Source organism: Bulleidia sp. zg-1006 (assembly GCF_016812035.1).
GTDB lineage: Bacteria > Bacillota_I > Bacilli_A > Erysipelotrichales > Erysipelotrichaceae > Bulleidia.
This window is the reverse complement of the sequence record NZ_CP069178.1, coordinates 403,700-460,606: the sequence shown is the minus strand read 5'-3', so window position 1 is coordinate 460,606 and position 56,907 is coordinate 403,700. Positions and strand designations below refer to the sequence as shown.

General features: G+C 35.5%; 63 protein-coding genes and 1 tRNA gene (1 of these 64 running past the window's edge). 9 read left to right on the top strand and 55 right to left on the bottom strand.

Annotated elements, in window-relative coordinates:
- Positions 1-90: 90 nt before the first annotated feature.
- On the bottom strand, positions 91-744 hold the full coding sequence (locus JOS54_RS02410) for a VOC family protein (RefSeq protein WP_203245482.1): 654 nt from the start codon (positions 742-744) through the stop codon (positions 91-93).
- Between the two features lie 67 nt (positions 745-811).
- Positions 812-961 (bottom strand): hypothetical protein, encoded by a 150-nt coding sequence (locus JOS54_RS02405; protein WP_203245481.1) that lies wholly within the window; start codon positions 959-961, stop codon positions 812-814.
- A gap of 206 nt (positions 962-1,167) precedes the next feature.
- Here JOS54_RS02405 and JOS54_RS02400 point away from each other — a divergent pair, with 206 nt between their 5' ends.
- The gene (locus JOS54_RS02400) at positions 1,168-1,329 is read left to right on the top strand and encodes a hypothetical protein (RefSeq protein ID WP_203244948.1); all 162 of its coding nucleotides are present in this window, start codon (positions 1,168-1,170) and stop codon (positions 1,327-1,329) included.
- A 173-nt stretch (positions 1,330-1,502) separates the two neighbouring features.
- Here JOS54_RS02400 and JOS54_RS02395 read toward each other — a convergent pair whose 3' ends face one another.
- From JOS54_RS02395 to JOS54_RS02370, 6 genes are all read right to left on the bottom strand, one after another.
- Positions 1,503-5,201: a family 20 glycosylhydrolase gene (locus JOS54_RS02395; protein ID WP_203245480.1), complete on the bottom strand. Its 3,699-nt coding sequence runs from the start codon at positions 5,199-5,201 to the stop codon at positions 1,503-1,505.
- 279 nt (positions 5,202-5,480) lie between these two features.
- Entirely contained in the window at positions 5,481-6,266 is a 786-nt protein-coding gene (locus tag JOS54_RS02390) for a dimethylarginine dimethylaminohydrolase family protein (protein WP_203245479.1), read from the bottom strand.
- Positions 6,260-7,354, bottom strand: a complete 1,095-nt coding sequence (locus JOS54_RS02385; protein WP_203245478.1) for an alanine racemase — start codon at positions 7,352-7,354, stop codon at positions 6,260-6,262. Before JOS54_RS02385 ends, JOS54_RS02390 begins: the two co-directional genes overlap by 7 nt.
- Positions 7,355-7,371: 17 nt before the next feature.
- On the bottom strand, positions 7,372-8,811 hold the full coding sequence (locus JOS54_RS02380) for an amino acid permease (RefSeq protein WP_203245477.1): 1,440 nt from the start codon (positions 8,809-8,811) through the stop codon (positions 7,372-7,374).
- Between the two features lie 75 nt (positions 8,812-8,886).
- Positions 8,887-9,669, bottom strand: a complete 783-nt coding sequence (locus JOS54_RS02375) for a dimethylarginine dimethylaminohydrolase family protein (protein ID WP_203245476.1) — start codon at positions 9,667-9,669, stop codon at positions 8,887-8,889.
- 156 nt (positions 9,670-9,825) lie between these two features.
- Positions 9,826-10,140: a hypothetical protein gene (locus JOS54_RS02370; protein ID WP_203245475.1), complete on the bottom strand. Its 315-nt coding sequence runs from the start codon at positions 10,138-10,140 to the stop codon at positions 9,826-9,828.
- Between the two features lie 77 nt (positions 10,141-10,217).
- On the opposite strand from JOS54_RS02370, the gene JOS54_RS02365 reads away from it, so the two are divergent.
- Positions 10,218-10,991 carry a putative RNA methyltransferase gene (locus JOS54_RS02365; RefSeq protein WP_203245474.1) on the top strand — a complete coding sequence of 258 codons (774 nt, stop codon included), beginning with the start codon at positions 10,218-10,220 and terminating at the stop codon, positions 10,989-10,991.
- Here the strand turns inward: JOS54_RS02365 and JOS54_RS02360 are convergent.
- Positions 10,988-11,422: a helix-turn-helix domain-containing protein gene (locus tag JOS54_RS02360; protein ID WP_203245473.1), complete on the bottom strand. Its 435-nt coding sequence runs from the start codon at positions 11,420-11,422 to the stop codon at positions 10,988-10,990. The two genes, JOS54_RS02365 and JOS54_RS02360, sit on opposite strands and share 4 nt — an antisense overlap.
- A gap of 144 nt (positions 11,423-11,566) precedes the next feature.
- Here JOS54_RS02360 and htpG point away from each other — a divergent pair, with 144 nt between their 5' ends.
- A complete protein-coding gene (gene htpG, locus JOS54_RS02355) occupies positions 11,567-13,444 on the top strand; it encodes a molecular chaperone HtpG (protein ID WP_203245472.1) in 1,878 nt (625 codons plus the stop codon).
- 109 nt (positions 13,445-13,553) lie between these two features.
- On the opposite strand, the gene JOS54_RS02350 is transcribed toward htpG, so the two are convergent.
- Positions 13,554-14,021: a hypothetical protein gene (locus JOS54_RS02350; RefSeq protein ID WP_203245471.1), complete on the bottom strand. Its 468-nt coding sequence runs from the start codon at positions 14,019-14,021 to the stop codon at positions 13,554-13,556.
- Positions 14,022-14,106: 85 nt separating this feature from the next.
- Between JOS54_RS02350 and JOS54_RS02345 the strand changes: the two genes are divergently transcribed.
- Positions 14,107-15,084 (top strand): YafY family protein, encoded by a 978-nt coding sequence (locus JOS54_RS02345; RefSeq protein WP_203245470.1) that lies wholly within the window; start codon positions 14,107-14,109, stop codon positions 15,082-15,084.
- Positions 15,085-15,089: 5 nt separating this feature from the next.
- On the opposite strand, the gene JOS54_RS02340 is transcribed toward JOS54_RS02345, so the two are convergent.
- Complete coding sequence (locus JOS54_RS02340; protein ID WP_203245469.1) at positions 15,090-15,707, bottom strand: YitT family protein; 618 nt, start codon at positions 15,705-15,707, stop codon at positions 15,090-15,092.
- Between the two features lie 135 nt (positions 15,708-15,842).
- Between JOS54_RS02340 and JOS54_RS02335 the strand changes: the two genes are divergently transcribed.
- A tRNA-Ser gene (locus JOS54_RS02335) sits at positions 15,843-15,930 on the top strand.
- A gap of 176 nt (positions 15,931-16,106) precedes the next feature.
- Here the strand turns inward: JOS54_RS02335 and pyk are convergent.
- From pyk to pepI, 11 genes are read right to left on the bottom strand one after another with little or no spacing between them, the layout of a single operon-like run.
- Positions 16,107-17,543, bottom strand: a complete 1,437-nt coding sequence (pyk, locus tag JOS54_RS02330) for a pyruvate kinase (RefSeq protein WP_203245468.1) — start codon at positions 17,541-17,543, stop codon at positions 16,107-16,109.
- Between the two features lie 11 nt (positions 17,544-17,554).
- On the bottom strand, positions 17,555-18,517 hold the full coding sequence (pfkA, locus tag JOS54_RS02325) for a 6-phosphofructokinase (protein WP_203245467.1): 963 nt from the start codon (positions 18,515-18,517) through the stop codon (positions 17,555-17,557).
- Between the two features lie 38 nt (positions 18,518-18,555).
- Entirely contained in the window at positions 18,556-19,473 is a 918-nt protein-coding gene (locus JOS54_RS02320) for an ATP-binding protein (RefSeq protein ID WP_203245466.1), read from the bottom strand.
- Entirely contained in the window at positions 19,473-20,600 is a 1,128-nt protein-coding gene (locus JOS54_RS02315) for a hypothetical protein (protein WP_203245465.1), read from the bottom strand. Before JOS54_RS02315 ends, JOS54_RS02320 begins: the two co-directional genes overlap by 1 nt.
- Positions 20,572-21,189 carry a dephospho-CoA kinase gene (coaE, locus tag JOS54_RS02310; protein WP_203245464.1) on the bottom strand — a complete coding sequence of 206 codons (618 nt, stop codon included), beginning with the start codon at positions 21,187-21,189 and terminating at the stop codon, positions 20,572-20,574. The genes JOS54_RS02315 and coaE overlap by 29 nt, the downstream gene beginning before the upstream one ends.
- A complete protein-coding gene (gene mutM, locus JOS54_RS02305) occupies positions 21,186-21,992 on the bottom strand; it encodes a bifunctional DNA-formamidopyrimidine glycosylase/DNA-(apurinic or apyrimidinic site) lyase (RefSeq protein ID WP_203245463.1) in 807 nt (268 codons plus the stop codon). Before mutM ends, coaE begins: the two co-directional genes overlap by 4 nt.
- Complete coding sequence (gene polA, locus JOS54_RS02300; RefSeq protein ID WP_203245462.1) at positions 21,992-24,580, bottom strand: DNA polymerase I; 2,589 nt, start codon at positions 24,578-24,580, stop codon at positions 21,992-21,994. Before polA ends, mutM begins: the two co-directional genes overlap by 1 nt.
- 7 nt (positions 24,581-24,587) lie before the next feature.
- Positions 24,588-25,583: a metal ABC transporter solute-binding protein, Zn/Mn family gene (locus JOS54_RS02295; protein ID WP_203245461.1), complete on the bottom strand. Its 996-nt coding sequence runs from the start codon at positions 25,581-25,583 to the stop codon at positions 24,588-24,590.
- A gap of 1 nt (position 25,584) precedes the next feature.
- Positions 25,585-26,664 (bottom strand): AI-2E family transporter, encoded by a 1,080-nt coding sequence (locus JOS54_RS02290; RefSeq protein WP_203245460.1) that lies wholly within the window; start codon positions 26,662-26,664, stop codon positions 25,585-25,587.
- 21 nt (positions 26,665-26,685) lie between these two features.
- Positions 26,686-27,357, bottom strand: a complete 672-nt coding sequence (gene radC / locus JOS54_RS02285; RefSeq protein ID WP_203245459.1) for a DNA repair protein RadC — start codon at positions 27,355-27,357, stop codon at positions 26,686-26,688.
- Positions 27,358-27,396: 39 nt separating this feature from the next.
- Complete coding sequence (pepI, locus tag JOS54_RS02280) at positions 27,397-28,266, bottom strand: proline iminopeptidase (RefSeq protein ID WP_203245458.1); 870 nt, start codon at positions 28,264-28,266, stop codon at positions 27,397-27,399.
- 326 nt (positions 28,267-28,592) lie between these two features.
- On the opposite strand from pepI, the gene JOS54_RS02275 reads away from it, so the two are divergent.
- Positions 28,593-28,901, top strand: coding sequence for a hypothetical protein (locus JOS54_RS02275; protein ID WP_203245457.1), 309 nt, complete (start codon positions 28,593-28,595; stop codon positions 28,899-28,901).
- Between the two features lie 366 nt (positions 28,902-29,267).
- Here JOS54_RS02275 and JOS54_RS02270 read toward each other — a convergent pair whose 3' ends face one another.
- The 7 genes from JOS54_RS02270 to pyrH all read right to left on the bottom strand — a co-directional run bounded on the left by JOS54_RS02270 (position 29,268) and on the right by pyrH (position 34,758).
- A complete protein-coding gene (locus JOS54_RS02270) occupies positions 29,268-29,678 on the bottom strand; it encodes a PTS sugar transporter subunit IIA (RefSeq protein WP_203245456.1) in 411 nt (136 codons plus the stop codon).
- Between the two features lie 12 nt (positions 29,679-29,690).
- On the bottom strand, positions 29,691-30,746 hold the full coding sequence (rseP, locus tag JOS54_RS02265; protein WP_203245455.1) for an RIP metalloprotease RseP: 1,056 nt from the start codon (positions 30,744-30,746) through the stop codon (positions 29,691-29,693).
- The gene (dxr, locus tag JOS54_RS02260) at positions 30,746-31,894 is read right to left on the bottom strand and encodes a 1-deoxy-D-xylulose-5-phosphate reductoisomerase (RefSeq protein WP_203245454.1); all 1,149 of its coding nucleotides are present in this window, start codon (positions 31,892-31,894) and stop codon (positions 30,746-30,748) included. The genes rseP and dxr overlap by 1 nt, the downstream gene beginning before the upstream one ends.
- Positions 31,894-32,685 (bottom strand): phosphatidate cytidylyltransferase, encoded by a 792-nt coding sequence (locus JOS54_RS02255; protein WP_203245453.1) that lies wholly within the window; start codon positions 32,683-32,685, stop codon positions 31,894-31,896. Before JOS54_RS02255 ends, dxr begins: the two co-directional genes overlap by 1 nt.
- Entirely contained in the window at positions 32,682-33,380 is a 699-nt protein-coding gene (gene uppS, locus JOS54_RS02250) for a polyprenyl diphosphate synthase (protein ID WP_203245452.1), read from the bottom strand. The genes JOS54_RS02255 and uppS overlap by 4 nt, the downstream gene beginning before the upstream one ends.
- A gap of 116 nt (positions 33,381-33,496) precedes the next feature.
- A complete protein-coding gene (frr, locus tag JOS54_RS02245) occupies positions 33,497-34,045 on the bottom strand; it encodes a ribosome recycling factor (protein WP_203245451.1) in 549 nt (182 codons plus the stop codon).
- Positions 34,045-34,758 (bottom strand): UMP kinase, encoded by a 714-nt coding sequence (gene pyrH, locus JOS54_RS02240; RefSeq protein WP_203245765.1) that lies wholly within the window; start codon positions 34,756-34,758, stop codon positions 34,045-34,047. Before pyrH ends, frr begins: the two co-directional genes overlap by 1 nt.
- Before the next feature lie 83 nt (positions 34,759-34,841).
- Between pyrH and JOS54_RS02235 the strand changes: the two genes are divergently transcribed.
- On the top strand, positions 34,842-35,693 hold the full coding sequence (locus JOS54_RS02235) for a hypothetical protein (RefSeq protein ID WP_203245450.1): 852 nt from the start codon (positions 34,842-34,844) through the stop codon (positions 35,691-35,693).
- A gap of 65 nt (positions 35,694-35,758) precedes the next feature.
- On the opposite strand, the gene tsf is transcribed toward JOS54_RS02235, so the two are convergent.
- From tsf to JOS54_RS02155, 16 genes are all read right to left on the bottom strand, one after another.
- Complete coding sequence (gene tsf, locus JOS54_RS02230; protein WP_203245449.1) at positions 35,759-36,649, bottom strand: translation elongation factor Ts; 891 nt, start codon at positions 36,647-36,649, stop codon at positions 35,759-35,761.
- 2 nt (positions 36,650-36,651) lie between these two features.
- The gene (gene rpsB, locus JOS54_RS02225) at positions 36,652-37,578 is read right to left on the bottom strand and encodes a 30S ribosomal protein S2 (protein WP_203245448.1); all 927 of its coding nucleotides are present in this window, start codon (positions 37,576-37,578) and stop codon (positions 36,652-36,654) included.
- A 192-nt stretch (positions 37,579-37,770) separates the two neighbouring features.
- Entirely contained in the window at positions 37,771-38,274 is a 504-nt protein-coding gene (locus JOS54_RS02220; RefSeq protein ID WP_203245447.1) for a TetR/AcrR family transcriptional regulator, read from the bottom strand.
- A gap of 106 nt (positions 38,275-38,380) precedes the next feature.
- Positions 38,381-39,139, bottom strand: a complete 759-nt coding sequence (locus tag JOS54_RS02215; RefSeq protein WP_203245446.1) for a nucleoside phosphorylase — start codon at positions 39,137-39,139, stop codon at positions 38,381-38,383.
- Positions 39,136-39,345 (bottom strand): hypothetical protein, encoded by a 210-nt coding sequence (locus tag JOS54_RS02210; RefSeq protein ID WP_203245445.1) that lies wholly within the window; start codon positions 39,343-39,345, stop codon positions 39,136-39,138. The genes JOS54_RS02215 and JOS54_RS02210 overlap by 4 nt, the downstream gene beginning before the upstream one ends.
- A complete protein-coding gene (locus tag JOS54_RS02205; RefSeq protein ID WP_203245444.1) occupies positions 39,342-39,791 on the bottom strand; it encodes a hypothetical protein in 450 nt (149 codons plus the stop codon). Before JOS54_RS02205 ends, JOS54_RS02210 begins: the two co-directional genes overlap by 4 nt.
- A 12-nt stretch (positions 39,792-39,803) precedes the next feature.
- Complete coding sequence (gene xerA / locus JOS54_RS02200) at positions 39,804-40,697, bottom strand: site-specific tyrosine recombinase/integron integrase (protein WP_203245443.1); 894 nt, start codon at positions 40,695-40,697, stop codon at positions 39,804-39,806.
- Positions 40,687-41,985, bottom strand: coding sequence for a methylenetetrahydrofolate--tRNA-(uracil(54)-C(5))-methyltransferase (FADH(2)-oxidizing) TrmFO (trmFO, locus tag JOS54_RS02195; RefSeq protein ID WP_203245442.1), 1,299 nt, complete (start codon positions 41,983-41,985; stop codon positions 40,687-40,689). The genes xerA and trmFO overlap by 11 nt, the downstream gene beginning before the upstream one ends.
- Positions 41,982-44,012: a type I DNA topoisomerase gene (topA, locus tag JOS54_RS02190; protein ID WP_203245441.1), complete on the bottom strand. Its 2,031-nt coding sequence runs from the start codon at positions 44,010-44,012 to the stop codon at positions 41,982-41,984. The genes trmFO and topA overlap by 4 nt, the downstream gene beginning before the upstream one ends.
- 11 nt (positions 44,013-44,023) lie before the next feature.
- Complete coding sequence (gene dprA, locus JOS54_RS02185; protein WP_203245440.1) at positions 44,024-44,749, bottom strand: DNA-processing protein DprA; 726 nt, start codon at positions 44,747-44,749, stop codon at positions 44,024-44,026.
- A gap of 35 nt (positions 44,750-44,784) precedes the next feature.
- Entirely contained in the window at positions 44,785-45,387 is a 603-nt protein-coding gene (locus JOS54_RS02180) for a ribonuclease HII (RefSeq protein WP_203245439.1), read from the bottom strand.
- Positions 45,374-46,231 (bottom strand): ribosome biogenesis GTPase YlqF, encoded by an 858-nt coding sequence (gene ylqF, locus JOS54_RS02175; RefSeq protein WP_203245438.1) that lies wholly within the window; start codon positions 46,229-46,231, stop codon positions 45,374-45,376. The genes JOS54_RS02180 and ylqF overlap by 14 nt, the downstream gene beginning before the upstream one ends.
- A complete protein-coding gene (gene lepB, locus JOS54_RS02170; protein ID WP_203245437.1) occupies positions 46,225-46,782 on the bottom strand; it encodes a signal peptidase I in 558 nt (185 codons plus the stop codon). Before lepB ends, ylqF begins: the two co-directional genes overlap by 7 nt.
- Positions 46,783-46,849: 67 nt before the next feature.
- Entirely contained in the window at positions 46,850-47,200 is a 351-nt protein-coding gene (gene rplS / locus JOS54_RS02165) for a 50S ribosomal protein L19 (protein ID WP_203245436.1), read from the bottom strand.
- A gap of 114 nt (positions 47,201-47,314) precedes the next feature.
- The gene (locus tag JOS54_RS02160; protein WP_203245435.1) at positions 47,315-48,094 is read right to left on the bottom strand and encodes an HAD-IIB family hydrolase; all 780 of its coding nucleotides are present in this window, start codon (positions 48,092-48,094) and stop codon (positions 47,315-47,317) included.
- Complete coding sequence (locus JOS54_RS02155) at positions 48,091-48,789, bottom strand: 2-phosphosulfolactate phosphatase (protein ID WP_238928365.1); 699 nt, start codon at positions 48,787-48,789, stop codon at positions 48,091-48,093. Before JOS54_RS02155 ends, JOS54_RS02160 begins: the two co-directional genes overlap by 4 nt.
- A 74-nt stretch (positions 48,790-48,863) precedes the next feature.
- Here JOS54_RS02155 and JOS54_RS02150 point away from each other — a divergent pair, with 74 nt between their 5' ends.
- Positions 48,864-49,331: a hypothetical protein gene (locus JOS54_RS02150; RefSeq protein ID WP_203245434.1), complete on the top strand. Its 468-nt coding sequence runs from the start codon at positions 48,864-48,866 to the stop codon at positions 49,329-49,331.
- 5 nt (positions 49,332-49,336) lie between these two features.
- Here JOS54_RS02150 and JOS54_RS02145 read toward each other — a convergent pair whose 3' ends face one another.
- Complete coding sequence (locus JOS54_RS02145; protein ID WP_203245433.1) at positions 49,337-49,552, bottom strand: GNAT family N-acetyltransferase; 216 nt, start codon at positions 49,550-49,552, stop codon at positions 49,337-49,339.
- A gap of 7 nt (positions 49,553-49,559) precedes the next feature.
- Positions 49,560-50,213 carry a hemolysin III family protein gene (locus JOS54_RS02140; protein ID WP_203245432.1) on the bottom strand — a complete coding sequence of 218 codons (654 nt, stop codon included), beginning with the start codon at positions 50,211-50,213 and terminating at the stop codon, positions 49,560-49,562.
- A 101-nt stretch (positions 50,214-50,314) separates the two neighbouring features.
- On the opposite strand from JOS54_RS02140, the gene JOS54_RS02135 reads away from it, so the two are divergent.
- Entirely contained in the window at positions 50,315-50,758 is a 444-nt protein-coding gene (locus tag JOS54_RS02135) for a DUF1836 domain-containing protein (RefSeq protein ID WP_203245431.1), read from the top strand.
- Here JOS54_RS02135 and trmD read toward each other — a convergent pair.
- The 8 genes from trmD to JOS54_RS02095 all read right to left on the bottom strand — a co-directional run.
- Positions 50,755-51,438, bottom strand: coding sequence for a tRNA (guanosine(37)-N1)-methyltransferase TrmD (gene trmD, locus JOS54_RS02130; protein WP_203245430.1), 684 nt, complete (start codon positions 51,436-51,438; stop codon positions 50,755-50,757). The two genes, JOS54_RS02135 and trmD, sit on opposite strands and share 4 nt — an antisense overlap.
- Complete coding sequence (gene rimM, locus JOS54_RS02125) at positions 51,435-51,932, bottom strand: ribosome maturation factor RimM (protein ID WP_203245429.1); 498 nt, start codon at positions 51,930-51,932, stop codon at positions 51,435-51,437. The genes trmD and rimM overlap by 4 nt, the downstream gene beginning before the upstream one ends.
- A 36-nt stretch (positions 51,933-51,968) precedes the next feature.
- A complete protein-coding gene (locus tag JOS54_RS02120; protein ID WP_203245428.1) occupies positions 51,969-52,217 on the bottom strand; it encodes a KH domain-containing protein in 249 nt (82 codons plus the stop codon).
- A 2-nt stretch (positions 52,218-52,219) separates the two neighbouring features.
- Positions 52,220-52,504 carry a 30S ribosomal protein S16 gene (gene rpsP / locus JOS54_RS02115; RefSeq protein ID WP_203245427.1) on the bottom strand — a complete coding sequence of 95 codons (285 nt, stop codon included), beginning with the start codon at positions 52,502-52,504 and terminating at the stop codon, positions 52,220-52,222.
- 74 nt (positions 52,505-52,578) lie between these two features.
- Positions 52,579-53,979, bottom strand: coding sequence for a signal recognition particle protein (gene ffh / locus JOS54_RS02110; RefSeq protein ID WP_203245426.1), 1,401 nt, complete (start codon positions 53,977-53,979; stop codon positions 52,579-52,581).
- Between the two features lie 35 nt (positions 53,980-54,014).
- Positions 54,015-54,293 carry a hypothetical protein gene (locus JOS54_RS02105; RefSeq protein ID WP_203245425.1) on the bottom strand — a complete coding sequence of 93 codons (279 nt, stop codon included), beginning with the start codon at positions 54,291-54,293 and terminating at the stop codon, positions 54,015-54,017.
- A gap of 61 nt (positions 54,294-54,354) precedes the next feature.
- Positions 54,355-54,564 carry a hypothetical protein gene (locus tag JOS54_RS02100; RefSeq protein WP_203245424.1) on the bottom strand — a complete coding sequence of 70 codons (210 nt, stop codon included), beginning with the start codon at positions 54,562-54,564 and terminating at the stop codon, positions 54,355-54,357.
- 96 nt (positions 54,565-54,660) lie between these two features.
- On the bottom strand, positions 54,661-56,907 hold the 3' portion of the coding sequence (locus JOS54_RS02095; RefSeq protein WP_203245423.1) for a DNA translocase FtsK. The gene runs 108 nt beyond the window's last position; the window shows 2,247 of its 2,355 coding nt (coding positions 109-2,355); its start codon lies off the right edge, out of view; the stop codon is at positions 54,661-54,663.

Genomic DNA, 56,907 nt, shown 5'->3' with positions numbered 1-56,907 from the left:
TATAGATGCTTTTATCAAAAATTGAACAACAAAAAACAGCAAACCATTTTGCTTTACTGTCTCTCAAATTATTATATTCAATTAGACAAATTATAGATTTTTCTTTTTCATAAAATCACTCCCCATATCATATTCAACACCAACTATGCCTTTTTCCTTATCGTCAACAATAATTTCCAGTACATCATCTTGTATCAGTTGTTTCAAAATACTTGCGTTTTTTTCGTCAATTTTAAAAACAATTTTCTTTATTTTCCTTATCCCGTTTGGATGTGTAAAATTCACAGGTTTGGGATCAATGCTGAAATAACTCATCAAAAACGGAAAATCCAATCCTTCAGGAAAAAAACACTTGTATTTCAAAACTCTGTCCTTAGTATCAACTCTTTTGAGATTATTAAATAATACTCCTTTAATTCCATTTTTGTTTAAAAAGGCAACTTCTTCATCCAAATTTCCAAAGTCCTTTTCTATACAGAAACCGCACCAACCTTCATCACAATTGTTCCAATAATAAAATCTTTCCATTTTTTTACTTACACCGAATACCTTACTAAAAAAGATTACTATTTTAGGCATTCCAGTATTTTGCAGAAGTTCAATATAGGCTCCTTCACTAAAGTAAATTAGAGCATTGAATGGATTTTTTTTCCTTCCATACTCTACTTCAAAGCCCTTGTTTCTCCATTCTTCAACTGCTGCTTGCAAGTTGTTTACTTTATATATTATATGTCCGCTTCTCATATTTTCCTCCATAAATTCCAATTAATTTTACTTAACATTTATAATTATACCATATTTCAGCCCGATTTTACAGACCTGATTCTTGTTTCTTTACCTGTGTTAGTTCTCTATTTTCTTGTTGTAATTTCTCTATACACCTTCTAACACTTTCAATTTGTTCAACCTCTTCTCGTATATCTATGATTTGAGAATATAGGCTATCTTTTTCTTTTTTCAAATCCGTTACTTCCGACTTCTATTTGGATATAGTTAAGGTCTTGCCTTCGCCTAAATGAGTAATTTGAAATTTTGTAGGGTGATACCCCATCTTTGAAAAAATATAGGGTATTTTAAATTTCCCTTTGAAAATTTGTAGGGTCTAGTTGTATAAAACTCCTTTTTGGAATGAGATTGAATCTTATTCTGAAAGGAGGTTTTTTATTTATGATTAACGATTCAATTAGTTCTATCATCGCTCTTAAAGATGATGAAGTAGAATACTGTAAAGAGGTAATATCTAAAAAGAATAATAAAGATGTACACACCTTCTATGTACGCTTAGTAAACCACGGAGGTAGATGCCCTTATGATACTAAGTTTAGATAACGGGTATACATCCTACTCACCGGATAAACTAACTAACAAGGTTAAGAAATCAAGTAATCACATAAAAAGGAAATGATAAATACTCTATCATTTCCTTAACTTTAGGTAAAACCCTACGTTTTTTCAAAGGGTTTTCCTACAAAATTTCACAATACTATAATATTTTACTTAGACTAATTATATTTTTTCTTTAATGATACTAAAGCTAAGATTGACAATAATCCTAAAGCCCCAAAACCAAATAGATTAGCTTCATCGCCGGTTTTAACATCTGTTTTTTTATTTGTTTTATTAGCCTTTTTGCCAATATTTTTAGAATCAGTCTTAGGTTGAATTGATGGAACACGAGGAGCAGCTTCAACAGCTTTAACTTCAAAACTTGCTGTTGCTTTACCATCTACTGATAAAATTTTAATAGTATGTTTGCCGGTTTTTAAAGTCTTAGTGAATTCTTTTGATAATACAACAACAGTTGAACCGGCATATGCTTTATAGTGAGATGAATCAATCAATTTACCATCAATAACAACACCTTCGAACTTTTTAAAATCAGCTTCAGATTTAAATCTTGCTTCTTGACCAAGTTGTGGGTTTGTACTTTCAAGCATTGCATAATCAAAATCTTTTTTAACTAATCCAGCAATCGCTTCTTCGATTTCTTTAGCTTGTTTATTTACTTCTTCTTGTTTATCAATTGTTAAATCACGAGCTTTAACTTTATTTAATGCTTCTTCTAATTTCTTTAAACTTGCATCAGTATATGCTTCAAGTTTTTTAGGAATTGAATTGATTACTTTATCAACAACATCATAATTTGCCGGTTTGAATTTCAATGCTTTTGTAGCTTTAATAATTTCTTCAGCGAATTTATTTACTTGTTCTTGATCAGTAATTTTTAATCCTTGTTTAACTGCAGCAACTGCATCTTTTACAGCTTTTACAGTTTCTGGAATATATAATTCTTCTAATTTTTCAGGAATTGCTTTTTTAGCATCTTCAACTACTTTATAATCAGCATCTTTATATTCTAATCCGGCAATAGCTTTCTTTAAACCTTCTACTAATCTATCAAGGCGTTCTTGATCCAAAATAGTGAAGTTACGAGCTTCATTTATAGCATCGTATAATTTTTTAAATTCAGCAAATGATTTTTCTGTATATAAATCTTTGTTCTTATTAGCATTCATTATCTTAGAAGATAATGCATCTAATTTACTAAAATCAGCCGGTTTATATTGAAGTGCTTTAATTGCATCATGGATTTCTCTAGCAAAAGCATCTACTTTTGATTGTTCGCTTTCTTTAAGTCCTCTTTTTACTTTTGCAATTGCGTTTTCAACTCTTTGAATTGATTTATCAGTAAATAAATGTTTGTATGGTTTATGATTTTTTTCATAAGCTGCAATTTCATTATCTACACCAGTATAATCAGCATCTTTTTCACTAGGCACTGGAGTAGTACCACTCTTTTTAAATACATCCGGATTTAATTCAGCAAATGTATCAACCCATTTATTAAAATCGCCAGTATTGTACGATAATCTTGGGAAGTCGTACCAAGCACAAATCATTGAACCTACAGTATCTACTTTTTCACCTGGATTGACATCAAATTTCTTTTTCTTCATTCCATCTAATGCCATACCTAACCAATACCACCAAACACCATTTGTACCTTGTTGTTGCCCACTACCAAGTACATAGTACCATTCATCATTAGTATTTAAGATTTCATGATCTTTTGATTTTAAATAAGTAGTTTTAGCAGGGCTATAAGGCCACTTATTGTTGTATTTAAATCCTGGTGTCCAATATGCAATTAAGATGTTTGGATCAAATTGCCCATATTGATCTTTATGATCATAATAAATACCATCATTAAATACCATTGGTCTCATATTATGATCTACTGAATATTTAGCTAATTCATTTAAATAATTAACAAATTTACCATATAAACCTAATTTCATTAAATCGGTAAATCCTTGACAGTTAGAATCATGATTACCATATTCATCTGCCCCAATATTAAAGAATTTGGAGCCTTTAGAAGAGAAATAATCCATATACTTTTTAACAAAAGCTTTTGAGAATTCTAATGCCTCGTCATTAGCCATAGAAATTGTAGTTTCTGATGGATTACCTTTTTCGTCATATGAAGAATCTTTACAATCGTATCTAACATCTGTTAATCCGGCTTTTTCGAGTACTGTTAAGATTGCATCCATATGACCGGGTGTATTAATTAATGGAATAATTTCAATTTTCTTTTGTTTTGCAAAATTAATGATATCATTCATTTCTGATTCAGTTAAATACTTATCAGCATTTTGAGTATAAGATGCTCCTTTAGTGGACATATATCTTTTATTACCAGCTGTAATATAAGATTTAATATCATCACTGGCATACGTTTTCCCATTTACTTTAATTTCCATGTTATCTAAGGCAAATCTTAACCCATTGTTACCTAAGATTAATTGTAAGTGTGTATAACCTTTATCACTTGCACGTGTAATAATATCTTTAATTTGTGTTGGAGTAAAATATTTACGCCCTGAATCAATTGAAATAACTTTCATTGTGTCTTTAACAGACATTGTTCTTTTCATTTTAGTTCCCGGTGTAGGTGTAGACGGTTTTGTTTCAAACACATTTTTATTATTTTCAACAAAAATGTCCATATATTTAAATAGCTTACTTTCATCATAAGTCATTTGAGGTTCATCACACCATAAACAAATCATTGACCCAATTGTAGAAATGTTTGTAGTATCATTATTACCATTTCTTACATGATCAAACTTAAATGATTTCATTTTTTCGGTTGAAGCTTGATTTGGATCTTTATTTGGTGCCGGGAATGCATGATAAGCTCCTCCGCAATGTGGACTTTCTTTTAATTCACGCCCTAAAACATAATACCATCTTTCATTAGTATTAATTATTTTATGCCCTTTATTTGCAATAGTGCTAGGTGAAGTATATTTAGGACCACCCCAGCTACGTCCACCGCTTGACCAATAGAACACATTAATTCTTGGGTCAATCTTAGCATCAGTACGATCATTATAATACATACCATCATTAAAAACATAAGCTTGCATATCATGATTGATAATTTTTTCAGCTAAGTCGTTAATTAACGATACTAATTTATTGTACTTATTGTTATTTACAACATAACCATAACCACCTTCATTAGTACCAACTGCATCATTACCGATTTCATCAGCACCAAAGTTAAAATCTTTAATCCCTTGTTTTTGGAAATAATCTAAATATTTGTTTAGAAAAGCTTTTAAAAAATCATTAGCTTTTTCATTTTCAAAATCCATAGTTGTTTTAGAAAACGTTTTAGTTCCCCACTTACTTGCAGCGAAACGAACTTCTCCTAAATCTCCCATTTCTTGCATTACAGTAACAATTGTATCCATATGACCAGGCATATTCATACCAGGGATAATTGTAATATTATTATCCTTGGCATGTTTGATAATATCGTTCATTTCAGTTTCTGTTAATACGTTATCTGCATCAGGAATATTGCCTGCATTTTTAGATATCATGTAATTCTTATTACCTTTTTTAATAGCGGCATTAATCTTATCAGTAGTGTATTTTTTTGAACCAATTTGCAAATCAATATTATTTAAAGTAAATCTTAAACCATCATTTCCTAATAATAAGTGTAAATGAGTAAAACCTTTTTTATGCGCATGAGTAATAATATTTTTAATACTATCTGCACTGAAATACTTACGTCCTGCATCAATTGAAATAATTTTGTGTTTCTTACTATAATCAGGTTGATTAGGTGCGGCATTAACTTTTAAAGGACTTGCCATCCCTATAACCATCATAGCAGTCATAAACGAAGAAAAAACAATTTTTTTGAATTTTTTAAATCTATTATTCGACACCATTTTCTTGTATAGACTAATATTTTAGTCTTCTCCTCCTTTAAATTATTTTAATTCTAAATACAATAAGCGAAACGCTTACATTCGCGGATTATATCATGGAAAATAATTGTTTACAATAGCACTTCATATATAATCATTGTACTAATAATCTATTTCAAAATCGGCAATTATCAAATCAAGTGCAACCATTGACGACAATATTTTTTCTTATGATAGATTGTAAAATTACTTTTCGAAACGCAAGGATAAGCAAGTCAAACTACCATCGATTTTCTTAAATTCATCGGTGTTCACTACTTTAACTGGGTAACCTAAGGATTCGATATATTCTTTCGTTTTTGGAAAACCATCAGGAACCATCACCGTTCCATTGATGTATAAGCTGTTGATTGCGTAAAGTTCTTCTTTCGGCACAACAAAACGATTGAATTTTGCGAAAGCTTCTTCGTTATTCATTTTTTCACTTAATAACATATTCCCGTTCTCTAAGTAAATCACAAAATCCTTCAAATGTAAGCCTTCAGTTACAGGAACACTCGTTACATCATAACCATATTTCTGTACAATTTCACGGAATTGTCTTACCCCTTCAAGATTTGTTCTCTCGGAGAGACCTACATAGAAATGACCATCCACAAACATAACATCCCCACCCTCCATTGTTCCTGGTGATTGGATGTCATAAATCTCATCTTCTTTGTAGAATTGACGGATTGCCGGTAAGATTTCGTCTTTTTCTCCATTTCTAGTTTCACGTGGAGAATTCGTAATGACCGCAAAGTCTTTCATGACCACAGCCGGATCTTCCACAAAGCAAGAATCTGGATATTGTTCCAAAGCTTCTAAAACAAGAACAGAAACACCTAATTCTTCAAGTGTTTTGACATAAGACTCATGTTGACGCAAAGCATCTTCATAAATAGGTGATTCTTCGCTAAACATACCTGTAGCAATACCTTCTATCATAGCTTTACAAGGTTTTCTAACGATAGCATTTGTGAATCTTAACATAATATTTCTCCTACAAACTCTTTTTCAACATATGTTGACTGACATAACATCAACAGATTCTCATACATGATGTGGAATTTTACCACATCACCAACTTGGTATTTTTTCTCGCAATTGGTGATATCAAGGATGGTGTGATCACTGCTACCGCCAATAACTTCTAAGTGCGAATCAAGTGGTTGTAAATGATGACAATCGCCTAAATCTTGTCTACCTACCGCAATTAAAGCGCGTATGTGATTTCCTTTATCGATATAAACTTTTTTATTACCGAATGCATCGACACCGATTTCTCCAATTGGGTGACTAGGTTTTTCACGAACCTCGATGATTTCTGCTTTTAATACAAACGCTTCTTGTTCCGATTCAAACATCTTGTAACCGAAGCATTCGTCTAAATCGCTCACGAATAAACCATCTCCAATACGTAATTGCGTAATGCCTTCAGGCATCAAGCCTTTTGCGACAAGAGGAAAACTGGTGGTTGCTCCTCCGGAGACTACTTCTAACTTGCGATGAATAAGTTGATTAATTTTCTCGGCACGTTCACACAACTCTTCCATTTTTTCTCTAGTAGGAATAATGGAGCCATAGCAACCTAAATTGACACCAATACCCAAAAGATAGAGAGAATTACATTCTTCTTCTACCATTTTAGCAGCTTCCAACAAGTCTTCTTCTTTGAAGAATCCTTCACGCAAGTCACCTAAATCAGTCATTAAGATAACTTTGTGAACTTTCTTTTGGGATGCCGCCTCTTGGTTTAAGGCTCTTAAAACTTCTAACGAAGAATTCAAACTAATATCTGCCCATTGCACTACTTCCCTTAATTCACTCAGCATCGGTATCCGCAATGCGCAAGTTTCAATGCGCGCATCTTTCTCTTTAATTGTTTTTAATTGTGGTAAACGAGAGGAAGATAGCAAGGTATACCCTGCCTTTATCAAAACATCAATAATTTCTTCATTTCCATTGACAGCTTTAACCACGCCCATAATACGGATATTTTTCTCCGTTGCTATTCGCAAGACATTTTTTGCGTTTTGAAAAAGTTTCCGGCGATCAATAACTAACTTTGGATATCCCATATACTTTTCTCTTTTATCTACATAGTAGCTAAGTTGATGGTTCCGTTGAAGATGAGAATCAAACTAACAATCGCTAGCAATACAACAGCAACAGCCAAAACCTTTTCCTTGTTGGATAAGAACTCTTTGTGATTTTCTTTTCTTGCGAAGTAGTAAAGAAGAATACATGGAGCGAATAATAAAGCGGTAATAATGACGTAATTCCAACCTGTAGAGTACATCAAGTAAGACATAGCGATAGTAGAAATAACACCCAATAAAGCATTTAGTTTAAATCCACCATCAGCCTTCATCGCTTCTTTGACCATTGTTAAGCTTACAAAGAAGTAAGGAACCAACATCGTACTGGAAGCGAAGAGAGCCATTACATTATAAATCGATTCATTAACAATAATTGTTACAAAGAAAATTTGTTGAATAACCGTCGAAATCAAGAGCGAATTAATAGGTTGTCCATTTTTATTTTCAACAGCTAAGAATTTCGGCATGATTTCATGTTGAGCGGCAACATCTAAAATCTCACCTGCGAACATACAGCAACCAAACCAACATCCAGCAGCCGATAAAATGATACCTACGCTCATAAGGATTCCGCCCCACTTACCAACGGCAGCTTCCAAAATACTTCCTAAAACAGGAACACCCAAATCAGCCACTTGTTTTTGTGACAAAATGCCAAAGGATAAAACAGTGACTAACAAGTAAATAGCAGCGATAACAATATAAGCAACAACAAGCGCTTTTGCTGCCTCGGATTTATTCTTAGCACGTGCGGAGTAAATCAAAGCTCCTTCAATACCAACATAAACCCAGATCGTGGAAGCCATCGCAACAGAAATTTGTCCACCTACCGAAGAAGGCAACCCTTCTGAAGCGAAAGCGTTTACCCAAAGATTTGTTTGGAATACATCGACTTTAAATGCCACCAATAACGCCACTACGAAGATAACGATAGGAACCATCTTAGCAATCCAAATAATTAAATTTACAAAGGAAGCACTTTCTGCCCCTTTCGAGCAAATGAAGTAGAATACCCACAAAAGGAAAGAAAGCAATAATAGTGAAGGAATATTATTTCCGCCCGCAAAAATCGGAATGAAATATCCCAAAGAACTTACAGCCAATACTCCTAAGGAGATATTACCTACAACGATAGATAACCAATAACCAATACAAGATAAGAAACCAACAAACTTTCCGAAACCTTGTTCTGGGAAAGAAAAGATTCCTGCATCTTGATCCGGATAACAATCACGCAAATACTTCAAACAATAAACGAAAATCGCAAACGCAATACTCGCAATAATTAATGCGACTAAAGCAGGACCGGGAGCGACAGAACGTGATAAATCACGAGGTAAGTTAAAGATACCGGCACCCACAACTGTTGTAACGGTGAGCGCCACTAAACCTAACAAGCTAATGCCTTGTTGTTTTGAATCTGTACTTTTTGACATAAAAATTCTCCAATTATTAATTTTAAAAAAGAACCCAAGGAGAATATCCTTCCCTCTTGGATTCTTACCAATATGCTAGAAGCGCAAAGAGAGACAGGATAATCCGCCATCAATCTTACGATATTCAGAAGTATCAACAAGAATGACTTTGTAACCTAAGTGTTCAACAGCTTCCTTAATCTTTGGATAGCCTGCCGGAACAATAACGGTTCCATTTACCCAAATACAATTTGCCGCATAAGCTTCTTCTTCTGGTACAACAATCTTGTTAAAAGTCGCAAAGAGCGGATTATTGATGAATTCACCAGAAATCAATAAATTATTATCTTCAAGATAGTTAACACCTGTCTTTAAATGTAACATTTCATGAACAGGGACTTGAATGACCGTTTTACCATATTTCTCCAAGATTTCTTTCATTTGGCGGAAGCCTTCGTCATTTGTACGAGCAGTCTTTCCGATGAAGAAAGTATCGCCAACCATCATAATATCACCAGGTTCTACTGTACCGGGAGCTGTAATCTCATGTAAAGTAGTTCCATAGAAGCTAGACAACATCTTACGGAAATCTTCTAATTGTGTTTCATCACGACGCGTATCTGCTCCCGGGCGAGAGATAATTGCGCACTTGTCCGTACAGAGTGCTGTATCTTCCATAAAACAAGAATCCGGGAAATTATTATTTGGAGGTAAAACGTTTACTTTTACCCCGCACTTTGCTAACGCTTCTACATAGTGTTCGTGTTGCACAAGAGCTTTCTCATAGATTGGTTGTCCCAATGATGGATTTGAAGTGATACCGTCACAAATACCGGTTCCAGGAATACGAACGATGACGTTCTTAAAATGTTTCGACATATTATCCTCCTTTTCTTTCCTGTTGGATTTAATCCATGATTTTATTATAATCAATTTTTTTTATAAATGTAAACGCTTCATTTTTTAAAAAGAACCCGGTAGATAAATAATTTCAAAATCGTCTTTCAGACTCTTTTCCTACAAAAAAGAAGGAAGCTATTTTCCTTCTTTAATGCCTAATTTTTCTTCCAATAATTCCACTAATTTTTCCTTAGTTTGAATTTGGTCTAAAAGAAACGGCTTGTTTTCAAATGGTTTCTTAAGTATTTCTTCTTCATACACACCATGACCAAATTGTTCATAAGCTGTTTTTAAATCTTTTTTGGCTTGATTAATATCACCCTTGAGCTTTAAAATTTCAGTTTGTTGACTCACATAACCACTGACCACTTCAGCTCCTTTTTTAATGCCTGTACTAATTTGGCTAAAAACTTCATTCACTTGATCTTCCAGTTTTTTATTTTCATCCATGATAAACTCCTCTTTTCCTTATCTTTATCCTACTCTTTCTGCCATTTTTCTTCAAGCTGTCATGTTATACTGGGGCTATGAAATTGTTATGTCCAATTTGTCAAAAAGTCTTATCACACCAAGGAAAAGACTGGTTTTGTGAAAACAATCATCACTTCGATGAAGCGAAAGAAGGCTATCTTCATGTCTTACCGGGGCAAAGAAAAGACCATGGTGATGAAAAAGCCATGGTAAAAGCCCGCACTGCTTTCTTAGAAAAAGATTATTACTCCTTTTTAAGAGATTACTTAGTTCACTTAACAGAGAAATTTCCTCATCAATCTTTAGCTGATTTTGGTTGTGGTGAAGGCTATTACACCGGAGCTTTTATTGCTGATGAAAAAATAGGCATTGATGCAGCAAAAGTGGCAATTAAACACGCCGCTAAAAAGGATAAATCAACCCAATACCTAGTAGCTAGTTTCTTTCAAAATCTATTAGAAGATAAGTCTCAAGATATTGTTATCACCTGTTTTGCTCCTATTGCTAAAGAACAAATCGAACGTATTTTAAAACCAAAAGGTATTTTTGTTGTTGTTAGCCCGGCTAAAAAACATTTGTGGCAACTAAAAGAAATTCTTTACGATATACCCTACGAAAATAGTCTAAAAGACTTGGATTTAAACCTTAAATTAATCCAAGATGAAACGATGGAAGAAAGGATGAATTTAAATCAAGAAGAACTCCAAGTCCTCTTTCAAATGACACCCTACTATCATCATACCGCTATAGAAGGAAGAAAACGTCTTAGTCAACAAAAAAAGCTAGTCGTTCTAGCTTCTTTCCAAATTCGTATTTATCAAAAGGATTAATCTTGTGGAAGATAATCCTCTTCTTTTTCATGTACCAAATGAGCTTCCTTTTTAAAACTAGGTTGCTTATAAATTTTATTACCAAATAATATTAATTGAATGGCTTGTTGAATAGAAAGTGGTGACTTACGATAGGCAGAAAGTAATTCCATTTCTAAAGCCGTTGGTTTCTCTTTCAATTCAGGACTAAACTCTCTTAAAAAATAAGCCATTGGAATTTGAAAATATTCCATATAACGAAATAGAACTTCAATATCCGGTCTTACCGTTCCATTTTCATAAGCCGATACCGATTGGGCAGACACATTTAGAATTTCTCCCATTTCTTTCTGCGTCAGTCCATTCTCAATACGAACTCGTCTTAATTGACGTAAGAGAGTCTGAATTGCGTTTTCAATCGTTGTACTCATAGATAGTTTTAATATAAACATTTCTTCCTATGGTCGCTAGGAAATAACAGGAATAATAGAGTGAATATAAAATTATTCCATTTATACTAGAGCTATGAATTGAAACATCTGCTTCTTAGTGATACCATATCTAGCAGTTAGACTAATAGAGTGCTAGGAGGTTATATGAAACAATTTAAAACAGAGTCAAAAAGAATTTTGGATTTGATGATTCATTCTATCTATACCAATAAGGAAGTCTTTTTAAGAGAATTGATTAGTAATGCATCGGATGCAATGGATAAACGCTACTATCAATCCCTTACTGAGAAAAATGAATCCTTAAATCCAAGTGATTTAAAAATTCAATTATTCCCTAACAAAGAAGAAAGAACCTTAATTGTTGAAGACCAAGGTTTAGGGATGAGCGCTGATGAATTAGATAAAAACCTGGGAACCATTGCGAAAAGCGGCTCTTTGGATTTCAAGCAAGAAATGGAAGAACCAAATGATACTATTGATATTATCGGACAGTTTGGAGTTGGCTTTTATTCTGCCTTTATTGTCAGTCAAGATGTACAGGTAATTTCTAAAAAAGTTGGTGAAGAAATGGCTCATCGTTGGCACAGTAAAGGAGAAAGTGGTTACTCTATTGAAGAAAGCTCTTTAGACCATTTTGGAACAAAGATTATCTTAAAACTCAAAGACAATACAGAAGAAGAAAATTACGATGAATTCTTAGAAGAATACACACTTGAAAACCTTGTCAAGAAATATTCTGATTACGTTCGTTATCCAATTCAAATGGAAAAAATACATTCTATCCCTGATCCAACGGATAAAGAAAAGACTATTTCTACCAAAGAATGGGAAACGCTTAACTCCCAAATCCCATTATGGAAAAAGAACAAAAAAGAAATCAGCGAAGAAGAATACGCTTCTTTCTATCAATCTAAATTCAATGATTTCAATAAACCCGCTAGGGTGATTCATTATCAAGTGGAAGGGGCTATTTCTTATTCTGCTCTACTTTTTATTCCTTCCAAAGCACCTTATAACTATTATTACCAAGAATACCAACCTGGTTTACAGTTGTATGCCAAGTCTGTCTTTATCTTAGATAAAGCGAAAGATTTACTTCCAGAAAGCTATCGTTTTGTGCAAGGTATCATTGATTGCGATGATTTAAGCTTGAATATCTCTCGTGAGATTCTACAACAAGACCATCAAGTAAGAGCCCTTTCCAAGTCCATTGAAAAGAAAATTCATTCTGCCTTAGAAGACTTTATGAAGGAAGAGCGCTCCGGTTATGAAAAATTCTTTGATGACTTTGGTTTAACCCTAAAATTTGGTATTTTACAAAACTACGGTATGAAGAAAAATGAGCTTCAAGATCTACTTCTTTTCAAAACCAGTCAACAATCCTATTCATCTCTACAAGAATATGTGAGTCGTATGAAAGAAGACCAAAAAGCCATTTATTACGCAGCCGGTAAATCAGAGGAAGAAATTCAAACTCTTCCAGTTATGAAAAAATTAGAAGAAAAAGGTTTAGAAGTCATTTATCTATTGGATGAACGTGATGAGTTTGTCTTGAACTTCATTCATAGCTATGCCGATAAGGAATTTATATCCATCACCAAAGCAGACTTAGATTTGGATAGCGAAGAAGAGAAGAAAGAAAAGGAAAAAATCAGTCAAGACAACAAAGACCTTCTTTCTAAGATGAAAGATTGTCTAAACGATAAGGTCAAAGAAGTGCGTATTTCTTCTCGCTTGGTGGATCAACCGGTTTGTTTAGTAGCAGAAGATGGTGTTTCATTAGAAATGGAACAATATTTAGCTAAGGATCCATTGGTCAAAGATATGAATCCTAAAGCCACCAAAATTCTTGAAATCAATCCAAAGCACCCAATCTTCAAACAACTTCAGTCCTTACCGGAAGAAAGTCTATCTACCTACACTTCTCTTCTTTATCATCAAGCTTTATTATTACAAGGCTTACCGATTGATAATCCAGCTCAATTTAGTGAAGAATTATCAAAATTAATGCTTCAAAAGTAGGACGCTTTTTGGTAACATCCATATTCTTCATTCTTTAAACCCTTTCAATCAAATCATAACCACCTATTTTACAGGTGGTTTCTTATTTTATCCATAAAACATTGAATGGCTATGAAAGAAATGCTAGAAAGTCATCGTTAATGGCTTTTGTGTCTTTCCTTTTTAATATAGATTTACGAACACTTGAAATTAGTAAACCCGGTAAGAAGAACAAATGAATCCATGCCATAGTTCCATCCATTCCTTTAAAGATTAGTGCTAATAGCACAAAGCCTATATAGAATGGAAAATAGAAGTAGAAATCTTCTCTTTGGTAACTTTCTAGCCATGCACCATGTAAAACTATCCAAATCCAGAAAATCGGGCTAAGCGATAATCTCAAATGAATCATTAAAAAGGATAAAGAACATAGACATACCATTCTTGCAATGGAGAAATGTTCATTCATTTTTTCTATGGTTTGAAAGAATAAATAAATTAAACATAATCCAAAGAGAAATAACTCCCCATTTAAATAAAATGTGGCACTCATCCAAAATATAACTTGATCCAAACGATATTGATTTTTTGTATTCATCCTTCTATCTCCTTCTGTACTTTTATAGTAGACAGAATTTTCTTAATCACTAGGAAAATATTTTCCTCTTGCTTATAATTATGGTATGAAGAATTCATTACAGTATAGTCAATTATCATTTGCGTTATTAGAGATTTTTCAACAAGAAGCGAATTGTTCTAATCATAAGTTATCCATGGTTGAAATCATCTCTATCTTGAATTTAAAAGGCTATCCCGAAATTAGTGATAAAACCATTCGTAAATACTTAAATATCTTAAAGAAACAAGGATATCAAATCATTTATGATAAAAAAGGAGAAAAACAAGGTTATTATCTAAAACCTTTCTTACACCCTGGGGAAACTTTCTTATTGGTTCATTCCCTTAGACAATCCAATATGTTCGTGGATAAACGGCGTGAAAGAATAGAGGACTTCTTATTTCAACAAAGTTCTATTCACTTTCTACCTTTTATTTCTAATTCAAGGCAAAGAACACAAGTGGCGAATCTGTTGGATACTTGCTTAAACGCTATCCAATCACAACAACAGCTACAATTTCATTACTTTGATTACGATATTTATCACCATGTTATTACTCGTCATAATGGGCAACTATATCGACTTAGCCCCTATGCCTTGCATATTCAAAATAATCATTATTATTTGATTGGCTATTATGAACCGGAAAAAGAAATTCGTAATTATCGTTTGGATAAAGTGCTTCATTTACAGGTCTTAGAAAAAGAAGCCATTTTAAAACCATTCTTTTTAGAAGAATATCTAAAAAGTAATTTTAATATGTACAAAGGATTGAAACAGACTCTTCAATTGGAATTAAAGATAAAAGAAGCCAATCCCTTTATCACCGATTTATATGAACGTTTTGAGAAAATAACTATCTTAAAAAGTCCTCGTCCGGAGATATATCGAATTGCTGTTAAAACAGCGATTAGTCCTCCTTTGATTGCTTGGCTAATGCAACAAAGCTCTTATTTGAAGGTAATTTCTCCTTTGGAAGTTATTGAAATCATTCAATCCAGAGTTAAGGAATTATTATCTCTATATATAGAAAAAGATTAGCGGAATTAAGCGCCAATCTTTTTTTGAAAACTTTGGAATCGGTGGACAAGGAAAGAAATCATACTACTAGTTAAAAGAGAAGCAACAATCGTCCCTAAACCAACTCGACCACCCAACGCCCAACCGATTAGGAATAAAAGAAAATCCATCATGGTTCGGATAAGTTTATATGGTAAATTGAAATGAAGTGATAATGCTGTGGCAACAGAATCGTAGGGATTCATTCCATTTTCTTCTAGTATGAGTAAACTGGCGGATAAAGCAATAAAGAAAATAGCTAATAAAACAAGTAAGATTTGGACAAAAAGATAATTTGAATTAGGTAATAAATTCATACAAGGTTGAAGCCAATCAATTGCCGGACCAACCAATATGGAAAAAAGAATAGAAGATAGACCTAAATACCTCCTTGCAAATAGATAGGCTAACGTAATGAATACGCAACTATATAAAATAGAAGCCCAACCTACTGATATTCCCAATGTATGATGCAAACCATCTTCAAATACGGTAATACAATCGCTACCAATACCTGCTTTTAGATAAAGATTGATGCTTAGCCCACAAAAAATAGCAGACAAAAAAGTTATAATGAGCGTTTTAATGTTAATTTTTATATTCATCTTTACTCCTGTATGATTCGGTATTATTCCTATACGATTTTATCATAACCGCCATAAATTTCTAGGCTAATATAGCAGGAATTCGCTTTATTTTTCTTGCTTTTTTGTTTCGATATAGTAAAATAGAAAGGCATTGCAGGAATACCCAAGTGGTTGAAGGGGCAGGCTTGGAAAGCTTGTAGATCGATAACACGGTGCCAGGGTTCAAATCCCTGTTCCTGCGCTTTAATATTTTTGAAAGTCCTTATTTTAAGGACTTTTTTAATCTATATTTATTTTTACTGAATATTTTATATATAGCTTTCTTTCCTTATATTTCCAGCAAATGAGAAATACCTTATTTTTGCCAATAAAAAAGCCTATTGATAAGCACTTACCAATAAGCAAAATGAATGAAATCTATTTAACAGTAATAATCTTCATCATATTTGCAGAACCCTCGCCCGTCGGATAGCCTGCCGAAATAATGATTTGTTGACCAGGCTTAACCCCAAACTTCTTCGCAAAATCTGATGCTAATTCATCGTCATTTGTTAATTGGTTTTGCACCTTAGATAAGACGGGAATAACACCCCAATACGCTAACAATCTACGTTGTACATCTTCCCTGAAAGTAACAGCAAGAACTGGGACAGCCGGACGGAATTTGGAAATACGACGAGCGGTTGTACCACCTTGAGTAAAGACCACAATCGCCGCAATATTATCTAATGTTAATGTCGCATCCGAAATCGCAATGGATACCGCATCTTGCACTGTCTTTTGTGAAGAATTCTTTAACCATTCCAAACGAGACGCATAGTTGATAACCAGCTCTGCTTCTTCAGCAATTTCCGACATCGTTGTACAAGCTTCAATCGGATAAGCACCGGCTGCTGATTCAGCTGACAACATCACCCCATCCGAACCATCTAAAACCGCATTACATACGTCCGAGGCTTCAGCACGTGTACAGCGAGGATTAGCCGTCATAGAATCCAACATATGCGTTGCTGTAATGGCCGGTTTACCAATCACATTCGCTCTTTCAATGATGTGCTTTTGATAAATAGGCACTAACTTCGTAGAAATTTCAACACCTAAATCACCACGAGCAACCATGACACCATCCGCTACTTCCAGGATAGAATCCACATTATCATAACCTTCCTGGTTCTCAATCTTAGCAATAATATTGATGTTTGGCTTACCTTCTTCCACTAAGATAGCACGAATCGCTTCCACGTCTTCCTTACGGCGAACAAACGATGCGAAGATAAAGTCAACATCCATTTGACAACCAAAACGTAAATCCGCTTCATCCTTTTCTGAAATAAATGGCATCGACAGCTTAACACCAGGCACATTACAACCTTTGTGAGAACTAATTGGACCGGCCACTTCCACACAAGCTTTTATTTCTGAACCATTGTTATCCAAAACAGTTAAACTCATCTTTCCATCATTAATTAAAATCATATTTCCTGCTTTTAAATCTTCAAATAATTCAGGAACTTGGATATGGAAACGATCATGTGTTCCTAACATTTCTTCCTTTACTAAAGTAACAATTTCACCAATTTCATATTGTTCCGAATCATTCGCAAAATTACCTAAACGAATTTCCGGACCTTTTGTATCCAAAGCAATTGCTAAAGTAATACCTGTTTCTTGAGAAACACGACGAACCGCCTCCATACGAGCCTTATGTTCTTCATGTGTACCATGAGAGAAATTCATACGAGCAATATTCATGCCCGCATAAGCCAATCCCTTTAGCTTTTCTTCTGATTCTGATGCCGGACCCATGGTGCAAATCACCTTAGTCTTTTTAAATAAATGCTTGTTTTCCATCATGTCCCCCTTTTTTATACTAAACGATCAAACAAACGATATAATGCTTTGCGACTCTTACGAGGTAGCTCCAAAGCTTTTTCAATTGGTAGTGATGTGATTGCATTATCAATAATACCCACGCAATGACCCCCAATTCCTTGCATAAGTAAATCCACTGCTTTTTCACCCATGCGTGATGCCAACATACGATCCGTTGGACTTGGTGTTCCACCTCTTTGAATATGACCTAAAACCGTAGCACGACCAGAGAAGTCTGTATTTAACGTTACTTTCTTAGCCAAGGCTTCCACATCTGCCACCTTTTCCGAAATAATCACAATCGCATGGTTCTTATGAACAGCCGATCCTAAATAACGCAAACGTTCTAAAATTTCTGTTTCATCAAATCCTGTTTCAGGACTAATCACAATCTCAGCTCCACAAGCAAGTGCCGTATATAAAGCCAAATCACCACAATGATTACCCATCACTTCTACCAAGGAACAACGATGATGAGAAGAAGAAGTATCCCTTAACTTATCCACGTTTTCAACGCAGGTCTGTAAAGCCGTATCAAAGCCAATCGTAAAATCCGTACCAGAAATGTCATTATCAATCGTTCCCGGTAAGCCAATGCAATTAATTCCTTTCTTCGTTAAAGCTAAAGCCCCACGATAAGAACCATCCCCACCAACAACGACCAAGGCATCAATACCTTGTTTCTTAAGATTAGCAACACACTTATCTTGAATCTCTTCATCTTTAAACTCTGGCAAACGAGCCGAGCCTAAAGTCGTTCCCCCACGATTCAAGATGTCTGACACATCCGTTCTGGCTAGAGGACGGAATTGTTCATTTAATAAGCCATAATATCCATTCGAGATACCGACCACCTCTACTCCTTTGTTCAAGGATAAGCGAGTGACAGCACGAATGGCAGCGTTCATTCCGGGTGCATCTCCCCCGGAAGTTAAAACACCGATTTTTCTAACCATATTTTATCCCCCTGAAAACTTTTCCATTTTAACACACTTTAGCCTTTAATACGTCTATCTTTTCCTGATAATAGAATAGATTGCGCTAAAGCTTTCATTCTTTCCACAATTCTTGCCCCAGCCATCTTATCCTCCAGAGCAAAAGTCTGTGAATATTTCTTTTCTAATTCTTCAAAATCTAAATTGGAGGTAAACCAAGTGCATAAATGGTGATCATATCGATACATTAAGATTGGTAATAGAATCGTATCTCGACCCCAGGCGTTGATTGCTTCTGCACCAATATCATCTAAAACTAAAAATTTAACCTTCTTCACTCGATCTAAATAAAGATTAAATTCACCATCCTTCATCAAAGACATCATCTTTTGCATAAAGCTTGGCATATGCACAAAACTGACATATTCCTTTTTCTGAGCATGCGAATTACAAGCACAAGCAGCTAAGTAAGTCTTGCCCGAACCTAAACTACCTTCTATAAATAAACCCTCATTTTCATAAGAAGCTCGCATGACTTGACTAACAACTTGTAAATATGTTTTCGCTTCCTTTTCCATATCAATTGCATGGAAAGAAGCCTTTTGAAATTCAGGAGCCAATTCACTGTATGTATAATAAGATAAATGAGATTTTTCTTCCCTTTCTTTTCGTTTATAAGTGCAAGCTTCTAATATCGTCTCAAAATATTCATTTACTTGAATCCCTTCATAAAAACCACATTTCTTTTGCCCACAAGCTTGCAAACCAGAACAATGGACACAAGGTTCATAATTCTTACGCCATCTTGCAAGACGGAAAGGATATTGATCAATGCAAGACAAGGGAATTTGTTTGGATTGAAGGTATTGTATTAAAACACAATCTTGTTTTAAAGAATTCGCTAACTTCTTCGCTTCTTTTTCATAGTTTTCTTGACTTTTTTTATCCTTTTCCAAGGCTAAGAAATCATAATTCATTAAAACTTCCCCCTTTCCAATTGTTTCTTAAGTGTTTCAATATCAAAATTGGTATCTTCTTCTACTTTTTCCTCTTTTAAGTGTTTCGCTTGGAAAACAACCTTTTCTGGGCGCTTTGGAATAGGCTTTTCTTTCTTCTGATTTAAATAAGCTAGAATATCCTCTCTTTTTTCTAAATGACGATTTAAGGCGGAAGTACCCACTTTCAATAAATACTTTAGATTTAAGTCCTGAATTTGTCCGATAACCCACTCGATAATCGTATTCATCACTTCATTGGATGCCTGCATTTCTTTCACAAATTGAATAATAACATCCTTTTCAACAGAATTTGGTTGGCGTCGTTGCAGTTCACGATAAAAAGCAACTGGTGCTAATTCATAAAGATGATTGTAAGTCTTTTTCGGCGCATCGAAATGATTAGCAGATTGATACAAATGACGGATTATCTTATCTTCTTCATCATAACGATGGGTTGCCTGATTCACTAATTTATCCAATTCTTTATAGTTAAATTGAAAACCATTTTGAATAACGGATAATGCTTCTAATACTTTTTTTGTCCGCCATTGGATAGGAAAAATCAATGGTTTAACCCGATTCATATACGCCGCTATATTTTTTGGAATAAGAGGGTTTTCTTTCTTCACCGCTTCTTTCTCAAGCTGAAATGGATGAGAAGAAATACGCGTGATTTCTTGATAGCCATCTAAAGAAATAGTTTGATAAGGAACACTGACCATCAATTCTTGATATTTATCTTCTGCTAAATGCCACTTCAGGTCATCCACGAACACTTTTTCTTTCAAAAATTCACTTGGATACAAAGGTCTCAATAATTCCAATAAATACGATCCGTCCTTAGATTCATAAATACGCAACAAAGAATACTGTTCTAATTTCGCTAAGGTCTTGTCCATAGCATAGACATCCACCTTTGAAAAAGCCATTAAAAAGCCAAAGGAAAATAATGGTTTATTCAATAGCTTAAACGCATATAAAGTTTCATAAAGCGCTAAGGAATTTTCCAATAAAGGACCATAGAAAAAACGCAAAGAAAAGTCATCTGATTCACTTTTTTCAAAATCAACTTTTAATTTAAAATTTTGTTGGTGTTGAATCTCCATAACTTTCCTTTCTAAGCTTTCTTAAAACCTTATTCACTTGATGAACCAAGTCCTCTTTACGACCATTATTTTGAATATAAATCGTTGTTTCATTCTTAGGAAAAGCTTGTTTCTGAAGAAGATAACGCTGATTCGCTTCTTCCTTTGTATAATGACGCTCTTGTATCATACGTTTGATGACTTCCTCTTTTGAAGCATCCACAATCATGACATAATCAAAGCAATCTTGCCATCCCACTTGGTACAATAATGGCACTTCCGCAAAGAGTAAATCTTTCTCTTGATTTCTAGTAAAGAATTTCAACATTCCTTCTTTCACAAAAGGATGAATGATTGCTTCTACCTCTTTTTTTAATATGTCATCTTTAAAAATCTTCTGTGCCACTTTTTGTTTATTAATTTGTTTAAAAGCATCAAAAACGTCTTCCCCCAAAACCCTTAAAAGATTTTCATAAACTTCACTTTTCGGAAGATACACCAAGTGGGCATATTGATCCGCATTAAAAACCGGAAATCCTCTTAACCTTAATATTTTAGCAACCGTACTTTTTCCAGCCGCAATCGTGCCTGTTATTCCTACTTTTTTCATGACTTCTGACAATGTGGACAATAATAGCTCGAGCGTCCACCAACTCGTACCGCTTTAATTTCAGCTTGACACTTTGGACATATCTTTTGCATATGAACTGCACATTCAGTTTGGAAAAGACCTGTTACACCTAAAGAAGAAGTATAGGAACGAATGGTTGTACCACCTAGTTCAATGGCTCCGGAAAGTATTTCTTGAATGGCCATCACCAATTCAGCACATTTCTTTTTTGATAAACGACAAGCCCTCATTTTTGGTCGTACACCAATCTTAGCTAAAACTTCATCAGCATAGATATTACCAATACCAGCCACAAAGCTTTGGTCTAATAATACTGACTTGATAGCTGCTTTTTTCTTTTTTAAAAAGGAATACACATAGTCTCCATTAAATTCATCAGCGAATGGTTCTGGACCTAAACCATGGAAACTTCTTAAGTCAAAATCTTTGGGTAATATTTCCATGCGTCCAAATTTACGCGTATCCATGTAGCGCAATTCCATACCGTTATCTAAAGAAAAGACCACATGAATGTGACGATTTAAAGGGACACTTGGATCTTGAATATAGAACTTTCCCTCCATCCGCAAATGAACCACCAACGTGTTTTTATCCATTCCAAGTAAGAGATACTTTCCTCTTCTTGAAAAGGAACAAAAGTGTTGCCCTGTAAAAGTATCAATGAAGCTTTTAGGATGACCGACAACCTTATCATAATACACCTGAATAGCCTCTATTCTACGCCGGGCGATTTGTTGGTCAAGAGTGCGAACAACCGTTTCAACTTCTGGTAATTCCGGCATTACTTCGCCTCATACCAAGTTTGACCAATAGAGATTTCTGAAGTTAATGGCACATCCAAGTGCATCGCTTCTTCCATTCCCTTTTGGATAATCTTTTTCATTTCTTCTATTTCTTGCCTTGGTACATTGAAGATTAATTCATCGTGTACTTGTAAAATCATCTTTGATTTTAATTGTTTTTCATCCATCATCTTACACAGCTGAATCATCGCTAATTTAATTAAATCAGCCGCTGTTCCTTGAATAGGTGCATTCATCGCCGCCCTTTCACCAAAAGCTTGAATTTGTTTGTTCTTATCATGGATTTCCGGGATTTCTCTTCGTCTATGGCACAGTGTTTCCACATAGCCCTTTTCCTTGCAAAAATGAATGAGTCCATCCATATATGATTTAATTTCCGGATAAACACGGTAATACTTTTCAATGAAATCTCTTGCCTCAAAACGACTGACACCTAGTTGAGTAGCTAAACCAAAGTCACTAATACCATAAACAATCCCAAAGTTTACTGTCTTAGCTTGTCGACGTTGAATTGGTGTCACTTCTTCTAAGGAACAATCAAATAAATCCATGGCAGTTTGTGAGTGAATATCAATGTTGTTTTGGAAAGCTTTGATTAAATTTGGTACTTTAGCCATATGGGCTAAAATTCTCAATTCCACTTGGTGATAATCCGAAGAAATTAAAACACAATTTTCTTGAGCTAAGAAAGCTTTGCGAATTTCTTTGCCTTCTTCATCACGGATGGAAATGTTTTGTAAGTTTGGTTCCGATGAAGATAAACGCCCTGTTTGTGTAGCCGCTTGATTATACACAGTATGAATTTTACCATCAGCTTGGATATACTTCTTTAAACCCTCAGCGTAAGTACTATATAATTTAGAATATTTTCGATAAGCTAAAATATCATCAATCACTGGGTATAGACCCTGTACTTTTTCCAATTCACCAGCTGCTGTTGACCGTTTCTTTCCTCTTAAAATAGCCAATTCGTCGTATAGAACAACCGCCAATTGCTTTGGCGAATTCAGATTGAATGCATGACCGGCTATTTCATAAATAGATTTCTCTAACTCTTGTATTTTCGCCAAGGTATCTTCAGCAATGCGATTTAAGACCTCTTCATCACAACGAATTCCTTCTTGTTCCATATTTTTTAAGATAAGTGCTAAAGGTAATTCTATCTTTCGATACAAATCATTTAAGTTCATTTCTTCTAGCTTTGGGTAAAAGTCTTGATCAATGCGAATGAAATTTTGTAGAAGAGAAGCACAGTAAGCAGCCTGTTCTTTTTCAATCAATTTTTCCTTCTTATAAACATCTTCATAACGAAGCGTTTCTTGCCAATCTGTCTTTTCTTTTAACTTCTTAAAACTAGTAATCGTTGACTCTACTAAGGAGGCATAAATCATGACATCATCACTAAAGTTTAAATGAATACCATTTCTCTCTAATAAATGGGAATTTCGTTTAATGTCATACGTGGTTCGACGATAATTTGTTTCATTCCATACTTTTGGATAGGAAGCATCCTTTAAATAATCCTTCAGACTAATATATAGACATTCTTGTTGATTCGCAAAGGCCAAGCCATACACCTTAGCATCATTAAAGATAGCCTGATCTTCATCGACTACCAACCATAAGTCTTGCCGGAAGAAGCCTAGTGGTAACTGATGAACAACCTTAACACTCATTTCTTCTTTTCCTATAATGCTTTCATTATCCATTATTGAACTATAATGGCGTACTAATTGGCGCATTTCTAATGTTTCTAAGAATTGAACTAATTTATGGTAAGTTGGCTTAAAGTCTAAATCAGAAATAACGTATGGCAATTCCACATCGGTTTTTATCGTCGCTAATTTCTTAGATAAAAGAGCAGAAGCTTCTCCTTCTATGACTTTCTTTTGCAAGGCTCCTTTTAATTCGTTACGATGAGCCAAGACTTCTTCAACACTTCCATACTTCTCTAATAGCTTCACCGCCGTCTTTTGACCAACTCCAGCAATGCCGGGGATATTATCAGAACTATCTCCCATTAATCCCTTTAAATCAATAATTTGACTTGGTGTAACACCCATGATTTCTTTCACCGAATCAGGTGTCATTTCTTCCATTTCAGTAATACCTTTTTTCATCAACATGACCGTTGTTTGATCATCCACAAGTTGTAATAAGTCCTTATCAGAAGATAGAATAACACTCTTAAAAAGATTATTTTGTTTGGCTGTAGAGCCAACCAAATCATCGGCTTCAATATCCATCATTTCCACCCATTGAATTCCAAAAGCATCTAAATAATCACGCACCATTTGGAATTGTGGTACTAAATCCTCCGGCGTCTGTTTTCGACCAGCTTTGTAGTCGGGATAAAGTTCGTGGCGAAAGGTATGTTTACCAGCGTCAAAAGCTACTAATACCGCATTCGGTTGAATTTGTTCCATAGCTTTTTGTAGCATGGTCGCAAACGCAAAAACCGCATTGGTTGGCAAACCGGAGCTAGTGCTCATGGATTGACCATAAATGGTCGCATAATAACCCCTAAACAGCATAGAATTACCATCAACTAACAATAATGTCTTCATACAATACCTACTTACTTTCCACTATATTTACTAAATGACTGTAATTTTCATACATAACAGAAATATAGTCCTTTTGTTTCTTTTTATCAGCAGATGGTTTTGAAGAAAGATTCGATAAAGAAACTTCCTTTAAATCCAAATCTTCCTTCACCCTCTGATATAAAATTTCCATTTCTTTACTCAGATTCTCCTCATGGACAATATAATGTACCTTATTTTCTTTAATCTTCTTCTCCATGAAAGCCAATTGCTCTTCATTTGGAAGTACCCCATACTTGCTTAAAACTAAAGGATAAACCTCAAAACCATAGGCTTTTTGCCAAGCCCCAAAACTACTCGTAACACTCACAAACGCAATGCGCTTATTTTCTTTGACTAGTTGATTAGCTAAATCTTGGTACTTGGCATCTAAATTAATAAGCTCATATTCCAAGGAAGCTAAATGTTGGTCATATAGTTTTTTATTCTCGGGATAGAGTTCCTCTAAGTTTTGATGAATAGTTTTTGCCATGGATAACATAGTAATCGGAACTAGCCAAAGATTTAAATCCCGTTTATTCGTATCGACTAATTGAAAAGAAGAATCATCATAATAGCTTTCTACCTGTGTTACTTCTTTCCCATTTTTTAGCTCTGTTCGATAGCGACCAAACTCATAGACCGCATTCCCATTACTTAAATCAATCTTCTTCAAATGGCTTTGCGACTCTAATTCTTCTTTTAAAACAGCCCCATAAGGTTCTAAAGAACCAATATGAAAATAAATGCCCACTTGACTTAAAATAGTATTTGTATCGTTTGAACGTGTACTGGATTGCACATTTAAAGCCTTCTCTTTCTGAATAGAAACCATGTCTAAATGTTCCTGTCCTAACATTTTTAACAGATATTCAACCGGGTAAATGGTATAAGCAATCTTTTTCTTTTTTGCTTGGCAAGCACTCAGCGTTAAAGAAACACACAAAACCAGTACTAAAGTCATATTTCTAAACTTTTTCCACATATCAACTATCCTTTCTATACTTCAGCAATTCCAAATACTTATGGATAGCAAGATAAACGGGAATAGCCATAATAACACCGATGATACCAAACAATGTATTCCCAACCATAATAGAGAATAAGACCCATAGTGGTGTTATCGCTGTATTCCGTGCATGAACCAATGGCGAGATAACATAATCATCCACATTCGCTAAAATCAATATGACAATAATTAAAAAAGTAAAGCGACTTGTGGGCATTCCCACGGCTGTTAGAATAGCTAAACCATACACCAACATTGGACCAAGATATGGTACAAGTAAAGCCAAGCCTGTTAAAATACAAAGAATAAACCAATCCGGATGACCAAATAGAGAATACACTATCGCATACTCAATGATCTTAATAATCATTAACACCAATAAAGAGTGAATATAGGTTTGCACTTCATTTGCAATCGCAAAGGTCACCTCCGGTCCTGTTGAACTAATCTTTCGGCTATATTTTGCGAAAGTTCCTTGAATGGAATTCCATTGAAATGACATAAAAATACTAATCACAAGCGAGAAAATAAAAGTAATCGCACCGGAAATCGTTTTATTAAAAACCGATGGTAATTCTGATGTCACACCCGGCACTACGTTTTGTAGACTAGATAATTGACGAATAACTGTTCGTACCACTGCCGCTAATGTATCATTATCATTCTTCAGATAGTGACTATAGCGCATATATAGCTCATTCACTGCCGAAATAATTGAGTTAATCATAGCCGATAAACGAACGGTTAAAACCGGAATTAAATTGGCAATCAAAAGGAATAAAGCCAAAAGAACGATTCCATACACCAAAAAAATGGCTATATTTTTCGGTACCTTTTTCTTTTCTAACCAGTGAATTGGATGAACAAAGATAAAGGAAATCGAAAAGCCATACACAAAAGGTTTTAAGATAGCCCATACACTTCTCACAAGACTTAACCAAATGGTCTTGGTAGAATTAAACAGCCATACAATCAATAACACTAATACAACAATGACTAGTTTTCGAATACTACCTTCACTACCAAACCATTCTTTAATTTTATTCCATTGTTTCATAGGTTTATTTTAACACATCACCTACTCAATTCCTTCTTGAACAAAAGAAAAATAATTACTTTGTGTCACAATAATATGATCCAACACTTTTACCCCCATGAGTTGTCCCGCCTCTTTAATTCTTCGCGTTAAAGAAATATCTTCTTGAGATGGTTTTAAATTACCACTTGGATGATTATGCACAAGAATAATGTTTGGACTATTTAACAATAAAGCTTCTTTAAATATCTCCCGTGGAAAGACCATGGCAGCATTAATTGTCCCCACAAAAAGTATTTTATAGTTCAATACTCTTTGATCACTCGCTAAAAAAACCACTAGAAATTTTTCTTGTAAACTGGTTCCAATTTCTTGCTTTAACCAATCAAACAGAATAGAAGGATGTTGAATTCTCGGTAAGCTTGGCAAATTAGCGACGCTGGATCGACGCACAATCTCAAAGATGGAAAGTAACTCTAAAGCTTTGATTTGGGAAATGCCTGGGATTTGAATTAATTCTTGTCTGGATAAACGAGGTAATCCACTAATCCCATTGGCTCTAGCTAGGATTTCATCCGCCACTTCTAAGGCAGAATGATGGCGATAGCCTGTTCGTAACTGTAATGCAAGCAATTCTCGGTTACTGAGGGAAGAAAGACCATATTGAAGTGCTTTTTCTCTTGGTTGTTCCATCACCGGTATATTTTTTAACATAGTACCTCCAAGCTTTATTCCCAAAAGAAAAGGCAATCCTTAAAATTGTCTTAACCAGTTCTTCATAATTTTTTGATATTGTTCCCATTGATCCATAAAGACCATATGTCTGGCATCGGGTACTAACTCCCATTTTGCGTTAGAAATTTGATTGAACATTGTTTTAGCAACGAGTGGTGAACATAAATCTTCTGTGCCGGAAATAATGAGTGTTGGAATTTGGATTTTTTGTAATTCATCACTAACTTCAAAATGAGATAAAGTGCCTGTTGGGCAATATTCATTTTCACCCCATGCCACAAGATAGCTTTCTGTACCACTTTTCTTCTCTCTTTGCAGACAAGACCAAGGGGAATTGGCTGTATCGCCACAATGGGCTTTCATAAAATGTTCATTGGCTTTTTGATAGTCTAGCGATGAAAAATCACCACTTTCTTCTGCTTCTTGAATTGCTTTTTGATCATCCATAGATAAATAACGAATCCAACGATGTTGTTCACTTGCCCAAAGGGATGCGGAACTTAAGGTACTTGATAAAATAAGGGATTTTACCGCTTTTGCTTGATGATGCAGTACATATTCCAATGCTAACATTCCACCCCATGATTGTCCTAATAAATGAAACTCCTCTAAATGAAGATAATCTTTTAAAGCCTTTAATTCCTCTAACCAAGTTTCCATGGTCCATAATTCCGGATGTTGATCAAGATAAGACAAGCCACAACCTAATTGGTCATACATCACTAAACAGTATCCCTCTTCAGCTAAACCGTCGAGTACTTCAAAATAGTTATGTGTGGATCCCGGTCCACCATGTAAAAAAACAATCGTTGGTTTTTTAGGATTTCCCAGCATACGATAATAGGTTTTATAGTCTTTAAATGGCATATAGCCCTCTTTTATTTCCATGGTTTCGCTCCTATTTTTATTTATCTAATTTTATACTGTTTAACAATCCCACCGTCAAATAACTAAATGATTCTATCTGCATAGATTATTGGATTTATCCATTTAGTTCTTCAATACATTCATCACTATTGTTTCTTGTATTTTTAACGTTGAATAATCATTTGTGCCGGTTATATCTGAATGCAATGTATAGAAAAACACCTCAGTATTCTTATATAGTTGTACCCTCCTGGTGGAAATATAATAGGGATGGGTTAGCCCAACATTCACCCAAAAAAATATCTAGTAAATATATTATTGAATTGCAAACAGATAAGAGGAAAATTATGAACGATAAAAATGCTATTAAAAACGCTTTAGCTTCAAGAGGGTGGTCGCAAGAAAAATTAGCGTTAGAGAACGGTTATAAAAATCAATCCAATATAGCCGTCCTACTAAAAGAGAAAGGTAGCATGGGGGTTGACAACTTATTCAAGCTATTGTCTTCTATGGGATATGAAATTAGTGTTTCAGAAGTTGCGAAAGAATTAGGAACTACAAGTGCTGGCGTGAAAGCTTTAGTTGATTTAGGATTGCTTGAATTAACTAAAGATGGAATAGAGATAATAGAACACCATAATTATAAAAAGGTGTAAATTTAACATTCTAATATGGGTGAGTTTAACGATACGCAACCGGGGGTTAAAAGATTAACAGTATGATTTTGTGGGTAATATTTTATATTTTATTGTTGCCAATTAGACTGGTATGGTGGTTGGTAAAACCATGGAGGAAGAAAAAGAAATGGTCATATAAGCCTAAAAACGACCCTTATTTTTGGATGAGTGTATTTGATGACAATTAAATAATCCATTATTATATGAAACTATCTTAAACACTAAAAAGCGATAAGCATTTGAGGTGACCCCCATAAGTTAGACCAAAAATCTAACGATTAGAGGTTGGTACAATTTGACCATCGCTTTTAATTGAAACAAATATTTAGATAAGAACTCTATCCATTATTCATCCTTGTTTGTTTCATCATAATCAAAGATTTGTTTATGACCAACATCACTTGCTAGAATGGCTAAATCATGCACATTGGATACATAGCTTCTGGCAGCATTGGCTTGCAAAACCATCCCCAAATTAAAACCTGAAATCACATCAATATTTTTAGAAGTTCTTAATTCCTTCGCTAATTGCGTTGCGGCTTGATAGGGTAAAGCATCCATCATATCCGCTAAAACCAAGATGTTATTTCCGGCTTTTTGAAATAAAACCTCCAAAGAAGTCTTATATTGTTCAAATTCAGTTTCTTTTTCACAATCTAAAGTATGAAAGCCTTCTAGTTCACCACCTAAGAATTTCACCGCCTTCTTCACATCTTTTGCATATGTTCCATGTCCTATAACCACTAAATCAATCATATTTCCTCTCCCCTAATGAAATAATAATCTTGAAATATCATTCCATGTCACAAACAACATAAGTCCAATCAATATGAACCAACATGCCATCATTACCCATAACTTATATTTTTCTTTTAATGGACGATGAATAGCCCCTTCAATTAAAGTTATCACAATTTGCCCACCATCCAAGACCGGCAATGGTAATAAATTAAAAATACCGACATTTAAGCTTAACTGTGCTACTAAGAATAGAAGTGGTATTAAACCCATCGAAGCATAACGACTTGTGACTTGATAGATACCCACTGGACCGGATAAACTCTGTAAACCAATTCCTTGGAATAACTGAATAATCACCTTTGCCATTAAACCGGACACTTCACCAAAAGTAACAGCTCCATACCACCACATATTCCAAAGCGTTACTTTCTTAACTGGCGCTTGTTTGGCACTAATCCCAATCCAATAACGATTTTGTTTGGCATCGTATTTTGGACGAATAGTGACTTTTTTCACTTCTCCATTTCTTAAAACCGAAATAGTATAAGTCTTATCCGATTCAAACTTCGGCATTTCACTAAACAAATATGGTTTAACATGGTTTCCACTTGGTGACACAATTTCTTGAATCACATCTCCACTTTGTAAACCGGCTTCACTAGCTGCTGAGTTTCCTAAAACCTCACCAATGATTGCTTTTGGTTGTTCCTGATAATGACCTGTGGATACCAAACAGATGGAAAATAATAGCCATGCTAACAAGAAGTTCATTATAACCCCCGCTAACATCACAATCACTCGTTGCCATGTTTTCTTTTCCGATAAATGACGACCTTCCGGCACTTCAACATCCGCATAATTTTCATCGTCCTCTGGAGCTCCGGCCATTGCCACAAAACCGCCAATTGGCAATAAACGAAGCGCATAAGTTGTTTCCGTATTTCTTGTTTTTAATAGTTGTGGTCCCATTCCAACAGCGTATTCATAACAATATACGCCAAAGGCTTTCGCCGCTAATAAATGACCAAACTCATGAATGGCAACGATAAACGATAGGACAAGTAAAAAGATAATTAAATTCATTATTTTCTCCATATTTTTTGACAATAAGAAGTGGCTTCTTGATGAATACGAAGCACATCCTCTTTGGTTGAAACGGTTTCAAAAGGGAAATGATTTAGACAATCTTGAATACAGTTTTCAATATCCAAGAAAGATAAATTCCCTTCTCGAAACGCAAGATTAGCAACCTCATTCGCCGCATTGATCAAAATAGGTTGATTTCCCTTTTTCAAACCAGCCTCATAAGCTAATTTCAATAAAGGAAAACGCATGAAATCCAGCTTTTGAAAAGAAAGATTCGTTGCTGGAAATGGATTAAAAGGATGTTCCTCTTCTAAATCCCAACGATTTGGATACGATAAAGCGTATTGAATAGGTAAACGCATATCCGGTGAAGCTAATTGAGCCATAAAGCTATGATCTTTGAATTCCACCATCGAATGAATAATAGATTCAGGATGCAACACCACTTTAATATGATGATATGGTATACCAAATAAATAATGGGCTTCTATGACTTCAAAGCCTTTATTCATCATCGTTGCAGAATCAATTGTAATCTTAGCTCCCATTGTCCAGTTTGGATGACTTAAAGCTTGTTTTACCGTTACATTTTCTAACTCATCTCTTCTTAGATGACGGAAAGAGCCACCCGAAGCGGTTATCCATAAGTTTTCAACCCCCTTTTTATCTTCACCTTGAAGGCATTGAAAGATAGCGGAATGTTCTGAATCAATCGGAAATAACTTTCGCCCTGTTTCTTCTAAGATAGTTTGAATAACTTCGCCACCAACAACTAGTGATTCTTTATTCGCTAAAGCAACATCATGACCGCTTTCCAAAGCATACACACTCGGATAAAAGCCCACAAAACCAACTAAGGCATTGACTAGCACATCATAGTCCATCTCACTCAATGTCTTTAATCCATAATCACCAAAGACAACCTCCAAATGAGGATAATCTTTCTTTAAGGATAAAGCATCCTTCTCTTCTTGTACACAAATTGCCTTTAATTCCGGATGATTTAGGATAGCCTTCTTGAAACAATCCAAACGATGACCAACGGATAAAGCCACCAATTCAAATTCACTAGGGTGCTGTTCTAAAACATCTAAAGTTTGTTCACCAATTGAACCGGAAGCCCCCAATAAAACAAGCCGCTTCATTACACAATCCCCCCTGCAATCAATAAACCATTCATAATCATTAAACAGAAAACAAGTGAATCAATACGGTCTAAAATACCACCATGATATGGAATTAAGTGACTAAAATCCTTAATACCAAAATGACGTTTTACATTAGATAAACTTAAATCACCAATTTGTGCCACGAATGGTAACACAAGAGAAACCAAAATAAGCCACCAACTTTTAACATCTGTTAAAAAGATAAGCGAATAAACATAAGCGAAAGCCACTCCAAATAAATAACCACCAATCGCTCCTTCCCATGTTTTCTTAGGACTAATTTTCGGAGCTAATTTATGCTTACCAAAGAAGAAACCACAGATATAGGCAAAACTATCACAAGCATAGCAAGCAAAAAATACAAACATCATCATTCTTGGTCCAAAAGTTCCCGAAGATCTGTAAATACTATGTAGACCCTCAATCGCCAAACCCACCAATAAAGACATTGAAAAGCTATAAACTGTTTTTTCAATTGTATAGTTTGAAATGGTTAGCGCAAATAAGAAATATAAGAATAAAAAGCCGCCTATGACCATCATACGAAATAAAGTAGGTGCCATTCCCATCAATATCATAAAGCCAAAATTCACAGCTGTATTTAAAATCAGATAATCTTTATCCCCTAAACAAGCAATCTCATAAGCAGAGGCTAAAGCAATTAGTGTTTCTAAAACAACCACATAATGACCACCCATTAATAATGGGGGCATTACAATTAAAGCAAGCACAATAGCCCACATTGTTTTCTTAATTAAAGTGTTCATTCTTTTACACCTCCAAAACGGCGATTCCGATGTTTATATTTTTCAATACAATTTTTTAATACCTCTTCACTAAATTCCGGCCAACTTTCTTGAACAAACATCAATTCCGCATAAGCCAATTGCCAAGGTAAATAGTTAGAAATCCTTTCTTCACCGCCGGTTCGTATCATTAAATCCACAGGTGGTAGGTTTTTCGTTAATAAAAACTCATGAAAATTATCCATCGTTAGCTCTAATTTTGGATTTTCTTGTAAGGCTTTAGCATAGCGCTTAGCAGCAATCACGGTTTCACTTTGACCACCATAATTCATGCAAATACTTAAGTGAAGCCCTTTATTTTGTTTTGATTCTTCTTCAGCTTCTAATAAAACTTCTTTTGTACTCTTTGGTAATTGTTCCAATTCACCAATGATTTCCATACGAAAACCACGGTCAATAAATTCTTTCATGTATTTTTTAAAGAAAATGGCTGGTAATTTCATAATATAGCTCACTTCCTCTTGACTTCGTTGCCAATTTTCTGTTGAAAAAGCATAAAGTGTTAAGTGTTTTACGCCTAATCGGTTGGCGGCGATAGCGATGGTTCGTACATTTTCAGCACCCACTAGATGACCCGCCGTACGGATTTTACCTTGTGCTTTTGCCCAACGACCATTTCCATCCATGATAATAGCGATATGATTAATTGATTTCATAGAATTCTCCATACTAGTTACTATTCTACCTTGTTCATCTATTAATTGAAATACACGAATTTAAGCAAGTCCGATTTACTAAAAAACCGGGATTGATAAATCCCAGTTCCTATTCATTATAGCTTTAAGACTTCTGCTTCCTTCGCTTTCGCTTGTTCTTCAATCTTTTTGACATACTTATCGGTTAATTTTTGGATTTCATTTTCCATATCCTTTTGTATATCCTCATCCATTTCTTTATCTTTCTTAACCATATTCATAGCATCACGACGGATATTACGAATTTGAATCTTCGCTTCCTCAGCAATTTGACCAACCTTCTTCGTCATTTCCTTACGTGTTTCTCCTGTTAATTGAGGAACGGTTAAACGAATTACCGTTCCATCGTTTTGCGGTGCTATGCCTAAGTTCGCTTCATTACAAGCTCTTTCAATTCCTTTTAATGAAGATGGGTCGTAAGGCTTAATCACAATCGTACGCCCCTCTGAAACCGAAATACCGGCAATCTGGTTTAATGGGGTCGGTGTTCCATAGTAGTCTACCTCAACCCGATCCACCAACTTAGCATTCGCCATGCCGGTGCGAACCATATTCAATTCTGATTGAAGATGGTCCATTACTTTATCCATTTTTACACTACAACTATCAATCATTGGGTATGCCATTATTTATCCTCCTTTGTAATACTGGTACCAATTTTTTCACCACTCATTGCTTTTACAAGATTACCCACTTCATTCATATTAAAGACAATCAATTCAATATTATTATCCTTACACATACTAGTCGCTGTTGAATCCATGACCTGTAAGTTCTTGTTCAATAAATCCATATAACTCAAATGGTCAAACATCGTCGCTGACTCATCTTTCTTAGGATCCGCATTATAGACACCATCAACACCATTTTTTGCCATTAAGATGACATCCGCTTTAATTTCCGATGCTCTTAACGCAGCCGTTGTATCCGTTGAGAAGAAAGGTGAACCCGTTCCCCCACCAAAAATGACCACTCTTCCTTTTTCTAAATGACGAATCGCTCTTCTTTGAATGAAAGGTTCGGCTACTTTTTGCATTTCAATAGATGTCATCACACGTGTGTCCACACCAATATCTTCCAAACGAGATTGAATCGCTAAAGCGTTAATCACCGTTGCTAGCATACCCATGTTATCACCTTGAACCCGGTCAAAACCATTCTCTGCAACAACCTTACCACGAATAAAATTACCACCACCTACGACAATCGCAATTTCAATTCCTTTATCATGAGCTTCCTTAACTTCTTTCGCCAACTGACTAAGGACATTCGAATCAAAGTTTCTTTCTGAACCAGCTAAGGCTTCGCCACTTAGCTTTAATAACACCCGTTTGTACATGTTGCCTCCGTTTTTCATAATTATACTATAAATTCCCCTCCGTTTGAGATACCATAGTTAAAGAAATTACCAAAGGAGATACTATGTTGCCAATTGCGATTATTGACTTAGGTTCTAACACCATTGTTTTAGAAGTATATAATGAAAAAAAAGAAATCCTTTATCATGAATCCATACCTGCCCATTTAATTCAATACGTGGATGCCGAGCGTTTTATGAGTCAACAAGGATTAAGCGTTGCCCATGATGCGATGGCTTACTATGATAAGTATATTCGCGGACACAAAATCAAGAATGTGCATATTGTCATTACAGAACCAGCTCGTATTCAAAATCAATCGGCTTTATTAGCAGAATTACTATCTTTCCATTATCCCATTCATGCTTTAAAGGGAGATGAAGAAGCTTATTACGATAGTTTGGCGATTGAAAACAATCATCCAAATTTAAAAGAATGGTTTGCCTTTGATATTGGGGGTGGTTCAACTGAGCTCATTCATCAAGCAGACAAAGAAAAAGAACTGTATTCTGTTCCTTTAGGTTGTGTTCGTTTAGCTAGGGAAAATCAATCCATCTCCCAATTAGTCGATATCCTTAAAAAAACAACGAATCAAAAACCAAATTTATTCTTCCACAAAGTACCTGTTTTAGGAATTGGTGGCACCATTCGTGCAATTGCTAAGGTCTTAAAGCCAAATACAACTTCACCACTTCTAAAAGCAATGGATATGGAAAAATTGTATCAAGATATTTTAAAGAATGATTTAGAAACAAGAACTTTAATTCAACAATATGTCCCGGAAAGTCGCCAGCCTTTAATCCTACCCGGTTTAAAGATGATTTTAGCTTTAATTCATCATTTTCATATCCAAGAAATCCAAGTTAGCCAAGAAGGTGTTCGACAGGGTTTCTTATACCATCTTTTAGAACAATAGATGAAACAATGGAACCCTATAAAAAGTAGATTTCATTTTTAGAAATCTACTTCATTGAAAACAAATTAGTTTTTAGCCATCGCCGCCACTTCAGCTACGAAGTCATCTTCCTTCTTTTCGATACCTTCACCAACGGTGTATTTAACCATTTGACTTACTTCAGCATGGTTTTCCTTTAAGAAATCCTTTACCTTTAAGTTTGTATCTAAGAAATATTCTTGGTCGACTAAGCACATATCTTGTAAGGACTTCGATAAACGACCTTCCAAAATACCGGCCTTCACCTTTTCAGGCTTATTTGCTAAGGATTCATCGTTGTTCAATAATTGAACTTGAATTTCACGTTCATGGTCAACGATTTCCTTTGGCATATATTCACGAGAAATATAGCTTGGATTCATAGAAGCTACTTGCATGGCAATATTCTTAGCCACTTGTCCATCTTCTGTACCCTTTAACACAACAACCGATACAATACGACCACCTTGATGCGTATAAGTACCGAACTCTTCATCATCCGCTTTTTCAACAAGTTCAAAACGACGTAATGTAATATTTTCACCAATCGTTGCAACTGCGTTTACGATGGTGTTACCTAAATTACCATCAGCAGTAGCTAAGGCTAAAGCTTCTTCATTTGTTTTAGCATTACTATGCAAGATGGTTGTAGCCACTGTATCCAATAAAGTTAAGAATTGATCATTCTTAGCAACGAAGTCTGTTTCCGAGTTAACTTCAACGGCAACGGCTTTATTGCCCTCAATAACAACCTTTGCTAAACCCTCAGCCGCAATACGACCAGATTTCTTTTGTGCCTTGGCAATACCACGTTCACGCAACCAGTCAATCGCCGCTTGCACATCACCATTGGTTTCTGTTAAAGCATTTTTGCAATCGAGCATTCCTGCTCCCGTTAGTTCACGTAATTCCTTTACTTGAGCTGCTGTAACTGCCATGATTAGTTTTCCTCCTTAGGAGCTTCAGCTTCTACCTTTTTATCAGCTTCAACTGGACGAACGCTATCTCTCTTGAACACACGACGTTCACCATTCTGACGACGGCTAGCCATTTGCGCACGACGTTCTTCCATCTTTTGTCTTCTCTTCTTTTCATATTCAGCGGCTTGACGATCCACTTCAACAATAACATCCTTCATCGTGATGTCTTCTTCTGTTTCATCGTCTTGGTGAGCCACTTCTAGAACACCACCCTTAGCTTCTACCAACGCATCCGCAATAGCTGAAACCATTAACTTAACAGAACGCAAAGCATCATCGTTAGATGGGATGGGATAATCCACCATATCCGGATCCGCATTGGTATCAATTAACGCAAAGACAGGAATACCTAATTTACGAGCTTCCGCAACCGCATTATGTTCTTCTAACGGGTCAACCACGAAAACTGCATCCGGTAATTTCTTCATTTCCTTGATACCACCAAGAAAGTTTTCTAAACGGTCTTTCTTCTTAAGAAGAAGCGCTTGTTCCTTTTTCTTGTAGACATTGATAGCACCGGAAGCTTCCATTTCTTCAATTTCTAATAATTTCTTAATTGATTTTTGAATTGTACGGAAGTTTGTTAAGATACCACCCAACCATCTTTGATTAACATAAAAGCTACCGGAACGTAATGCTTCTTCTAAGATAGTTGCTTGGGCTTGTTTCTTAGTACCAACAAACAATACCTTTCCACCATCTTCCGCAATCTTCTTTAGAGCATTGTAAGCTTCATCTAATTTTTCTTGCGTCTTAACTAAGTCGATGATATATACATGATTCTTAGCTGTGTAGATGAATTGCTTCATTTTTGGATTCCATTTTCTTGTTTGGTGACCAAAATGAACGCCATTCTCTAACATTTTCTTCATTGAAACAACAGTCATTTTTCATTAACCTCGCTTTCCGTTGTTATCCTCCACAGTTTCTAACACTATCAACACTTAAGTGCACGGGATAATGAATCCGCTGTGTGTGAAGTACACCTTAAAAACATAAGATGCCAGTAGAAAGAATAGCATAGAAAAAGCCTCTTGCCAACTATGCTATTCTCCATCCATCCATTCTTTTTAAAAAAGCTATTTTTCCGGGAAGTTGCATTGATCCAAACAAGCCAAAAAATGATTAAGTTGTTCTTGGCTTTCCTTGAAATCATTACGAATCCAATGCTTCATAATTCCAAAGAACATTCCTACCTGCATTTCAAGCAAGTAAGCTCTTTTTTCTGTATCCATCTGTGGTAATAAAGCTTCATACAAATAGTCATACAACAAATCTGTACCATTGGATGATTTTAAAAGCACTAAAATAGGCTTCAATTCTTCCAATAATGGTAAGTAATCCTTTAATCTTTGCAATTCATCTTGATGAAGAAGACACCATTGTTTTGTGACTGCATTCAATTGTTGAATCACAACCTCCTTTTTCGAATCAAAATTACGATAAAAAGAAACACGCCCTACACCGGCTAAATCCGTTATCTCTTTTATCTTGATTTTCTCAAAGTCTTTATTGTGCATCAAACGAAACAAGGCTTCCGTAATGCTTTCTCTAACCACTTGGTTCAATGTTAAATTTGACATAACAATACCCCTTTTAAAGCGGAGATAATTTTATCACTCTTTCAAAAAAATAGATATTTAATGCCCAAAGTCATCTTCTAACGTTTAAAAAAGCAGATGACTCTGCTTACAGCATCTCTTCCACAAATTTCTTCGCTAACAAAGTCATTTTAATACGAATGTCCTTTTCACCTTCATGACCGATAATTCCGGCATCATATTCTATACCAGCTAACGAATCGGCTGTGTAAAAAAAAGGATAATACTTCAAACCATAACTTTGACTAACTGCTTGTAAAGCACTCGCTTCCATATCCACAGCAATACAACCTTGGACAATATGTTCTTGTATTTCTTCTTTGGTTTCACGGTAAAAAGCATCGGTCGTCCAAATTTTTCCTGTTTGATAAGGCAAATTGTGTTTTTCATAAAAAGCTTGCACCAAAGACGAGCCGGTTAAAGTGATAAAATCAGATGGTTCTAAATAATGATAACTCGTTCCCTCATCTCGATACGCTTCTGTTATCAATAATAGATGTCCAGATGGAATTGGTACCAATCCTCCACAAGAACCAAAAACCACCCAATTCTTCACATGAAAGAAAGCACTATTTTCTAGCATGGCAGCATGGGCAACCGGAGCCGCTACCGGGAAAAGACAAATACCTATGGAACTATTTTTAAACAAATAAATTTTACTAATCATGGAAGCATTACAAGCATATTCAACATCAGGAATTTCTTCAATGAGATTTTTAACCAATAAATCTTCTATCAAACGCCATGAAAAAGTAGCTAGACTATTTTTGATTTCAATCCCTTGAAACGTTAAATTAGCTGGTTCAAGCATTGGTTTTGAATTTTTTCGATAAGAACTTGTAATCATAAATATAACCTCTCCTCTAACCTAGCTTTCATCTTGGCATAACCTTTTTCAGAAATTGTTCCTCTTTGTTGCATCTTTTCTAAATCACTATACATTTGTCTCAATTCAATGGTATCCGCAGCATCAATGCGTTCTAACATTTGTTTCTCAAAATTGCTTAGACGACTCTTGAAAAAAACTTCTTTAAATTGACGAAAGAAACTCATTTTGGTTTTACCTCTTGCCAAGAAGACCAAAATTCTTGTTTCGCATTGCCTTCGACAAGAATTTCATAAGTACGACTATAAATTGGCGCAAACTGAATCACACCATTCACTGATTCCGCATTACCTAAATTCCAATTATTTTTACTATCATCTGTCTTGAACAAATACGCTTGAATCGCAAAGCCTTGCATATTCTTCAGTGCCTTTAATTCTTGACGATTAAAATAAAAATACAAAAGTTTTTCCGGATGATTGACATCCACTTCCACCCTCTTTTTCGTCAACATTTGTCCATTTTCCGTCAACACCAACATAACAGAATGTGGTGGATTTTGAACCTTTAAAGATACTTGAACTAAAAATTCATCTTTGCCCACTTTTTTGGAACAAGCAATCAAGCAAATTGCACAGATAAAAGTTAAAATAGCTAAAAAATAACGTTTCATGAGGATACCTTCCTATTGGCGTGATAAAGGATGTGTTTCTTCAATCACTCTTCTTAAAGTGTCTTGCGAAACATGAGTGTATATTTGTGTTGTGCTTAAATTTTCATGACCTAATAAGGATTGAACCACCCTTAAATCAGCCCCATTATCTAATAAGTGTGTTGCGAAACTATGTCGCAACACATGCGGATGAAGTCGGAAAGGCAAATTTAATTCTCGACCTTTCTTTTCTAATAATAACTGAATTGAACGAGTAGAGATAGCCTTTCTTTTTAATCCCATAAAAATCGGCTGGTCTAAATTAGAAAAAGAAGCAGATTCTTTCAAATACTTCGCTAATAAAATAGCCAAATCTTCATAAAAAGGCACCATTCTTTCTTTACTTTCCTTACCCATAATGCGCACATAACGTTCTCGTAAATGAATATCACGAACTTTAATATTGGTACATTCACTAATACGAAGACCACAAGCATACAATAGCTCCACAATGCAACGATTGCGTAAACCCTTTTCATCATTCAAATCAAATGAAGCTAATAAATCTTGTACTTGATTAACCGTTAAATATTCTGGTAAAGGACGGCTTATTTTTACATTCTTAAAAGAAGACATTGGATTATGCCCAATTCCCTCATAAAGATTTAAATAACGAAAAAACGAACGGAGTGAAGATAGATAACGATCATAACTACTATTCGAAAGACGATTTCTTCGACGAAGATTTGTGAAATAAGTCAATAAGAAATTTTTATCCACTTTCTTCCAAGTGTCAATTTTCTCTTCTTCTAAGTAAGAAATAAAAGATTCTATATCCCTTCGATAAGCATCTTCGGTATGTCTGGAACCTGTTTTTGCCAAGCGAATGTAGGCTAAAAAAGATTCTAAAGATTTTCTATAATCCATACTTTTCTTTCAATTCTTTAATATGAGCCACGGATTGTGGTGCGTAAGCTTCCTTCTTTTCTTTCTTTTTAACAATCTTTTCCAAGTTCATGATACCAAAATTCGCATTCATTGGTTGAAAATTACTTTGTGAAGCATGGGATATATAGTGTGCCATAGCACCAATCATCGTCCCTTGACCAAAATGAATTTCTTCTTTACCCTGCAAAATTTGCACCATATTAACCGCTGCCACAAAGCCGCTGGCACAAGATTCAATATAACCCTCAACACCCGTCATTTGTCCGGCAAAGAATACGTATTTCTCCCTTGAAACACGATAGGTATCTTCTAAATACTTTGGTGAGTTAATATAACTATTTCGATGCATCACACCATAACGAACAATTTCAGCCTTCTCTAATCCTGGGATTAGATGAATTACTTTCTTTTGTTCAGACCATTTCAAGTGTGTTTGAAAGCCAACTATATTGTATAAAGAGGAAGTCGCATTATCTTGTCTTAATTGCACTACTGCATATGGTTTTTCTTTTCCTTCTTGCTTTAAACCAACTGGTTTCATTGGTCCAAACAATAAGGTTTTCATACCTCTTTTTGCCATGACTTCAAAAGGCATACAGCCTTCAAAATAAAGCTCTTTTTCAAAGTCATGTGTTTCGGCTGTTTCGGCTGTTATAACAGCCTGATAAAAAGCCAGAAACTCTTCTTGATTCATCGGGCAATTGATGTAATCATCACTTCCTTTATCATAACGTGACTTTCGATAAGCTTTCGTAAAATCAATGGAATCCACTGTTACAATTGGCGCTACCGCATCATAAAAATAAAAGTCTTTTTCTTGAAAATAGTCTTGAATTGATTTTGAAATGGCTTTTGAGCTTAAAGGTCCGGAAGCCACAATCGTTGGAACAGATGTATCCAACTTTTCTATTTCTTCATAATGAAGGGTGATATTCTTCATTTCTTTTAAACGTTTTGTGACTAGTGAAGAAAATTGTTCACGATCCACCGCTAAAGCCGAACCGGCTGGTATTTTCGTTTCATCTGCCACTTTCATAATGAAAGAATCCATCATTCTTAATTCATTTTTTAACACTCCCACCGCATTGGTTAAGGCATCACTTCTAAAACTATTTGAACAAACCAATTCCGCAAAATTTTCACTACGATGAGCTGGTGAAAATTTCTTTGGTTTCATTTCATATAAATCAACTTCAAAACCTCTTTTAGCTAACTGATAACTTGCTTCACATCCAGCTAATCCAGCTCCTATTACTCGTACCCTCACGCCGGCTTCTTCTTTCCAGAATGCGTTCTCTTTTCCAATTCAATTGGTTCTCCATCCAATGTTTCCATATGACGGCACTTCGGATAATTGGAACAACCCACAAAATAAGTACCAAATCTGGATTTACGCTTAACAAGTTCACCACCACAATCAGGACAAACCTTGCCAATTGGTTCTGGTTTTTCCTTTTCCTTTTCAGCCAAAGGTCTTGTATAACGGCAAGTTGGGAAAGTTGAACAAGAAATAAACTTACCAAAACGACCATTTCGATAAACAAGTTCATTTCCACAAAGAGGGCATTCTTCTCCTACCTTTTCTAATTCCTTAACTTCCATCTTGTCATAAGCGTTCGCCAATAAAGGCTCAAAAGTTTCATAAAACTTACGAAGGGTTTCAATTTCATCCAATTGACCATCCGCAATTTCATCCAATTGACTTTCCAAACCAGCGGTGTATTTCACATTGATGATAGAAGCGAAATATTGATCCAATTGCTCAGCCGTTAATATCCCTTGCTCACTTGGTTTAAAGACCTTTGTTTTAGCACTTTCCGAACTCTTTTCTAAAGATACATAGCCCCGTGCCACAATGGTATCAATGATGGTCGCATAGGTAGATGGACGACCAATTCCATCTTCTTCCATTGCTTTCACCAGCTTAGCTTCTGTATAACGAGAAGGTGGTTCTGTAAAATGTTGGCTACGAGATAGTTTCTTGGCTTTCATCCTTTCGCCTTCCATCACCTCCGGTAATAAAACATCTTTACTACTATCAAAAGGACCATAGACTTTTAAATAACCATCAAACTTTAAGCTTGATCCGGAAACTGAAAAATCATACTCATTTTGACTTAGAATAATCGTTTTTGAATCATATTGTGCCACTGCCATTAAAGAAGCTAAAGCACGAGAATAAATCAGATGATAAAGCTTGTATTGTTCTGTTGTTAAATAAGACTTAATTGTTTCAGGCGTGTATAACACATTGGTTGGACGGATGGCCTCATGAGCATCTTGGGAATTGGCATCGTTTTTCACATAGTATTTACCAAGATAATTCTTTCCATACTCACTTGCAATCTTCTTCTTTGCCGCATTTTGATAAACATCAGATAAACGGGTACTATCGGTACGCATATAAGTAATCAAACCTTCAGGACCATGACCAATATCAATTCCTTCATACAAACGTTGAGCAATAGACATGGTTCTTTTTGGTGAAAAACCTAATTTTGTGGAAGCTTCTTGTTGGAGAGTAGAAGTAATAAAAGCTGGTTTTGGTTCCCTTTTGCGAACAGAAGATTTAACACTTGTAATGGTAAATTCCCTTTGACAAGCTTCATAAACTTCATTCGCTTGTTCACCATTTCTAATTTTCGCTTTTTTACCATGGATTTTAGCTAAACTAGCTTCAAACTCCATCTTATCTTTTTCAAATAAAGCTTCTAAGGTCCAATATTCTTCTGGCTTAAAAGCTTGAATTTCTTTTTCTCTTTCGACAATGAGCTTTAAAGCAACGGATTGCACACGACCAGCTGACTTGGAACGAATTTTCTTTTGTAATAATTTGGATAGTTTAAAACCGATAATACGGTCTAAGATACGACGAGCTTCTTGCGAATGTACCAAATCCATATCAATCGTTCTTGGTTGTTCAAAAGCCTTTTGGATAGCATCTTTCGTGATTTCATGGAAAGTAACACGGTCTACATCCTTTTCATCTAAGCCTAATTCTTGCGCCAAATGCCAAGAAATCGCTTCACCCTCACGGTCTGGGTCGGTTGCGAGATAGACTTTTTTGGCTTTTGAAAATTCTCTCTTTAATTCTTCAACTATTTCTTTTTTATCTTTAGAAATTACATACGTGGCCGCAAAATTATTTTCTACATCCACGCCCAAACCATCTTTTCCACGAGTAGCCAAATCACGAATGTGTCCTTTACTCGATACCACGGTATAGTCTTTACCTAAATACTTCCCGATGGTTTTCGACTTCGATGGGGATTCCACAATGACTAAATTTTTCATTTCACTCTCTCCTATTCAAAAACATCCTCTATGTATAAAGAAGCTCCTTCTTGGATTAATTGATTACATCCACTACCCTCCACTTCATTAAGGGGGTAAGGTAAACAATACACATCTTTTCCTAATTGTAAAGCCTCTTGGACGGTAATCATCGTACCGGATTTATATTTTGCTTGCGTTACAATAATCTTTTCCCCTAAAGCGGCTAGTAAACGATTGCGCCAAGGAAAATGAAATCTTTGTACCCTCACATAGCCTGGCCATTCACTTAAAATCAAGTGATTTTGACTTAATTCTTGATAGAGCTTTTCATTACAAACCGGATAATGTGTTTCTAATCCGGAACCAATAATGGCAATGGTCTGCCCATCTTGTAGACAGCTTTCATGCACCAGTGCATCCACACCCTTCGCTAATCCGGAAATTAACACAAAGTCCTTTCTTAATTTAGCACAAACCTGTCTTGTATAGTATTTTCCTCTTGCACTAATTTCTCTGGAACCAATGATTGTTATCTTTCTTTTCTTTAAAAGATGAATATTTCCACGATAAAATAATACCCAAGGTGGATAGTCTAATTGACGAAACTCTTCTGGATATTCCGGATCCAAATAAGTAATGTATGGTTCATACACTTTATAACAAGGGTTTTCTTCTTCCTTAAGAATAGCTTGTTCGATAGCTTTCCAATTTCCGGCATAACGATAACTATATTGAGCAATATCTTCTCTTTTCATCCTCCACCTCTAAGGTGATATTCCCGAAAAGAAGATTATTCCCCTGCTATTTTCTTTACAGGTCCATAACTTCTTCGGTGAATTTCAGTAACACCCAATGTTTTTAAAGCATTTAAATGTTCCTTGGTTGGATAGCCTTTATTCCCGGCTAATCCATAACCTTGAAATTTTTGGTCTAATGCAAGCATCACATGGTCACGACTAACTTTTGCTAGAATACTAGCCGCCGCAATGGAAATGGATTTTTGGTCACCCTTAATTAAAGAATGCACTTCTTTCGTCATATCTAATGGCATCGCATCCGTTAAGACAATATCACAAGTTGCCATTTGAGCGATTTCCAACATAGCATCTTTCGTTGCCTGATAAATATTTTTTTCATCAATCACTTCAATTGGTACTTCGACAATCTTAAACCAATTAGCATCTTGTTGAATTTGTTGAAATAATCGCTCCCTTTTCTTTTCCGAAATGGCTTTGGAATCATAGATTTCTTCATTCATATAACCAATTGGAAAAATAACCCCCGCCACAAAAAGTGGACCAGCCAAAGGTCCTCTTCCCGCTTCATCGATGCCAACTACACTTTTCAAAGAAGCCCATGCTTCTTTTTCATATTTATTACTACATACCTTCATGAACACTCTCCAAACTAATACCACCAAACTTAGCTTTACGCAAATCGTAAATAAACGATTGCGCAGCCCGTTTAGTATCAAGCACATCTCCTTCTAGCTTAAAGCCTCTTTTTTCCGCTATTGCTTTTAAAACTTGATTGGGATTCATGTCTTCTTGAATAGCGTAGGCTTGAGTAAAAAAATGAGGGTAGCCTTCTTGGATAGAACGAATGGCATCCATCGCAATAAATTTTGGATCTAAAATATCTTCATTGATTGAACCCAATACCGCTAATAAAGAAGCCACCTTTTGATCTTCAAACTTTGGCCATAAAACACCTGGTGTATCCAAAAGATCTAATTCCCTATCTGCATGAAGCCAAGTCAAAGAACGAGTTATACCTGGTCGATTGGCGGCTTCTAAACGATTTTTACCGGAAATTCGATTGATTAATGTACTTTTTCCAACATTTGGAATACCACAAACCATCGCTCGAATAGCTCTCGGCTCAATACCACGACTTCTTTGTTTATCACGCCTTTTTCTATTTAACTCTAAACACGCCACAATGATTTCTTTTTGGAAACCCTGACCTTTTTTTAGATTTACCGTAATCGCTTTTTGGTTTTCTTGATTAAAGTAAGAAATCCATTCCTTTGTTTTCATGGGATCTGCTAAATCGGTTTTCGTTAATAAAATTAGCCGCGGCTTTTGCCCGACCAATTGATCAATCAAAGGATTTTTGGAAGCCAATGGGATGCGTGCATCACGGCATTCAATCACCATGTCAACCACTTTCATTTTTTCACTCATCTCACGACGGGCTTTTTCCATATGACCTGGATACCATTGAATATTTACCATGATTTCACCCCAAAATTAGAGAATGGATAAAGAATAAAAGCACCCTTAGACACAATTTGTGATTTCGCAAATGATCCATACACACGTGAATCGGAAGAGTTTGGTCGATTATCTCCTAAACAAAAATAATGATTGTCAGGAATGGTTTGTTCTGGAACATCCGAAGTGAATAGTTCACCATATTGCTTACGGTAGGAATGATTCAAGAAAGATTCCTCTACTTCTTTTCCATTGATTAGTAATTTAGAATTTTTATATTCAATGATTTCACCAGGTAAACCAACAATGCGTTTCACAATATATTCTTTTCTTTCTGGTAAGTACAAAATTACCACATCAAAGCGTTTTAAACGACCAAAATGTAAGCCGATGGTATTGGAAAAACCATAGGCTCCATCCTCTAAAGTTGGATACATAGATCGACCCTTAACTTGAATTGGTCGAAACACAAAATGCATCAATGCCATTACTACGGTAAAAGAGATAATCACATCTCGAAAAAATAAGACAACTTCTTTTTTTAATTTTCTTCTTTTTTTATTTTCACTCATAGACTAACTCCTCTACTACTCTATCACAAAAAAAGAGAAAGTAAGCTCTTTCTCTTTCCTAAGTTTCTTAACGACGACGTTCTTTGATACGAGCGTTCTTAGCCGATCTACCCTTAAGATAAGTTAACTTAGCACGACGCACCTTACCCAAACGAATAACTTCAATCTGTTCAATGATTGGAGAATGTACAGGGAATGTACGTTGTACACCAACACCATTGGAAATCTTACGAACAGTGAAAGTAGCCCCAATTCCACCATTGGAACGATCCACTACAACACCTTCAAAAATCTGAATACGAGATTTTTCACCTTCACGAATACGAACATGAACTTTAACTGAATCACCGGAACGGAATTCAGGAACATCATCGCGCATTTGCGACTTTGTAATCTTGTCAACTAAATTTAAATTCATCTTTTTCTCCTTTTCCGACAAATATCTATATTGGTTCATGACCTTTTGTCAGCGGAACCTAGACGCACATAGTGCCTAATTAGGTTAGCACAAAAGTAAACCTTTGCCAAGGGATTATTTTTCAAACCAACCAAAGTACTCGCAAGCTTTATAAATACCATCGTCATAGGAATTATCCGTTACATAATCCGCCATATCTTTTAATGATGGCTCACCATTACCCATCGCCACTTTAAAGTATTCCGGTTCAAACATCACCTTATCATTATTACCATCCCCAAAGACAACGACTTGATTCAAATCAGCTTGAATGATCGCTAATAACTTACGAATACCTTCATTCTTCTTATCGTATTGAACAACGATATAATCCTTTGTCATCCGCAAATGACCTAAGCTTTCAATCCATGGATATTTCTTCTCATTTTCTTGTCGAACAGCTAGATAAATTTTATAGGTATCTTTTAAATTAGAAACATCTAGTCTTGGTCGATAGTGGTAAGTCGTTAGTTCTTTACGAAAACCGGCCTGTTCTAAAAAGCGAAAATCTTTCATTTCCACACTATCATTATCTTCTCTTAATAAAAGATAACCCATTTGATTGGTATCCGCTTGTTTTAAATACGCTTGAACCAGTTCATCATTTAACCTTTCATCGCATTGAATTTCATCGTTTAAAACAAGACAACCACCTCCTCCACAAACAAAATGATGAATTCCTAGCTCCCTAGCAATATCCACTGTTTTATAGTGCATACGACCTGTCGCAATCGCCACAAAATGACCAACTTCTTGCAAGTATTGAATAGCTACTTTGGCACTGGGAACCACTTGATGTGTTCGCTCATCCGTCAAAGTGCCATCTATATCAAAGAAAAATACTTTTTGTTTCATGACATTTTCTCCCATACCATTTGGTATTGATTATCTTTCCATATAGCTTTATTAACCCCTTGGAAATAATTGACATTCGTGCATAACGCAAAATCTTCTTGGGGAAATTGTGGCATTGTTGAATCAAAGAATTTTTTTCCTTCACTTTGTTTTAGAGCTTGAATTTCTTCTTCCAAACTAGGATAGTCTTCTCCTTTTAAAAGCGCCAACAGATAATTCGCACATAAATTATCCTCTTCACTCATTCTTTCCCCATTCCAACCCATTGGCACAATGGAAACATGTCGATGATTTTTCTGTTGAATATAGGAAACCGTAGCCTTAGCATTGACTAATGCTCCAGTCACAATTTCATCCGCCTTTTTTGCATTTATTAATCCTTGTACACCGGCACTTGTAGTATGAATGATGATTTTATCTCTTAAATCTTGATAAATAAGCTCACTTGGTGAATTGCCATAATCAAAACCAGCTACTTTAATTCCGTTTCTTTCACCAACTAAAATAGCTTCTGGATATCTTTTCTTTAACCCAAACGCATCTTCAATTTTTTGCACCGGAAAAATAACTTTAGCTCCCTTGTCTTGCATATAAGCTTCTAGTGAAAAAGCTCGAAAAACATCAATGATAACCGCTAATCCAGTTGCTTCTTTAGCCCCTTGCAACAAGGGTAGTATCTGTACTTCCACAATCATTTCCCCTTCTTGAATATACCATTTTCACTTGAAAAAGACACGTATTAAAGCTATGATAAAATTAAGGTAATCATATGAGTCAAAATAGTTATACAAACTTTCAATTCCGTCACCATGCGGTTTCCACTGTTGCCATCTATGGAACGAATAGTCCAACTTTAGTTTCCGGCAGATTGATTTTAAGGCACTATTATAAAGACGCCTCTTGTAAGGATGTCGATATTCCAAGAACCAATCGTTCTATTTTGGATACCATCTTCTTTGAAACGAATAAATTGATTCGTATTCCTCTGGAAGATAATTACAACGGAAGAAGAGTGCTGGTATCCACCCCAATTCCTGCTTTTGGACCACAATACATTATTGCTTATAACGTAGCCGAAATTCCAAGTGAGCGTTATGATGACCAACTCGCTATCTTGGCCCCAGTTGATAAAGATGCCCATGGAGTCGCCATTATTCTTAAGAAAAATAAAGATGGTCTATTAGAATGGCTAGATCGAAAAGAAGCCAAGGACATTATTGAAAAACTGAAGGGTTAGCTAGGCTAACCCTTTAATACATCCTGTAAGCTTTCGTGCTTTTCAAATTGATGAATTGCATATGAACAAACAGGTACAATCCTTTTACCCTGTTTACGAGCTTCTTCAACAACCGTATGGTCAATCTTCCATACATCCCCTTCTTCTACATAAGAACAATAACCAACTACTTTTTTATCATCGAGTAAAATAGCTCGATTTTTTCTCATTTCTAATTTCATACCCTCATTATGCCACAAAATAGAACATAAGTAGGTAATGGCACAACGATCCTAGCATCACTAAAACATGAAAGATTTCATGATTGCCAAATTCTTTGGTTCCAAGGGGCTTTTTTAAAGCGTATAAATAAGCTCCAATACTATAAAAGATACCACCTAGTAACAACCAAAAGAATGCCATCCTACCAAATTGATTTCGTATCATTGGAATGAGTAGAACCGAAATCCAGCCCATTCCCAAATACAAAATAGATGATACCCACTTTGGGCAAGTTACCCAAAACATTTTAAAAACTGTTCCAACAATCGCTAAAAGCCAAATGCTGATTCCTAAATGCCTCGTTTCAGGATAAAAAACACCTAGGCATAATGGTGTATAAGAGCCGGCGATTAAATAGAAAATGGAAATATGGTCAATTCTTTTTAAAATTAGTTCTTTTTTTCTTTCTAAATGAAAAGAATGATACGTAGTACTTGCACCATAGAGTAAAACCATCGTTGCCATGAAGATAGCTAAAGTCACTAATATTCGCATACTAACTTGATGACTTGCGGCACGAATCAATAAAATAGGAGTCGCAATTAAAGATAAAAGAAAGCCAATCAAATGTGTAAGAGCTGAATACTTATCTTTTACTTTGAAAAAGTTCATTTCATTCATATCAGGACCTCCTAAAAGTTATACTATCGGTTATTTAAAATCTTGTCAACGATTATTATTAAACTGTTTGAATAATTTTATAAAACCCTTATAATCAAGGTATGAACAAGTCATTATTTTTACCGGAATACAATCAAATACCAAACGTTGGTCTTTACTTAGAACAAATAGCGAAGCTTATCAATTCCTCTTTTGAAAATTATCCTAGTCTATTGATAACGCCTTCTATGATTTCCAATTACGCCAAGAAAAAACTGATTGAAAGAGCCACTAAGAAGCAATACACGCAAGATCAAATTGCGACTTTATATTTCATTGCCCTATGTAAGAATGTGATTTCAATTGAAAATATCGCTCAATTCTTAAAAGAGAATCGTTTAGATACAAAAGAACTCTATGAAAACTTTCGTACTTCCCTTCTCTTCCATCTATCTCAATCCATTCCTAGCTCAAAAAAAACAAGCGATACTTTAGACCATTTGGCTTTAGCTGTTACTTATCATATCGTTTTATTAAATGACTTCCAAAAAGAAAAGAAGGATTAATTTTCCTTCTTTTGATAAGCTTCGTACAAATCCGGTCTCATTTTTTTTGTTCTTAAAAGCGCCTGTTCTTTCCGATAGATATCAATTTTTGCATGGTTCCCGCTTCGCAATACTTCCGGAACTTCTTTTTCTTCAAAGATAGCCGGTTGTGTGTATTGTGGATATTCTAATAAACCATTCTCAAACGATTCTTCTTTCGTACTGCCCTCACTAATCACTCCTGGTAATAAACGTACTATTGCATCCGTAATGACCATTGCGGCTAATTCTCCTCCACTTAGCACATAGTCACCAATTGAAAAAACACCATCACAATATTCTTCAAGGCGATAATCAAAGCCCTCATAATGTCCACAAACAAGAATAATATGCGAACAAGAAGCCATTTCATGAGCTTTTTTTTGATTAAAAAGGCAACCGCTAGGTGCCAATAAATAAATTTTACTATCTTCTTTTTGAACACAACGAATGGCTTTTAAAACCGGTTCACACTGAATAAGCTGTCCCTTACCACCACCAAAAGGACGATCATCAACTGAGCGATGCACGCCTTTACCAAAATCTCTTAGTTGAATATACTCTATTTCCACAAAACCTTTTTCTTGGGCTCTTCCTAAAATAGAACAATCGAAATAAGTAGAGAATACTTCTGGAAATAAAGAAATAATACTAATTTTCATTGAAATTGCTCCCAGTGATTTAGATACACTTTCTTTTCTTCTAAACTAACATGATCAATAAAGTTTGGAATAAAAGGATATAAAACTTCTTTATTATTTGTTTTAATACGTAAATTATTTTGTGCACCAAGAGTTTCTTCAATGGCTGTAATCGTACCAATGATATCTCCTTTTTCAGAAATAGCCTTTAATCCAACCAATTCCGAGCGATAAAACTCTCCTTTTTTTAATGGAACTTGATTACTTTCATCAATGAAGAGATTTCTACCCTTCCAGTCTTGTACTAAATTAATATCCTCATAACCAACAAATTGAATTAAATAAAGTTCTTTTTGAAGACGACTAGAAGCGATTTCTAATTCTTTTTGACCATTTAAATAAAGTTTTTTTCCTTTTTTAAAATGAACCTTTGGAAAATCTGTTTCTGGTCGAATTTTTAACTCTCCTTTAATACCATGGGTATTTTGAATATATCCAACTTGAATTTTTTTCATAAGCCTCCTTAGAAAAAAGAATGCAAGTCGCATTCTTCAATCTTGTTCAAACTTGATAACAATGTGACGGTGATCACTATGAGAAGAGATAGACATCACTTGTCTAAGAGAGCTAGCCATCGCTCCTTTACGACCAATCAAACGAGCAATATCCGAACGATTAGCATAAACCTTTAAAACGACCTCTTTACGATTTTCATCGCTCTCTTGTTCAATGCGCAAAGCTTCTGGTTGATCCATCATTGGTTCAATCAAACCTCTTAGGACTTGCTTTAAATCCGTCATGATTAAGCCTTCTTCTTAGCAGCTACTTTTTCATCATGGAACTTCTTCATAATCCCCTTATCAGAAAGAAGACTACGAACTGTATCCGATGGTTGGGCACCATTTCTTAACCACTTTAGAGCTTTTTCTTCATTCACAACCAATTCCTTAGGTTGCGCTGTAGGGTTGTAATGACCGATGGTTTCAATATCTCTTCCATCGCGAGCAAAGTGCGAATCCGCCGCCACAATTCTGTAACGAGGTGCCTTCTTAGCACCCATTCTCTTCAATCTTAATTTAACCGACATAATTTCCTCCTAATTAAAATCCTCTAGTATCCTACCAAAGATAAAAAAGACTGTCAAGTTTAAAACCTTGACAGCTAAAATTTATACTTTTTTTTCTTCATCGCATTATTCATACCACCCATACGAGTATCGAACATCTTTTCTAAACTATCTTCGTTTAAATTACCACTACGCGATAAACCACTCATGGCGTCCATCAATTTCTTCATCTTATTGAATTGATTGATTAGCTTATTCACTTCATCAACAGAACGACCAGAACCTTGGGCAATACGCTTCTTCATACTACCCCGCATCTTATCTGGAAAGGCTCTTTCATAAGGTGTCATAGATTGAATGATTGCTTTCATATGCACCATGGATTTATCCGCTTTCGCCTCATCCAACATACCGGCGTATTGGTTCATACCTGGAATCATCTTCATAATGCCACCAAGCGGGCCCATCTTTTGAATTTGTTCAAACTGTTTCAACATATCACCCATGGTAAATTGCCCATTCATCATCTTTTCTGCCAAACGAGCATTTTCTTCCATATCTAATTTTTCTTGTGCCTTTTCAACCAAACTGACCACATCACCCATACCAAGAATACGGTCTGCCATACGATCAGGATGGAAAACATCCATGTCTTCCACCTTTTCACCTTCACCAACAAACTTAATTGGTACACCAGTGATTTTACGAACAGAAAGAACACCACCACCACGGGAATCACCATCAAATTTCGTAACAACTAAACCGGTTAAAGACAAAGCTTCCTTAAAAGCATTCGCCACATTCACAATATCTTGACCTGTCATGGCGTCCACCGTCAGCAATATTTCATCCGGCTTAACCAATTGGCTAATGTCTTGCAGTTCCTTCATTAACGCTTCATCAATGTGCAAACGACCTGCCGTGTCAATAAAGACCGTATCATAGTCCTTTTCTTTCGCATAGACCATACCCTTTTCAACTGTTTCCAAAGCCGAAACACTTGCGCCCATGCTAAAGACTTCGGCATTGATTTCTTGACCTAATGTCTTTAACTGATCTATCGCTGCCGGACGAATAACATCCGCCGCAATTAAAAGCGCTTTTCGTTTTTGTTTCAATTGAACTTGATTAGCTACTTTCGCAATCGAAGTTGTTTTACCGGTACCCTGTAAACCAACCATCATAATTGTTGTGATACCATTTGGTTTCCATTGGATTAAAGCATCTTCGCTACCCAACAAAGCCAAGATTTCATCATGAATAATCTTAACCAACTGTTGTCCAGGTTCAACGGACTTTAAAACTTCTTCCCCACGGGCTTTTTCCCGAATGGTGTCTAAAAATTCTTTAACAATGCCATAGTTTACATCGGCTTCAAGTAAGGCAACACGTACCTCCTTGAGCATTTCTTCCATATTATTATCACTCAGCGTACCTTTACCACTTAGATTACGGAATGCTTTATTTAGTCTTTCACTTAATGAATCAAATGCCATAATTTCACCTCAGCTACTATTCTAGCATAATATATCTAATTCATTGGAAAGTAAGCTAACTTTTCCGCTATCAAAGAAATAACACCATGTTCATTTGTTTCAAGACGACCTTTGGCGGCGATAAATTGATTTTCCGAAACGATGGATAAACACTCTCTTTCAATTCCTTTCCAAAGCTTGATAACAAAATGGTCTTCCTTACATTCCCCTTGTTCATCCAAGAATGCTTTTCGACCACGAATTTTTAACGATACCTCTTTTGGACTTTTCTGAATCTTTTCAATTTGACCTATCAACATAAATTGATTTAACATAGTTTTTCTCCTGTACTCCCTTATTACCAAAATAATCAAAAATCCACAAAAAAAGACCTTCTTAGGTCAAATGGAAGAAAGCTTTAATTTTATTGATACGAGAAATGTGACGACGTGCTTTCGCTACATCACCAACCCATTTACAGTGTCCCTTACAAGCACCATTGCAATCACCACTGCAAGAATCCACACCATTTTTTATCACATAGCGAATATTCCAAGCCACTAAAGCCCCAATCACTAGAATCACAATGCCGTCACTTGCGCTCATACAACCCTCTTTCCAGTTTGTTTTAACCAATTATTTTATACCAAAAAGACAAAAGACCATCAAGCCAAACACTTCCAAAAGAAAAAAGAAATCCGCTTATTCACGGATTCCTCCCGTTTCAGTCCGATTTGTTTCAGCTTCCTTTTTACGCAAGACCTCTCTTGGTTTAGAACCACGAGATGGACCAATAATGCCATGATCTTCTAAAACATCAATCATTCTCGCTGCTCGATTATAGCCAATTCCAAATCTTCTTTGCAATAAAGAAGTAGACGCCTTTTGTGCATCAATGACGTAGTCCGTTACTTCTTTGAATAAGGGATCTTCCTCCATTTTCATCAAAGTACCATCACTACCATTTTCAACCATATCCAAACGCAAGAAAGCATCGTTATACATTGGTACAGCTTGGTTAGAACAGGCTTTTGTAATGCGCTGAACTTCTTCATCCGTCACATAAATACCTTGTACACGACGAATCGCATTAGAGCCATTGGCTAGATACAACATATCTCCATTTCCAAGTAACCTTTCTGCTCCTTGATGATCAAGAATCGTCCTTGAATCAATCGCACTAGAAACTGAGAATGCGATACGACTAGGAATATTCGCTTTAATCACTCCCGTAATAACATCTACCGATGGACGTTGGGTGGCGACAATCATATGAATACCGGCCGCACGACCTAATTGGGTAATACGCATAATGGAAGATTCCACATCCTTACCAGCCACCGTCATTAAATCTGCTAATTCATCCACAATCACAACAACGTATGGTAAAGGATTTAAGGCTGGCGTTCCATCTGGATTAGGAAGTCCACTCTGTTTCTTCACTAAGGCATTGTAGTCTTCCAGCTTACGAACACCCAAATTCGCAAAAATGTTATACCGTTGATCCATTTCTTCCACCATAACCTTTAAAGCATTGGCAGCTTTGGTTGGATCATTAATGACCGGTCCTATCAAATGGGGAATTTCTTGATATGGTGTAAATTCAACCTTCTTTGGATCAATCAAAAGTAGCTTCACTTCATCCGGTCTTGTTCTTAATAAATAAGAAGTAATAATGGTATTCATACAAACTGACTTTCCTGATCCCGTTGCCCCGGCAATCAACAAGTGAGGCATCTTCGCTAAGTTACAATAAACTGAATTACCTAATAAATCCTTACCCAAGAAAAAAATCAATGGTTTATTTCCTTCTGGTTGATCACGAAGTAACTCTTTCATCTTAACGACTGTACTTTTCACATTAGGAATTTCAACCCCAACCGCATTACGACCGGGAATTGGAGCTTCAATACGAATATCTTTCGCCGCCATCTGCATCTTCAAATTATCCGCCAAACCTAAAATCTTAGATACCTTCACATTTGGATCGGGACGTATTTCAAATTGCGTTACCGCCGGACCAATATGGGTATCCAATAATTGTGCGTCTATATCAAAGTTTCTTAGAATAGCCATTAGAGCTTGCGCTTTTTCTTTCGCGGCACGAATGTTTTCAAAATTCTTATCTTTTCCCCCTATTGCGTCCAATAAAGATTGACTTGGTAATTTATAATGATCCAGATTTTGATTGGCAATAGGCTTCTTTAAAGCCATATCCTCAAATTCTATTTCCTCTTGAACTGGTTCCGGAACAAAATTTTCTTCTTCATAAACCTCATCATAGACCGGTTCTAATTCTTCCGTATCATCTATGGTGATGCCAAAGCCGGTTTTATTAGGGTAGTCCGTTAAAATATCCATATCTTGTGTAATTTCCGGATCTTCATCCACACGAATATCTTTCATCTTTGCACTCTTATGTTCATCAATCATCTTCCAAAGATTAACTGGTTCTTTTGGTTCAACTTCAATTTCTTCCTCTTCTTCTTTCTCTGGTAATTCAAAGAAGTGATAAATGGTCTTTAAAGCCCGTTTGTATACATCCGTTCCGGTCCATACCAAGATTGAAATCGCAACAAGTAAGAAAAATATCAACAAAGAACCTAATCTTGCAAATAAAGTGGATAAAACACCATATAAGAAATAACCAATAAGACCACCACCAACTTTCATTAATGGGAAATCACTAAAGAAGCTCTTGCTTAGTGATAGGTATTGCTTGAAAACGGAAAAACCAATCAGCTTATCATTTGTTACTAGATAAGTGGCTAGTAAAGAAGTCGCCAGCATCAACAGTATTAACGGAAAGATTCGTTTTGGCTGAATGGAACCTTTACGAATTAAAATGGACAAGATAAAATAAAGAATACCTAAAAGTAAAGTCATCCAATACCATGTCCCAAAAAGATATATTAGTAAATGATTTAAATAAAGACCAACTAATCCTAA

Bases quoted from the DNA above. Each gene is read 5' to 3' on its own strand.
- JOS54_RS02410 (WP_203245482.1), bottom strand. From the start codon at position 744: ATGAGAAGCGGACATATAATATATAAAGTAAACAACTTGCAAGCAGCA.
- JOS54_RS02400 (WP_203244948.1), top strand. From the start codon at position 1,168: ATGATTAACGATTCAATTAGTTCTATCATCGCTCTTAAAGATGATGAA.
- JOS54_RS02395 (WP_203245480.1), bottom strand. From the start codon at position 5,201: ATGACTGCTATGATGGTTATAGGGATGGCAAGTCCTTTAAAAGTTAAT.
- JOS54_RS02390 (WP_203245479.1), bottom strand. From the start codon at position 6,266: ATGTTAAGATTCACAAATGCTATCGTTAGAAAACCTTGTAAAGCTATG.
- JOS54_RS02385 (WP_203245478.1), bottom strand. From the start codon at position 7,354: ATGGGATATCCAAAGTTAGTTATTGATCGCCGGAAACTTTTTCAAAAC.
- JOS54_RS02380 (WP_203245477.1), bottom strand. From the start codon at position 8,811: ATGTCAAAAAGTACAGATTCAAAACAACAAGGCATTAGCTTGTTAGGT.
- JOS54_RS02375 (WP_203245476.1), bottom strand. From the start codon at position 9,669: ATGTCGAAACATTTTAAGAACGTCATCGTTCGTATTCCTGGAACCGGT.
- JOS54_RS02370 (WP_203245475.1), bottom strand. From the start codon at position 10,140: ATGGATGAAAATAAAAAACTGGAAGATCAAGTGAATGAAGTTTTTAGC.
- JOS54_RS02365 (WP_203245474.1), top strand. From the start codon at position 10,218: ATGAAATTGTTATGTCCAATTTGTCAAAAAGTCTTATCACACCAAGGA.
- JOS54_RS02360 (WP_203245473.1), bottom strand. From the start codon at position 11,422: ATGTTTATATTAAAACTATCTATGAGTACAACGATTGAAAACGCAATT.
- htpG (WP_203245472.1), top strand. From the start codon at position 11,567: ATGAAACAATTTAAAACAGAGTCAAAAAGAATTTTGGATTTGATGATT.
- JOS54_RS02350 (WP_203245471.1), bottom strand. From the start codon at position 14,021: ATGAATACAAAAAATCAATATCGTTTGGATCAAGTTATATTTTGGATG.
- JOS54_RS02345 (WP_203245470.1), top strand. From the start codon at position 14,107: ATGAAGAATTCATTACAGTATAGTCAATTATCATTTGCGTTATTAGAG.
- JOS54_RS02340 (WP_203245469.1), bottom strand. From the start codon at position 15,707: ATGAATATAAAAATTAACATTAAAACGCTCATTATAACTTTTTTGTCT.
- pyk (WP_203245468.1), bottom strand. From the start codon at position 17,543: ATGATGGAAAACAAGCATTTATTTAAAAAGACTAAGGTGATTTGCACC.
- pfkA (WP_203245467.1), bottom strand. From the start codon at position 18,517: ATGGTTAGAAAAATCGGTGTTTTAACTTCCGGGGGAGATGCACCCGGA.
- JOS54_RS02320 (WP_203245466.1), bottom strand. From the start codon at position 19,473: ATGAATTATGATTTCTTAGCCTTGGAAAAGGATAAAAAAAGTCAAGAA.
- JOS54_RS02315 (WP_203245465.1), bottom strand. From the start codon at position 20,600: ATGGAGATTCAACACCAACAAAATTTTAAATTAAAAGTTGATTTTGAA.
- coaE (WP_203245464.1), bottom strand. From the start codon at position 21,189: ATGAAAAAAGTAGGAATAACAGGCACGATTGCGGCTGGAAAAAGTACG.
- mutM (WP_203245463.1), bottom strand. From the start codon at position 21,992: ATGCCGGAATTACCAGAAGTTGAAACGGTTGTTCGCACTCTTGACCAA.
- polA (WP_203245462.1), bottom strand. From the start codon at position 24,580: ATGAAGACATTATTGTTAGTTGATGGTAATTCTATGCTGTTTAGGGGT.
- JOS54_RS02295 (WP_203245461.1), bottom strand. From the start codon at position 25,583: ATGTGGAAAAAGTTTAGAAATATGACTTTAGTACTGGTTTTGTGTGTT.
- JOS54_RS02290 (WP_203245460.1), bottom strand. From the start codon at position 26,664: ATGAAACAATGGAATAAAATTAAAGAATGGTTTGGTAGTGAAGGTAGT.
- radC (WP_203245459.1), bottom strand. From the start codon at position 27,357: ATGTTAAAAAATATACCGGTGATGGAACAACCAAGAGAAAAAGCACTT.
- pepI (WP_203245458.1), bottom strand. From the start codon at position 28,266: ATGGAAATAAAAGAGGGCTATATGCCATTTAAAGACTATAAAACCTAT.
- JOS54_RS02275 (WP_203245457.1), top strand. From the start codon at position 28,593: ATGAACGATAAAAATGCTATTAAAAACGCTTTAGCTTCAAGAGGGTGG.
- JOS54_RS02270 (WP_203245456.1), bottom strand. From the start codon at position 29,678: ATGATTGATTTAGTGGTTATAGGACATGGAACATATGCAAAAGATGTG.
- rseP (WP_203245455.1), bottom strand. From the start codon at position 30,746: ATGAATTTAATTATCTTTTTACTTGTCCTATCGTTTATCGTTGCCATT.
- dxr (WP_203245454.1), bottom strand. From the start codon at position 31,894: ATGAAGCGGCTTGTTTTATTGGGGGCTTCCGGTTCAATTGGTGAACAA.
- JOS54_RS02255 (WP_203245453.1), bottom strand. From the start codon at position 32,685: ATGAACACTTTAATTAAGAAAACAATGTGGGCTATTGTGCTTGCTTTA.
- uppS (WP_203245452.1), bottom strand. From the start codon at position 33,380: ATGAAATCAATTAATCATATCGCTATTATCATGGATGGAAATGGTCGT.
- frr (WP_203245451.1), bottom strand. From the start codon at position 34,045: ATGGCATACCCAATGATTGATAGTTGTAGTGTAAAAATGGATAAAGTA.
- pyrH (WP_203245765.1), bottom strand. From the start codon at position 34,758: ATGTACAAACGGGTGTTATTAAAGCTAAGTGGCGAAGCCTTAGCTGGT.
- JOS54_RS02235 (WP_203245450.1), top strand. From the start codon at position 34,842: ATGTTGCCAATTGCGATTATTGACTTAGGTTCTAACACCATTGTTTTA.
- tsf (WP_203245449.1), bottom strand. From the start codon at position 36,649: ATGGCAGTTACAGCAGCTCAAGTAAAGGAATTACGTGAACTAACGGGA.
- rpsB (WP_203245448.1), bottom strand. From the start codon at position 37,578: ATGACTGTTGTTTCAATGAAGAAAATGTTAGAGAATGGCGTTCATTTT.
- JOS54_RS02220 (WP_203245447.1), bottom strand. From the start codon at position 38,274: ATGTCAAATTTAACATTGAACCAAGTGGTTAGAGAAAGCATTACGGAA.
- JOS54_RS02215 (WP_203245446.1), bottom strand. From the start codon at position 39,139: ATGATTACAAGTTCTTATCGAAAAAATTCAAAACCAATGCTTGAACCA.
- JOS54_RS02210 (WP_203245445.1), bottom strand. From the start codon at position 39,345: ATGAGTTTCTTTCGTCAATTTAAAGAAGTTTTTTTCAAGAGTCGTCTA.
- JOS54_RS02205 (WP_203245444.1), bottom strand. From the start codon at position 39,791: ATGAAACGTTATTTTTTAGCTATTTTAACTTTTATCTGTGCAATTTGC.
- xerA (WP_203245443.1), bottom strand. From the start codon at position 40,697: ATGGATTATAGAAAATCTTTAGAATCTTTTTTAGCCTACATTCGCTTG.
- topA (WP_203245441.1), bottom strand. From the start codon at position 44,012: ATGAAAAATTTAGTCATTGTGGAATCCCCATCGAAGTCGAAAACCATC.
- dprA (WP_203245440.1), bottom strand. From the start codon at position 44,749: ATGAAAAGAGAAGATATTGCTCAATATAGTTATCGTTATGCCGGAAAT.
- JOS54_RS02180 (WP_203245439.1), bottom strand. From the start codon at position 45,387: ATGAAGGTATGTAGTAATAAATATGAAAAAGAAGCATGGGCTTCTTTG.
- ylqF (WP_203245438.1), bottom strand. From the start codon at position 46,231: ATGGTAAATATTCAATGGTATCCAGGTCATATGGAAAAAGCCCGTCGT.
- lepB (WP_203245437.1), bottom strand. From the start codon at position 46,782: ATGAGTGAAAATAAAAAAAGAAGAAAATTAAAAAAAGAAGTTGTCTTA.
- rplS (WP_203245436.1), bottom strand. From the start codon at position 47,200: ATGAATTTAAATTTAGTTGACAAGATTACAAAGTCGCAAATGCGCGAT.
- JOS54_RS02160 (WP_203245435.1), bottom strand. From the start codon at position 48,094: ATGAAACAAAAAGTATTTTTCTTTGATATAGATGGCACTTTGACGGAT.
- JOS54_RS02155 (WP_238928365.1), bottom strand. From the start codon at position 48,789: ATGATTGTGGAAGTACAGATACTACCCTTGTTGCAAGGGGCTAAAGAA.
- JOS54_RS02150 (WP_203245434.1), top strand. From the start codon at position 48,864: ATGAGTCAAAATAGTTATACAAACTTTCAATTCCGTCACCATGCGGTT.
- JOS54_RS02145 (WP_203245433.1), bottom strand. From the start codon at position 49,552: ATGAAATTAGAAATGAGAAAAAATCGAGCTATTTTACTCGATGATAAA.
- JOS54_RS02140 (WP_203245432.1), bottom strand. From the start codon at position 50,213: ATGAATGAAATGAACTTTTTCAAAGTAAAAGATAAGTATTCAGCTCTT.
- JOS54_RS02135 (WP_203245431.1), top strand. From the start codon at position 50,315: ATGAACAAGTCATTATTTTTACCGGAATACAATCAAATACCAAACGTT.
- trmD (WP_203245430.1), bottom strand. From the start codon at position 51,438: ATGAAAATTAGTATTATTTCTTTATTTCCAGAAGTATTCTCTACTTAT.
- rimM (WP_203245429.1), bottom strand. From the start codon at position 51,932: ATGAAAAAAATTCAAGTTGGATATATTCAAAATACCCATGGTATTAAA.
- JOS54_RS02120 (WP_203245428.1), bottom strand. From the start codon at position 52,217: ATGACGGATTTAAAGCAAGTCCTAAGAGGTTTGATTGAACCAATGATG.
- rpsP (WP_203245427.1), bottom strand. From the start codon at position 52,504: ATGTCGGTTAAATTAAGATTGAAGAGAATGGGTGCTAAGAAGGCACCT.
- ffh (WP_203245426.1), bottom strand. From the start codon at position 53,979: ATGGCATTTGATTCATTAAGTGAAAGACTAAATAAAGCATTCCGTAAT.
- JOS54_RS02105 (WP_203245425.1), bottom strand. From the start codon at position 54,293: ATGTTAAATCAATTTATGTTGATAGGTCAAATTGAAAAGATTCAGAAA.
- JOS54_RS02100 (WP_203245424.1), bottom strand. From the start codon at position 54,564: ATGAGCGCAAGTGACGGCATTGTGATTCTAGTGATTGGGGCTTTAGTG.